This window comes from Actinomycetota bacterium, assembly GCA_035640355.1.
GTDB lineage: Bacteria > Actinomycetota > UBA4738 > UBA4738 > HRBIN12 > CALGFI01.
In genome coordinates this window covers 169,548-227,218 of sequence record DASQWI010000017.1, presented here as the reverse complement: position 1 = coordinate 227,218, position 57,671 = coordinate 169,548, and the positions used below count along the sequence as shown (strand labels likewise).

The following is a 57,671-nucleotide window of genomic DNA, read 5'->3' as shown; positions in this document are numbered from 1 at the left end:
GGGTTCCCGCCGGCGTCAACGCCTTCTCCCCCACCGCTGCACGCTGCCAGGAGCCACGATGCGCCGAGTCCGGCGCCGAAGCCGCGAAGGAGACGCCTTCGTGACAGGCGCAGGTCGCCGAGCGTCTCCCACGGTCGGTCCTCCGTCGTCCGCTTCGCGATTGCGTTCATCGCGCCGTCGTCGGCGCGCCGTTCATGCTCGGTCAGCATGGGCAGTTCCCCTTCCTACCTGACGGGACTTCACCAAGATCGCCTCTTTCGCCCTGCTCTCTGGGGATCACAGCGACGCCGGAGTGATGATCCATAGAACGGTGGCGTCGGACGTGCGGGATGGGTTCACCCAAGAGTGCGCATCCCGAGGGTCGATCAGAAGTGCGTCGCCGGACCGCAGCCGATGCACCTGGTCACCCATCGTCAGGTCGAGCGAACCCTTCAGGACGTAGATCAGCTCAGCGTCCGCCTCGAACGCGTGTGGCTCGTCTCCGCTCCGGCCGCCCGCCTCGATGGTCGACTCGATCACCTCGAGCGATCGCTCCCATCGCGGTGTCAGGACGACGTCCTCGACCCCGAAGCCGCCGAAGTTCACGACTTCGCGGTCTCGCTTACGCACGAGGCTCGTCCGGGGCTGCTCGAACAACGATCCGATCCGTACACCGAGCAGCTCGCAGATGCGTAAGAGCGTCGCAACCGACGCGTTCGTCTCGTCTCGCTCGAGGAGGCTGATGAATCCATTCGAGAGATCAGCTGCCGAAGCGAGCTCGGCGATCGTCATCCCTCGCGCCCTCCGTGCCGCTCGCAGGCGTGACCCGATCCGTGGCGAGTGGATCGCGGCGCGTACGTGATCGGCAGCGGCCTCCTCACTTACGACGATCTCAGGCTCCATCGTTGATCACGCCTTTCTGCGTCACGTCGGGACGCTGAACGAGCTCCACCCACGTCCCGTCGGGATCGATGGCGTACAGAACCCTCGCTCCGTCCCAAGCCCCCTCTTCCGTCAAGCGGACGGGCTTTGAGATAACCCGAACACCACTGTCGCGAAGCCGACCGTGAAGCGAGTCGATGTCACTCACACGAAGACCGATGTGTGTGGCGCCGGGGTCCCACTGTTCCTTTGAGACGGGCGTGCCGATCGGGTGGACGAACTGGATGAGCTCGAGAACCCGGCCCTCGCCGAGGTCAAGGTCGGCAAAGCGGATTCGCGCGTTCTCGATCCCCAGCAGCTCATCGAGCGCGCTTCCCTCCGACTCGCCGCTTTCCAGAACGGTCATCTCGAGCCGTCCCCCGTAGAAGGCGACCGACGCATCCAGATCGCTCGTGGTGACAGAGACATGGTCGAACCCGCTCACCCGTGTGCGGGGACTGATCATTGGGCCACGTACCCCCCGTCGACGACGAGATCGACTCCGGTGATGAACGACGCTTCGTCGGAAGCGAGGAAGACAACCGCGTACGAGACCTCGATCGGTCGGCCCGCCCGACCGAGCGGCGTCATCGCGATGTCGTGCTCGCGGATGTCCGCACCGAGCGCATCGGTCATCGGTGTGTCGATCCATCCCGGGCACACCGCGTTGACGCGGATGCCGTCCTTCGCGTACGAGAGCGCGGCCGACCTCGTCATCTGACGGATCGCGCCCTTGCTGGCCTGGTACGCGATGTAGTCCTCGGCTCCGACGACGCCGAGCGTCGATGAGATGTTGATGATCGATCCGCCGCCGGCGCGGCGCATCGCCGGCACCACGTGCTTCATCCCTAGGAACACGCCGCTCTGATTGATCGCTATGACGCGGTGCCACGCGTCCTCCGGTTCGTCCTCCACGCCGCGTTCGGAGATCACACCGGCGTTGTTGACGAGGACGTTCAGAGGACCGAAGCGCTCCTCGGCGACCTGCACGGCGCGAGCCCAATCGTCTGAACGGGTGACGTCGAGGCGGATGGCTTCGGCCCCAGCGCCGGAGGAACGGAGCTCATCCGCGACCTCGTTCGCGTGGGTCTCCAGCACATCCCCGAGGACGACGCCGGCACCCTCGGACGCGAACAGCCGGGCGTGCGCCGCACCCTGTCCCCGCGCCGCACCGGAGATGATGGCGACCTTGCCTTCGAGCCGGCCCGCCACTCAGAGCTCCTTCGGAGCCGACGCTGCAACGAGACGCGCGGGGATTACGTCTCGATCGAAGACGTCATCGATCGTCTCGGCCCGTTTGATCAGCTCCGCTTCGTCTCCGTGGACCAGGACAGTGGCGGGTCGAGGCAGCGCGTTGAAGTTCGACGCGCTCGCGTCCTGGTACGCACCCGTATCCAGGAACGCCAGGACGTCGCCCTCGTCGAGCTCGGGCAACAGCTCAGACGGAACCATCACATCGAAGCCGCAGCTGATGCCGACGATGTCCGCCGGACCGATCGGCTCGGCGTCCGGCCGCGTCGCGACCACCACATTCCATCTGTTGTGTTCGATCAACGAGTCCGGGAGAAACATCTCCGTCGTGTCGGACTCCACCCATCGCTTGGGCTTGGGGAGGGCCTCCCGCTTGACGTTGACGACATGTGTCAAGTGGATCCCCGCGTTCCCGTAAAGGCTGCGACCGGGTTCGACCTCGAGCGCCAGCCCGTCCACCGGTATGTCGTGGCTATCGAGCTCGGAGCGGAGCGAGCTCGTGACGGCCTCGGCGTAGTCGTCGATCGCCGGCGCGAACTCGGTTCGGTTCGCCAATCGAGGAAGCAGGCGGCCGGTCGGATCCCGGCGAACCGCGAACCCACCGCCGAGATCGATCTCCCTTGGCAACCATCCATCCCATTCACGTCGCAGCTCGGCCAGAAGCTCGACGAGCGCGCCGATCAGCCGGTGATACATGGCGGTTTCCGAGCGATGCCGCGGGAGGTGGACGTGGATACCCGACAGGTCCACGCCATCGGACGAGATTGCCTTCCTGCCGAGGGCGATGACGTCGTCCGCGGGAACACCGGCTTTGTACGACCGGGTCGCTTCCGCAACGGAGATCTCGTCACCCGAGAAGTCGGTCGGCTCGGAGAGGTCGGACAGATCGGGCCTGAGCCGCAGGCGAACCGTCGCCCGTTTCCCGAGGCGATGGGCAGCCTCCTCCACAAGAGGAAGCTCACGGGCCGCGTCGATCGTGATCCGCGCGCCCGCGCCGACGGCGTCGCCGATCAGCGATGCCGTCTTGCCCGATCCGTTGACCGAGATCAGGTCCGGTGGCACTCCGCCGCGGAGCGCCGCGGCAAGCTCCGACGACCCGAACGTGTCGCAGCCCATGCCTTCGTCAGTGAGAATGTGACGAAGTGCGAGCGCAAAATTCGCCTTGATGGAGGGCAGGATACGGACCGGTCCTTCGCTCCAGTTGTCCTCGAACGCCCGGACGAACGCTCGCGCGTTCCGACGCAACTGATCCTCAGAAACGACGAACAGGGGCGTGCCGAACCTGTTCGCGAGCGCGACGCAATCCACGCCCTCGATGAACAGGTGGCCATCCCGGATGGTGAGAGCGTCGTCGATCGATCGCATCGCCCGCAGGTCGCGTCCCCTCCTCCCCCACAAGGATGCTGAGTGCGCCTTTATAGGCGTAAAGCCAGTTTCAGTGCAAGTAAAACCCCTCAGCGCTGAATGCCCCGCCGGACAGCCTCAGCCACGAACAAGCGGGCGCGTCAGGCACGTCGGCCCGCCGCCGCCCTTCGACTATCTCGTCACCGCTGTGGGTGCGAACGTCGATCCCCGCGGACTGCATATGCCGACGGGTCTCAGGATTGCCATCGAGGGCGAGGGCCACTCGTGGCGCCAACGCCAGAACATTCGGCGCCGCCGAGGCTAGCGAACGGGCAACAGCGGTCGAGGAGGCCGACGACCCCAGCGTGCTACCGTCGCGCGCGTCGACCTGATGAAGCAGGGGCAGGCATTGAATGGACGTGTCTGAAGACCTCGGAACCGCCCTGATGCTAGAGAACGACCGGGTGCGGATCTGGGAGCACCGCGTTCCTGCGGGCGCGACCGGTCCCATGCATCTGCATAGGCGGCCGTACCTATCGGTGGTCGTCCGCGGCTCGAGCGGCGACACGGTCGATGCGGACGGGAACGCCCTGGAGCACTTCACGCTCGAACCAGGCGCCGCGTTGTGGATCGGCTCCGAGACCCTCCCCCAGACTCACGCGCTCCACAACACGGGTGACGACGAAATCGTCATCGTCACCACCGAGCTTCTCTAGGCCGCACGCGTCCGATGCTCATGCTCTGACGGGCATCCTCTCGGAGCGTCCCCTCTCCCGCTGTATCAGATGGATGCCGAGGGCGACGATGAACAGGGCATTGAGCACGTGGAGCGACCGCAGCCACTGAGGATCGAGCTCCGGGTCGGCGAAGATCGGCTGCACGAACACGAGCAGGAAGAGCGCACCTGTCAGGATGAGAACGGTTCGTCCCATGCGGCCGACGATCGCGGTGATGAACATCAGGATCGGGACGAGGTGCAGCACGATGAACCCCCACTGTCGGTGCGCCTCAATGCTCTCGCCGCCCAGCACGCCGAGACCGGCGAGGAAGAACTGGACGCCGACGGCGACAACGAACAGCCAAGCAAGCCCGACGTAGATCTTGCGTGCCATTTCCTAAGACCTCCTCTTTCTCCGAAGCGAACGCGTTTCCTCTGGCGGGCTGACCCGGTTCAAGCGGCATGGAAGCTTGAGGATTCTCCCCGATCAGAACGCCGTGGGACGTCAACGAGATCAGCTTTGATGTCTCGTTAGACCCCGCCGATGCGGATCGGGCTGGTGCCGCTCCCGGAACTCATCGACGCGTACGAGACGCTCGGCGTCGACGATGTCGTCCTCGGCTTCAAGGCGCCGGACGAGCGGTCACTCGACCGACTTGAACGTGCGCTCCGCTCGCGCTGAAGCGCCGGAACGGGAGCACCAGCCCTGCGGCCTCGAGTTGGCTAGCCCGGCAGCTTCTCCATGACCCGGTGCACGTCGATCCCGTAGCTCATGACATCCACCGCCGGCGGTTCGATGCCAAGGCTCGTCAACGCCGTGCAGATCTGGCTCCGGTGGTCAGTGCCGTGTTCCAGCGTCCCCGCGAGTCGGAACGCGACGGGAGCCGTCCGTTCGTACCCGTCGGTGCTGTCGACCTCTCGGACCATCGCGTCCGGATCGATGGGACTCGAGATGAACCTGGACCATCCCGCGCCGATCCCTTCCATGGCCACACGAAGCTCGGGAAGCGACACGCCTTCGAAGTCCATGTCGAACGTGGGGTCAGCGGTGAGGATGAAGAGGTCCTGCGCGTCGCCGGTGACGATGTGGCGAAGCGTCTCGATGATCGGCCCGCGTGTGCCGAGGACGTTGGTCCGGAGCTGCTCGTCGCTCAAATCAAGACATGCATCGATCACCTGCAAGGTCGCCCACGCAGTGTGCGCGAACGCGACGTCGACTAGCGAACCGCTCATGACGATCTCCTCTCATCGGTGTCGAGGGACGGTGGGACTCCGGTCCCCTTCGATGAAGCCGTGCGCCGGAAGCCGCAACCCGTGCGGCCAGAGCGCCACCCCGGCCAGTACTCGCTAGGCCGGCGGCGGGGAGATCTCAGCCATGTGCGTCGCCATGAGGGGACGAGAGTAGCCCAGCCAAAGGGCTATGGTCCATGAAGCATCTACTACGCCGGGCCATCTCGAATCACACCGCGGACCGTTCGAGCGAGACTCTCGGCTCGAGCCCGTCATCCACCACGTGGCGCCCGCTCCGCATACGGCACGACATCCGTGCCGGGGGGCAACTCGATCGCGATGTTCACGAAGCTCGTCCACGTCCGGCGGGTTGTCGGCCAACTCGAGCTCGTCGTGCCGGAGGGCACATACGTCGGAGCGGCCGTATCGTGGAGAGTGTCCATTGCGCTGAGGGTTAGGACGTGAGCGCCACCCGAACACGACCGACGAACGTCCTGATCATCGGCGCCGGCGGCGCCGGGCTACGTGCCGCGATCGCCGCGACGCAGGCGGGCGCGGACGTGCTGATCGTCGGCAAGCGCGCCCGGAACGACGCGCACACCGTGCTGGCGGCCGGCGGCGTCAACGCGGTCCTCGGCACTCGCGATCCCGAGGACTCGATCGAGCAGCACTTCGCCGACACCTACCGCGACGGCTACGAGTTGGGCGACCCTCGCATGATCGAGATCCTCGTCGAGGAGTCACCGGTAGCGGTTCTCGAGCTCGCGGATTGGGGCTGTCCGTTCGCGCGGACCGCGGACGGGAAGATCGACCAGCGGTTCTTCGGCGCCCACACGTACCGCCGGACGTGCTACGCCGGCGACTGGACCGGCCGCGCGATCGTTCGCACGCTGGGACGGCGCGTGTCGGAGCTCGGCGTTCCGGTACTCGAGGGCGTGTACGTGACACGCCTCCTCGTTACGGACGGAACGTGCTTCGGCGCATACGCGGTCGATCTCACGACCGGTGAGCGCCTCGTGCTGCTCGCGGACGCAGTTGTCCTGGCGACGGGAGGTCACACCCGAATCTGGCGTCGGTCCAGCTCGCGCCGAGACGAGAACTACGGGGAGGGCATGGCGCTCGCGTTCGACGCGGGCTGCCGTCTCGCGCACATGGAGCTCGTGCAGTTCCACCCAACCGGGATGCTGTGGCCCGAAGAGGTTGCCGGCACGCTCGTGACCGAGGCCGTCCGCGGTGAAGGCGGCCGCCTGACGAACGCGCAGGGCGAGCGGTACATGCAGCGATACGACCCGCAGCGCCTCGAGCTGTCAACGCGCGACCGCGTGGCGCTGGCGAACTACACCGAGATCGCCGAGGGCCGCGGTGGCCCACACGGTGGCGTCTTCCTCGACGTGTCGCATCTTCCGAAGTCGACGATCCTCGAGAAGCTCCCGCGAATGTACCGTCAGTTCGTCGAGTTCGAGATGCTCGACATCTCTCGCGAGCCGATGGAGGTCGCGCCGACCGCGCACTACTCCATGGGCGGTGTTGTCGTCGACCCCGAAACCACGGCGACGGACCTTGAGGGGCTGTTCGCGGCCGGCGAGCTGACGTCGGGAGTGCACGGCGCGAACCGACTCGGCGGCAACTCGCTCGCCGAGGTCCTCGTGTTCGGCCGCCGCGCGGGCCAGCACGCCGCGCGTATGGCCGCCTCACGAGACGTCTCCGTCCATCCGCGCAGCGTGATCGCGGAGGCGGACGAGGAGGTCGACCGTTCCGTCCGAAAGGGCGACGAGCTCGCGCGGCCGATGCAGCGTGCCGTCCGCGACGCGATGTGGCGGTTCTGCGGCGTCGTGCGCGACGCCGAGGGGCTGGACCGCGCGTTGGCGGAATTGGACGCGATCTCGGAGGCCGCGCACGACGTCGACGTGAGCCCGAACGAGGAGGGGTGGGCGGATCTCGGTCATCTCTTCGACCTGCGGGCAGCGCTCCTGACCGCCCGCGCGACGCTGCTGGGCGCGCGAGCCCGGCGAGAGAGCCGCGGAGCGCATCGTCGCTCGGACTTTCCGAACGTCGACCCGAACCTGCGGCTCGCCCTGGAGGCGAGTCGCGGCGACGACGGTGGGCCGACACTCAGGAGCGTCCCGCTCCCCGAGGTCCCGGACGGCCTCAGGCGCGCGCTCGAGACGCCCGCGGCCGAGCTCAGCGGAGCGCGATTGCTCGAGTAGTCAACCCTCAGTCTCCGTACGCCCAGACACCGTTCACCGACGTCCTTCAGGCGATCTCTGGGTCTGCCGATGGTCGGGTGCATGACCTATCACGAGCGTCCCCGGACAAACGGCAGCGATGAGGCCGACATGTCGCGTCCGAGGGAGCTCCAAGAGCACGCGCCGCGCGCGCGCCAGATCGTGGCGGTAGTGGCCGCGCTTCTCATGTTTGCCTCCATTGCCTCGGTCGTTCTCTCCGGGATCGTCTCGGCCGACGACGAAGTGCTGACCGAGACCAAGCAGGAACTGAAGAAGAGCAAGCACGAGCTGCACAAGGCCAGGGACCGGTACCGCGCTCAGATACACAAGATCAGCGTTCTGCAAAAGGAGATGAACCGTTTGGCCACGCGCATCGCGCGGGCAGAGGGGAAGATCCTGCGGATGGAGGCCCGCCTCGCCGAGCTCCAGCGGCAGATGAGGAAGCTCCAGATCCGCGGTGCGCTGCTGCAGGCCAAGCTCGACCAGCGCAGCCGCGAGGCCTACATGTCCGGCGGCGTGCCGATCCTCTACCTACTCACGGCGACGTCGGCCGCGAATGCCGCCGCGCGGATGTCGTTCCTTGGCGAGATGAACCGTCGCGACGCCGTGCTCGCCAGGCAGGTCCAGGCAACCGCAGATCGCCTCGCGCAGATCGAGACCGAGGTCGTGCATGGCCGCCAGCTCGTCGAGCTCCAGAAGCAAAGCCTGGAGACGAAGCGCAACGAGCTCCAACGCAAGATGGCGAAGTCCCGACGACTGGTCGCCGGGCTACGCGGACGGATCGAGCAGATCCAGATCGAGATCTCGCTCCTCCGGCCGTTCGCGGTGTGTCCCCTGGGAGGCCCGCACGCCATCGCCGACAACTTCGGCGACCTCCGTCGCGACCCGAAGGGCGGGACCCACCTCCACCAGGGCGACGACATCATGGCCGCCATGGGAACCCCGATCCTCGCGCCGTTCGACGGCGTGGCCTCCGTTTCCCACAGCAGGCTCGGCGGGCTCGGGGTGTACGTCCACGGCGAGTACGGCTACGTGTACAACGCACACCTATCCCGGCTCGGCACGCTCGGCCCGGTCGAGACCGGAGACGTCATTGGCTATGTGGGGTCCACCGGCCACTCGAGCGGCCCGCACGACCACTTCGAGTGGCACCCGGAGAACGGAGATGCGGTCGACCCCTACGAATACCTGCTGCTCGTCTGCAGCGCCCCGATCTAGCGCTCAGCGCTATCGCTTGGACATCCCGTCGATCCGAGTCATCTCGGCCGCGTTCAGCTCGAAGCCCTCGACGTCACTGTTGGTCTCGAGGCGATCCAGGTGCGCCGTCTTGGGGATCACGACGATCTCGTGCTGGACGTGCCACCGCACCACGACCTGCGCCGGCGTCACGCCGTGAGCGTTCGCGATCTCGACCAGCGTGGGGTGCCGGAGTGACGTGGTCTTGAACGGGCTGTAGCCCTCGAGAACGATTCCGCGTTCGCGGTGAGCGGCGAGCTCGACCGGATCGTGAAGGGACGGGCTCCACTTGACTTGGTTGACGGCCGGCGCCTCGCCGGACGACTCGATCAGTTGGTCGATCTGGGCGATCGAATAGTTGCTCACCCCGACCGCTCGGGCCCGGCCCTCCTGACGAGCCGCCACGAGCTCGCGCCAGGTCTCCGGCGACGCCCCGCCCGGCGGCCAATGGATGAGCCAGAGATCGACGTACTCCGTGTCGAGATCCGCGAGGCTCGCGGAGAGCGTCTCCCGTGCGCGACCGGCACGATCCGGCGGGAGCTTGGTGGTGATGAACACGTCCTCACGAGCGATGCCGCTGTCGCGGACGGCTCGGCCAACCTCCTCCTCGTTGCGGTACACGCGGGCGGTGTCCAGGTGCCGGTAGCCGACATCGAGCGCGCGCCGCATGACCCCCTGTCCGGATCGGCCCCGCAGCGCCCACGTCCCGAGGCCGACGAGCGGTATGCGAGCGCCGTTGCCGATCGACACCGCCTGAGCGAACACCGACGTCACCTCTCCGTCGCGAGCGCCAAGACATCATCGAACGACATCCGCCGACCCTGTTCCCACAGGCGCTCGAATTCGGCATCGCCGAGGACCTGAGCCAAGTCCCCGTTGGTCTGACGAAGGACCTCCGCCCGGCGCGGTGCGGGTTGCATACCAACGCTCTCTCGAAACGCCTCCGCGGCCCCCAGGACGATCGCCGCAGTCACGTGATCTCCGATCAGAGCCAGCTGCCGTCCGACGCCTCCGAGACCAAACGTCACTTCCCATTTCGATCCGAGCTTGTGCGCGAGACCAACGCCAGCCTGGAACTCCCGCAGAGCGGAACGGTGATCGCCCTCCCCCTCGTCGAGCTGCCCGGCCAGGATGTAGTGACCCAGGACCTCCGCCTCGTCGGTCCCCTCCTGCTCGATCACCGAAAGGGCCTCGTCCACGAATCGCCGCGCGCCGACGGTGTCACCTTCGATCCTCCGCAGGTAGGCCAGCTGACGAAGCCATCGCACGAGCATGAGCCGATTGCCCATCTGGCGGAGAAGCCCGATCATCTCCTCCACCGCCGAACCCGCGTCGATCTCCTCGCTCACCTGCGACAGCGCCACGAGCACGTTCATGGCCATCCATCGTTCTCGCAACCGATGTGCGATCCCCAACGCCTCGGTGAAGAGTTCTCGCGCCTCGGCTTCCTCCTGTTTGCGGATCGCGAGCTGACCCAGCGCGTACAACAGATAGATCTGAGACACGCCGTCCCTCGCGGTTCGGGCGACGGAGAGGCCCTCCCTGAAGAGAGCGCCGGCATCATCGGGATCTGAGGTAAGGCGTCCCAACACCTGGATGGCGAACGCGAGATCCGCGCCGACGCCGGTCTTGCGGCTCAACTCGACCGCGCGGTTCGCCCAACTGAGCGCTGCATCCTTGTTGCCGGACTGTTGCTCGGTAACCGCGAGGAAACGCATACCACGGGCTTCGGAGACCTCGTCGCCGACCCGGCTCGCGGCCGCGAGCCCCTCATCGGCCAAGGCTCGTGCCGCGTCCAGATTCCCCCGATAGAAGGCCATGAATGATGCCGACACCAACGCGGGAGCGCGCAGATCGTCGGATGCTCCCGACGTGCGTTCGAGCGCTTCCTCGAACGAGCGGAGAGCTTCCGTCCAATGGCCTCGCACCTCCCAAAACCGCGCCAACGCCGTACTGATCCTCAGTGCGATCGTCGCGTCGCCTTCACCGAGACTCCACGCCAACGCGGCCCTCAGGTTGTCCAGCTCCAGCTCGATGCGATCGAACCAGTTCGCCTGCTCGGGCCCCCCGAGAAGGAACGTGGCCGCGTCTTCTGCGAGGTCAAGGAACCATTCACCGTGCCGTTTGCGAAGTCTCTCCGCCTCCGATGACGCGATGAGTCTTTCCAACGCGTACTGACGCGACGTCTCGAGCATTCGATATCTCGTCTGGCCGTCCGCCCTTTCTTTGGTCACCCAGGACGCGGCCACCAGACGGCGCAGTAGCTGGACGATCGCCGCACGATCAACACCGTCGCCCCCACAGATCGCATCGACGGCGTCGAGTGCGAACGATCCCGACATCGTGGCCAGGCGGCGGAGCAGGATCTGCTCGGTCGGACGCAGCAAGTCGTGGCTCCACTCGACAGTGGCCAACAGCGTCTGTTGGCGCCCCAGTCTGCTGCCGCTGCCCTCCGTGAGGAGCCGAAAGCGATCGTCGAGACGCGAGACGATCGCTCCTACGTCGAGTGTTCCGATCAGACCCGCGGCCATCTCGATGGCCAGCGGGATTCCGTCCAAACGGCGCGCCAACTGCGCGATCAGGTCGAGCTCTTCGTCGGTGGGCTCGAATTCGGGATCGTGTGCCGAGGCCCTGTCCACGAAGAGCTGAACTGCCTCGGACGATCTCGATCCATCTCGGTCGACCCCAGCGTCGAGCCCCGGGACACGTCGGATGATCTCGCCGGCGATTCCCAGCGGCTCCCGAGCCGTGACCAGAATCGTCAGTGACGGGCACGACGCGAGCCATCGCTCCACGAGATCGGAGCAGGCACCGATCAGATGCTCGCAGTTGTCGAGGATCAGGAGAGGGCTTCCGCGCGACAGGAACTCGATGATCGCGGCGTCGAGACCATGCCGCTGGGTCTCCGTGAGATTCATGGCCTCGGCCGCCGTGGCCAACACCAGATCAGGATCGGAAACCGGCGCCAGGTCGACGAACCAGATTCCTCCCGGCCGAAGCGTCAGCGACGCCGCCGCTGCCTCGATCGCCAGCCGGGTCTTTCCGCTTCCCCCGGGGCCGGTCAACGTGATCAGCCGGTTTGCTTGTAGAAGGTCGATCACGTCCTTCAACTCACGATCACGTCCGACGAATGAGGTGAAGTTCCTGGGCAGGTTGTGAGTTGGCGCACCTGCGGTGCGAGGAGGAGGAAAGTCGGAGGGCAGTCTCGGATGGCGCAGCTGAAACAGCCATTGCGGCTCCGGGAAGTCCTTCATACGGAACTGGCCCACCGGCTCCAGCGTGATGTCGCCCACGAGACCATCGCCGGCGGCCAGCCGAGTTGTCTCCGACAGCAGGATCTGGTTTCCGTGAGCGGCGTCGCTGACGCGGGAGGCTTGATGGATCGCCAGGCCCACGTACTCGTCCTCCTCGGCGATCACGTCGCCGAAGTGGATTCCCATCCGGACTCGCAATGCGATCCCATCGGGCCACTGCGCCTCACTGAGGGCGAGCTGGCCCTCCGCTGCGGCAAGGAGCGCGTCCCTCGCGTTGGGAAAGACCGCGAACAGCGAGTCGCCTTGTGATCCGAGCAGTCGTCCCCCAAAACGCTCGAACGCCGTCTTGAGAAGGCGTCTGTGGTCCATGAGCAGCGTGCGGTACCGCGCTCCGAGATTTCGGAGCAGGTTGGTCGATCCCTCGATGTCGGTGAACACAAGTGCGAGCGTCTCGACTCGGCTCGGCACTTCGAACGCTCCCTAGGACGCCTCGACGAAACGATCTACGACGTCGATCAACGCACGCAACTCCGCCGCCGTCGGGGGGAGCTCGTAGGACAGGTGGTGACACGCTCGCGACAGCGCCCACCACGCGAGATGCACTTCCTCCGCCCTCGCCGTGTCCTCCAGGAAGAGCCTCAGGAAGAGAAGTTGCGCCGTTACGGGTGCCCTGTGGATTCCTTCTACCCTCGCAGACAGCGTCTCGGTGAGGCCGCGTTCGAGAGCCTGGCGCGCCAGCACCGCGCTCGCCCGCGGCCAAAGACCAACTGTCTCCGAGGTTGGTCGCTCGAGCAGGTCGATCGCTCGGTAGAGGATCTCCCTCGTGGTCAGCTCGTTCACGGAAGCTGCACCAGTCCCCGTGCCAATCGTTCGCTATCCCTCACCAAGTTCAAAAGCACGTCACGAGCCACGGGTTTGTGAGACGCGTCCTGCACTCCCCGATAGGCAGACACCGCCCAACGTCCGATCCCCTTGTCGAGTCTCGACACAACGTCCTTCGTGCGAGACATGTCGTCGAACAGGGCCAGCGCCAACAACGGCGCTAGTCCCTTCGTGGAATCCAAGAGAGCCTCGATGGCTGCATAGTCCTCCCCTGCGGCAAGGCGCCTTCGCGTGATCGCGTCGGCGCATGCGGCTTCGATCGCCGACCGACAGAACACACCGACAACTCGGGATACCACCGCGGCGTCGATGTCCTCGCTGTTGGCGATGGCCCACGCATCGGCGCAATACCGCCCCACGGGATCGAGGCCCGGCCGCAGCTCGACGACCGATTCGGCCCGGCGCGTCACCTCGACCATCTTCGCATCGATCCCCAGGAGCCTGCAGGACCTGGCGAGCCGGTCGTCATGAGTGAACACGACGACCTGTCGAGAGCGGGCCGCGTTCTGGAGGACCCGTGCTAACCCGTCGACGCGGGCCGGATCCATCGACTGAACCGGATCGTCGATCACCACGAAACGGAAGGGACTCTCGGGCAGCGTCGCGCGCGGCATGAACAGACTCAGAGCGAGCGAGTTGAGCTCTCCCTGACTCATGACTCCAAGCGCTGCCCCCTCCATGCCATCAACGGTGACCTCGAGCACGACCTTGCGGGCCGAACCCGCCCCGGTGAGGACGATCTTCTTGAGCTCGACGTTGCTCTGCATGCGCAGCGTCTCCCACACGCTCTGAGCGAGATCGGCGATGGGCGCGAACCGCTCGTTGCGGACCTCCGCCGACGCCGCGCGCAGCCACTTCTCGGCGGCCCTCAGGTCGTCGAGCTGAGCCTCACCCCGCTGCGCCTGCCTGGCGTCGTCGAGCCACGCCGCCAGCTCGGCGGCCACGGGTCTCCAGATGTCCTCGCGTGTCTGCAGTTCCTTGGCCGCAGCGTCGCGTACTGCTTCGATCTCGCGGACCAGAGACGCATGTGCGGTGCGCAGATGCTCTGCTAACGGCTCGGCATCATCGAGGGAGGCACCCGTAGTCCACGACTTCCACGCGCTCATCAAGTCATCGACGCTGATCCCGAGAGCCGACGCGCTGGAAAGGAGCGACGGAGGCGCAAGCATGAGGGACTTGGCGCTCTTCATCGCCTCGTCCCGGAGCCGATGCGCAAGGTCCGCCTGTTCGGCAACCGTCCGCAGCCGGGCGACCTCATTCTCTGTCTCGTCCCGCCAGGTCCGGTCCAACTCTCCCTTGCCGCAGACCGGACAGTCCTGATCGCCGTGATCGGCGTGGAACCGAAGCGCGGACTCCAACAGCTCTGCGGTCTGAAGCGCCTTTTGGGCCTCCGTGCCACCGAATTGGGCGATGGCGGCCGATGCGGCCTCGAGCCCTTCTGCGGCGATCGCCACCTCGTCAGCGCTCGGCCCCTCCAGAGTCGAGAGTTGCCGGAGTGCCGCTCCCTCGGTCTCCTCCTGCAACGAGTACTCGGGCCCGATCACGGACCGTTCGACGGTGTCGAGGTTCCACGTCTTCCCTGAGAGCGCCTCGAGACAGGCGCGAGCTCGCTCGTCTTCGATCTCGCCCAGGCGCTCGAGCAGGGGCGCGAGAGACGACTTCGCGTCGTCGCCGAGCTTCTTTCTCTGCTTGGCCGCTTCTTTGAGACGACCCTCGGCGACGACCAAGTCCTCGAGTCCGAGGATCGCGGAAAGGGCGTCGTACAGCGCGGATGGACCGGCGTCGAGCATCGATCCCAACTCGCTGTAGCTCAAGAACGGGCGGTACATCTCGACCGCAGCGGCCCATCCGAGGTCATCGATCGTCGACGCCTCGGAACCGGAGCCCGTGACCAGCGTCTCGGCCTCCTCCAGCTTTGCCCCGGGGGCCCAACTCCGAGAGATCAGTGTCGTGCCTTTCGAGCCTTCCAACACGAATTCGGCGTCGATGCGCGCATCGGAGTGGTGAAGGTTGCGCCACCCTTCCTTCCAAATCGCCGATCGCGTGCTCCACCGACTGTTGCTGCCGGTAAGCAGAAGCTCGAGGGCCTCGGCGAAACTCGACTTGCCGCTCCCATTTCGACCGACCACGAGGGTCAGGCCCGGGCCGGGTGAGATCTCCAGGGTCGCTTCGGGCCCCACGCCGCGGAATCCCTCCACCCGTATCGACTGCAGGAGCGCGGGGTAGCGACCATCCACGGTCTCGGATCGGGGTTGAGTCTCGCCGGGAATCGTTTCACCACCGAGAGCCGCGGCGAGTGCCTCTTCGCTATGGCAAGCGGCCGTGATCATGACGCCCGCCTGCTCGCCGAGCTTCTTCTCCTCGCCGAGCCGCGCCTGGATGATCTCCTGTAGGACCTGCTCCATCTCGCCTCCTACGAGGATCAATCCTAGGCGTGTCTCGTTGGATGGCCTCGTCGTCGGTGCGCTAGGGTCGGTTTGAGGTTTCGCTGCGAGCTGAGAGGGGGTCGGAATGGCGTCCATCTCTGAGCGGGAGAGCCGGGAGATCGAGGAGGCGAACGCCTCGGGCACCATTCCGGTCGTCTTCATCCACGGCCTTTGGCTGCTGCCCAGCAGTTGGGCAAAGTGGGCGGACCTCTTCAAGCGGGCCGGTTACGCGCCGCTGACACCGGATTGGCCGGACGATCCGGAAACGGTTGAACAGGCACGGGCGAACCCCGACGTCCTCGCCAACAAGACGCTGAAGCAGGGTGCCGACCACACTGCCGACGTGATCGGCCGGCTCGAGGAGAAGCCCGCCGTGATGGGGCACTCGACCGGCGGATTGTTGGCTGAGATCCTCGCCGGCCGTGGGCTCTCGGCGGCCACGGTCGCTATCGACCCGGGCGTGTTTCGCGGAGTCCTGCCGCTGCCCCTCTCCACGCTCAGGGTGGTTGGACCGTTCCTGTTGAACCCCCGGTATCGAGGTCGCGCCATCACGCTCACGTTCGATCAGTTCAAATACGGCTGGGCGAACGCCCTCGATGAGGACCAGGCGAGGCGCCTGTACGACTCGTACCACGTGGCCGGATCGGGGATCGCCCTGGCCCAGATGGCCAACGCCAACCTCAACCCCTGGACCGAGTCGAAGGTCGACACGACGAACCCCGATCGGGGTCCGCTGCTGATCCTCGACGGGGAGAAGGACCACACCGTTCCCTGGGCGATCGCCAACGCCGCATACAAGCGGCAGAAGCGCAACCCGAGCGTCACCGAGATCAGGAAGATGCCCAACCGCGGCCACTCGCTGACCATCGACGACGGCTGGCAGGAGGTCGCGCAGACCGCACTCGACTTCGTTCAGCGGTTCGTTCCTGCCAAGCCGAGCTAGCGGGACTGGTGTGCAGTGCACGCCTTCGAGTTGGGTCGGGAACCCGCGGAACTGAAACGCACGTACTCGGAGGTGTGGCGTCTGGGCGAGAACCTCGCCGACGACCGATTCGACATCACCCGGGAGAAGACCGACGATGGGACCCTTCGATGGTCGACGACTACGTGCGCGAGGCGGCCGAGGACACGGTGAAGCTCGTCGAGGCGACCGCGCGAAGGCAGGGCGAGACCGGCGAGAGCGAGGCCCTCGCCACCGTGGGCATTGCATGTGCCTCCACGCTCGAGCCGAAACTGCGGGAGTACATCCGAACCGGCGCGGCGGCCGACGATACGGCCGCGATCGCGAGGTTCCGAGACGACTACGACTGTGGTGGGCAGATGGCCGAGAGGAGGTTCTTCCCCGAACCGGAGACGTGGCTCGCGATGTCCCCGCTGATCGCGAACGGGATCGAGCTCCACATCGACGAAACCGGACTGGCGATGGTCTTCGCCTTCAGCGCGATCACGCCGCCGTTCGAGCAGGCCGGTGTCGCGAAGGGCGGCTACCTGGCCCGGATGGCTGAGCTGATCCGTCACTACATCCAGCCGGTGAACGCGGACGACCTCCGAGCCCGATCGGAAACGGCGACGAAATGGCTGAACGAGTACATCAGGGTGCACGCGGAGGTGGAAGCCGGGTTCCGCGCCGCCGGTAACTTTTCGGACGCGGAGGTCATCGTCGAGACGCGCAGGCGAATGGAGGATCGAGATCTACCGCCGGAGCTCTGACGAGCGCTGATCATTTAATGACGCGGCGCATGTGTCGCGCGATGTGAAGATTCATGGTGCCTCCGTCATCATGGATGACGCATGAAGCCGCGCATCTTCCTGGGGTCGTCGGGCAAGCAGGCCGAACTGCTGGAAGCGATCACGCACGGGCTCGAGGACATCGCCGACGTCGAGCCGTGGACGACCACGTTCAACCCTGGGCGGTCCACGCTCGACCGGCTCGTCGAGCTCTCCCAGGAGGTTGATTTCGCCGCGTTCGTGTTCGCCCCGGACGACTGGACGACGACGGATGGGCCTCAGTCCGGCCAGGCGTCGCCGCGCGACAACGTGGTGTTCGAGGCCGGGCTGTTCGGCGGCGCGCTCGGCATCCGGCGCACGTTCATCCTCCACGCGCACGGTACGAAGCTCCCGAGCGACCTGCTCGGGCTGACGTCCGTCCGCTACGACCCGGCGGCGACCCCGGAAGAGCTTCGCGCGATCAACGAGAAGCTCCGCAAGGCGATCGAGACCGAGGGTCGCCGCGGCCCGGTCGAAGGGCTGTGGTGGCAACTCTCGCTCACCATGCGGACCGAGGAGGAACCGTCGGCGGTGGGCCTCCTGAGCATCTCGCGGGACCGCGATGGTGGCCTCAACGTGAGCGGCCGCGGCTGGCAAGAGGATGGCACGCTGTCGGCCCGCTACCGGAGCGAGGCGGCGAAGGAGCTTAGGGGCCCGGCCGGCATCTTCTATTTCTGGAAGGGCGAGCGCCCTCGGCATGCGAATGCCCCGCAAATCGAAGGCACCGGCGAGATCAGGGTGGAGACCGCCGACCGCGCCAGGGGGTACTGGACGACACGGTCGGATCGCGACCCCGGCGTGAATGCCCGAACCGCCGGCATCTACCCTCGGGCCCACCCGTCCGACCTTCAGGTGCTGGACGGCGGGAGCGAGGAGGAGCGGGCCCAGCTCATCGCGCAGCGCCTCCAGGAGTGGACGTCGGCCGCGAACGCATTCTGAACGAATCGGGCCCCGACGAAGCTTGGACTCGAAGGCGCATCCGCCCCTGTACCCGGTGCGGTCGCGACGAAAAGCGATCCTGAGCAACCCAGTCCGGACATCGATCTCCCCGGGCAGCGCGAGTACGGTTGTCCGGTGCAGTCGCGGAAGACCGTCACCATCCTCTTCACCGACATGGTGGGGTCCACCGCGCTTGGCGAGAGGCGCGATCCCGAGATCGTTCGCCGGGTAATGACGACCTATTTCGACCGAATGCGCGAGCTGCTCGAGCGACACGGCGGCACCGTGGAGAAATACATCGGCGACGCGATCGTTGCCGTGTTCGGGATCCCCGAGATCCACGAGGACGACGCCCTGCGTGCCGTCCGCGCCGCAGCCGAGATGCGCACCGCCCTCGACCGCCTCAACACAGAGCTCGACGGCCGGTACGGCGTCCGGATCGAAACGCGGACCGGCATTAACACTGGAGAGATCCTTGCGGACGACGCCCGAAGCGACGCTCCGCTGTCCGCGGACGCAGCGAACCTCGCCGCGCGTCTTGAGCAGGCCGCATCGGCCGGCGAGATCCTCCTTGGGGAATCCACGTACCGCCTTGTCCGCAACACCGCCGTCGTGGAACCCGTCGGGCTGTTGGTGCTAAAAGGAAAGACCGACTCGCAACGAGCGTGGCGACTCGTCGAGGTTCCGCTCGCGGGTCGTGAGACCGGACGGCGCCTCGACTCACCCATCGTCGGCCGCGACGGGGAACTAACCGCGCTCCGAAAGGCCTTCGACGACGTCACCGCACGCCGCGTTTGCCGCCTCGTGACGATCATCGGGCCCCCCGGCGTCGGCAAGTCCCGCGTGTGCACCGAATTCGTCGCCCGGCTTCGGCCCTTGGCCACGGTCCTCCAGGGCCGCTGCCTCCCATACGGCAGCGGCATCACGTACTGGCCGGTGGCCGACGTCGTCCGGGAAGCGTCCGGAATCACAAGCGAAGACGCTCCTGAGGAAGCCATCGCCAAGATCGCGGCGCTCCTCCGCTCACGCGACGACGCCGACGCGATTGCTGAGCGGCTCGGCTCGGTCCTCGGGTTGTCGGCGGCGGCTCCCGGTCAGGAGACGTCTTGGGCGGTGCGAAGCCTCCTGGAGACCTTGGCCTCTCAACGGCCGCTTGTCGTGATGCTCGACGACGTCCATTGGGGCGAGCCCACCTTCCTCGACCTCGTCGAGTACCTGGCCTGGTGGAGCTCGAACTCGCCCATCCTGTTGGTGTGCTCTGCGCGACCGGACCTACTCGAGGCCCGGCCGGCGTGGGCCTCGGCCATCCCCGAGGCAACCACGGTCCGACTCGACCCACTCACCGAGCACGAAGCCGAACGCCTGATCGAGAACCTCCTGGGGCCCGCGCCCCTCGAGCGGGAGGTGCGCGCCGGGATCCGCCGCACCGCGGAGGGCAACCCGCTGTTCGTCGAGGAGATCCTCCGGATGCTGGTCGACGATGGGCTCCTCCGCCGCGGCAACGGCCAGTGGATCGCGTCAGCCGACCTATCGGAAATCCATATTCCACCGACGATCAACGCGCTGCTGTCCGCACGACTCGAACGCCTGTCACACGTGGAGCGGGCGGTCATCCAAAGGGCCTCGGTGGTGGGCAAGGTCTTCTCGTGGGGCGCGATAACGGAACTGTCCCCCGAGCCGGAACGGCCCGCTGTCGGCGGTCACCTTCATTCACTGGTCCGCCGTGAACTGATCCGACCCGATCGGTCCCGGTTCGCCGAGGAGGAGGACGCATTCCGATTCAGCCACATCCTGATCCGCGACGCCGCGTACGCCGCTACCACGAAAGAGACTCGTGCCGAGCTCCATGAGAGATTCGCGGGCTGGCTGGAAGGCAGGACGGCGGACAGGCTCAACGAGTTCGAGGAGGTGGTCGGCTACCACCTCGAGCAAGCGCATCGATATCGGAGCGAGCTCGGAGACGGCGAGGCACTGCCTCGCCTGGCGGCGCGGGCCGCCGAGCGTCTCTCCGCGGCCGGCCAGCGCGCCTTGGCCAGCATCGACATACCCGCGGCGATCAGCCTCCTGTCCCGAGCGACCTCCCTGATGGAGTCAGGGGATCCGAACCGCATCGAGCGCCTCGTCGACCTCGCCGAGGCGCTCACCGAGGCTGCTCAGTTCGAGCGGGCAAGGAACGTGCTCCACGAGGCCGCCCAGGAGGCCGAGAAGCGCGACGACGACCGGCTCACCGCCCACGTCGTGGTGGCCGAGTGGATCGTCAAGTCTGGTGAGGGGACCAGCGAGGTGGATCGGGCCGAGGGGGACAGCCTTCGAGCGATCGAGGTGCTCCGCAGGCACGCTGACGACGGTGGGCTTGCACGTGCATGGGGGGTGGTCGCATCGGCGAGGTGGCGGACGGGGCGCGGAGCGGCCGCCGAGGAGGCCCTAGAGCAGGCCCGGCGGCATGCCGTCTCGGCTGGTGACCATCTGCGGGTGGCCGACAGCTTGCTGACCCTGAGCGCGGTGCTGGTCCAGGGGCCCCAGCCGGCCGACGAGGCGGCCCGACGGGCAGAGGCGATTCTCGAGGAGCACGCCGGGAATCGGACCATTGAGGCGTACATGTCGCACGCGCTTGCGCACCTTCGCGCGTGGCAGGGCCGATTCGACGAGGCCCGTCGATTCGCCCGGCGCTATCGCGACATCCTGCGGGAGAACGGCCAGGAGGCAAACTGGGCGGACTCGTCCGAGTGTGAAGGGGACGTCGAGCTCCTCGCTGGTGATTCCGGGAGAGCTGTGGAGATCCTTTCCGAGGGGCAGCGCAGGACCGAGGAGATCGGCTCAACGGACGCCACGGTTCTTCCGTTCCTGGCCCGCGCGCTGTTCCTGAGTGGACGGTGGGAAGAGGCCGAGGGCCCGGCGCTTCTCGCAATCGAACGAGCGCAACCGCTCTGGAAGACCGTGGCCCAGACCGTCCTCGCGCAGGTGCGAGCCCGGCAGGAGCGGGCGGAGGAGGCGGTGCGCTTGGCCGGGGAGGCGATCGACTCCCTAGAAAAGTCGGACTACCTCGTGTTCCAGGGGTGCGCGAGCCTCGGGATGGCCGAGGTACTCCAACGTCTCGGCCGTGGCGATGAGGCCATCCCATTCCGGAAAGAGGCCGTGCGCAGATTCGAGCAGAAGGGCGCGATCGTGTGGGTCGATCGAGCCACGGCACATCGAGAGAGTTGACGCGCAGCCGACTACGCCCTCGCGCGGACCGGTTGTGGTCATTCTTCCGCTGCGTCGACCTTGAGCGTACGAACCTCCGTTACGTGGAGTCCCGTTCTGTCGTGATCAGAATCGTTCAGTCCGGTTGCCTGTGACGCCCGGTTCGGACATCGCCTTCGAGTTGACCGCTCGGCCTTCGCAACGATAGGAAGGTCGTTGTCCGGGCGGACTTCTTCGCCCCGGGTTATCGGCTGATCGAGTTACGAAGGAGGGCGCCGTGCCCAGACGGTTCCGTCTTCCCGTCGCAGTCACCCTCGCGGTCGTGGCATCTCTGCTGCCACTGTCGCCATCATTGGTCCAAGCAGTCGACCCGCCTGCGGAAAAGGTCATCCTGTTCTCGTCCGACGGCATGCGGCAGGACCTCGTTCACAGGTACGTGGACGAGGGAGTCATGCCCACCTACGCCGATCTCCTGGCCACCGGGGTCGAGGCCAGCGGCGACGGCATGCTCCAGGGGTTCCCGCCCAACACCGGCGTGGGATGGGCCACCTTGGCCACCGGCACCTGGCCCGGTGAGCACGGCTCCACCAACAACACGTTCCATCGAACCGGCGAGTCGAACTTCAACAACTCCACGAGCTTCTCGGCGACCGGCATCCTCCAGACGGACACCATCGCCCAGGCTGCCGAGCGCGCGGGGAAGACGGTGGTGGCGATGGAATGGGTGGCTGCCCGCAGCTACACGCCTGCTCTGCAGGGGCCTGTGGTGGACTTCCGGACGTTCATCGGGCGCCGCGGCATCGTCCTCAACTTCGACATCCCCGGCCAAACCGCCGGCAGCTTCGGCGTGGAGTACCAGAAGCGGGACCTGGGCGACGCCACCGGCTGGACCAATGTCCCCGCCTCTTTCAGCCCAGCCAAGGAGACCTTCTTCTCGCAGAGTGATACGCGGATCCCCGCCGGAGGCGACTGGGACGTCTACATCTTCGACTCGACCGACGACGGCGAGACGAACTACGACGGGGCGTTGGTTGTCAATCGCGCCGACGGCAAGAACGGCAGCAAAGCGGCGGCCACGCTGGCCCAGGGCGAGTGGGCTGACACCAAGGTCACAGTCGCCTCCGGTCCGCTGGCCGGCCGGACCGCAGGCTTCTACATGAAGCTGATCGACCTGACGCCGGACCTGAGCCAGTTCCGTCTGTACTTCACCTCGGTGCAGCGGGTCAATGCCACCTACAACGCCCTCGGCGCCGCCGGGTCCGCGGACTTCGAGGAGACGCTCAACAGCGACTTCCCCACCTCGACGGCTGCCGACTTCGCACCGCTCGAGGCGGGCATCGTCGACGAGGACACGTACGTGGAGCAGGGGCTGATGTGGAAAGACGCCCACTGGGCCTACCTCGAGCACATCTTCGACGTGCTCGCCGATGAGGGGAAGTCCGTCGACCTGCTGCTCCTGGGGAACCCGACCACCGACGAGTTCAGCCACCAGTTCATGGGGTTGGTGTCGCCCACGGACATCGACGGGAACCCCAACCCGTACTTCGACGACCTCACCAACGACGACATCCCCGACGGAAGGGTTTCGGTTCGCGAGGGCTACATCCGTTCGGCCTACGAGGAGGCGGACGGGACCCTGGCGCTGGGGCGGAGCCTCATGGGCGACGACTCGGCGGTCTTCGCCACCTCCGACCACGGCTTTGGTCCCCAGTGGTTCGCCGTGAACGTGAGCAAGGCCCTGGTCGATCTGGGCTTACAGGAGCGGGAGCAAAGCGGCAACTGTCGCAAGGCAGCGAACGATCCCGGCACCAGCACCCCTGGCGACACGCTTGCCAAGGAGTGTCACGCGGGGGGAACGGCGCAGATCTACATCAACCTGGCCGGCCGAGACCCGGCCGGGAGCGGCGATCTCCAAGTTCCCTCCGGACAGTACGAGGCCGTCCGCAACCAGATCATCGAGTACTTCGAGGACCTGGACGACCCGAACCTGCCCGGTCAGCAGAAGGTCGTCGAAGCTGTATTCAAGAAGGAAGAGCTTCGCGACGTCGACGGAAGCGACTCGCTACACCCCAACCGGAGCGGTGATGTCGTGGTGGTGTTCCGGCCGCCGTATCAAACCGACGCGGCGACGCCCGGGCAGCTCGTCGCGTTCTCCCAGTTCTTCGGTCAGCACGGATACCTCCCTGACATGAAGTCTCTAGAGAACAACGTGAACATGCGGGCCACGTTCGTGGCCGCGGGACCGGGGATCCGGGACGGCGCGACCGCTGCGGTGCGCGCGATCGACGTCGCCCCCACCATCGCCTTCCTGATGGACATCCCGGGGCCACAGAATGCCCGAGGCCGGATCCTGTACGAGCTCCTCACCGATACGGGGAACCTCCGTGAGGTCAGCATCCTCGACATCAGCGACTACCACGGCCAGCTGGTGCCGCTGCTCGAGGCGGCCGACTCGTTCGGGCCGACGTTCCCGATCGGCGGCGCGGCCTTCCTGAAGCCCTGGTTCGACGCGTACCGCGCGGAGACCCCGGGGAAGACGATCACGTTGACCGCCGGCGACGCGGTGGGCGCCACGCCGCCCATCTCCAGCTTCTTCGGAGACAAACCCACGATCGAGCTCATGAACATGATGGGCTTCGACCTGGACGGCCTCGGCAACCACAACTTCGATCGCGGACACGAGTACCTCCGCAATGAGCTCATCCCGCTGGCGAAGTTCAAGTACGTCTCGGCCAACGTCCTCTTCTCGGGAACGGACGAGACTCCGGAGGAGTGGTCGAAATCCCGCGTCTTCGACTTCGGCAGCTTCAAGCTGGGGGTGGTCGGGTTCACCAACGAAGACGCTCCCACCCTGGTGAAGCCGGGCTCCTTCGGCCCGTTCGAGGTCACCGACGCGACGGCTGCCGTGAACGAGCGAGCGAGCCAGCTTCTCCGACAGCCCGGCATGGCCGGCGTCGTGGCCATCGGGCACCTTGGCGCCACGGCGGGAACGCTGACCAACCCCACGGGGCCTCTGGTCGACCTGGCCGACAACGTGTCCGGCGTCGACGCCGTGATCGGTGACCACACGAACTTCCAGGTCATCACCATCAGGCCGAACGGCGTGCTGGCGGTGGAGAACCTCAGCAAGGGGGTTCGGTTCACTCGGGTACGCCTGGTCGTGAACACGACGACCGACGACGTGGTCTACATGACGGCCGACTTCCACAAGCCCTGGAACATCGGGGTCCCGCCGGACCCGGCCATCCAGGCACGCATCGACGAGCTCAACGCCGAACTGTCCCCGATCCTGGGAACCGTCATCGGTGAGTCGACGGTGGAGGTCCTGCGGTCGGATTCGTGCGGCCGCTCCGACGGCCGGCTCTGCGAGTCCAAGATCGGCGACGTGACCACGGACTCAATGAGAACCGAGTACGGCACCGACTTCGCCATCACGAACTCGGGAGGGCTCCGGGCCGCGCTGACGTGCCCGGCGGCCGGCAGCGCCGGCTTCTGCCCGTCGGGCGGGTCGACGCCCCCGTTCCCGATCACGCGAGGCTCCGTGCTCGGCGTACTGCCCTTCGGGAACGTCGTCTCCACGACGTCGGTGAACGGCGCCGAGCTCAAGGCGTTCTTGGAGAACGGCGTGTCCGCGATGCCGGGGGCCAACGGGCGCTTCCCCCAGGTGTCGGGGATCTGCTTCACTTACAACATCGAGAGTGCGCCCGGGAGCCGGGTAACCGGGGCGGTCCGCCAAGCGACAGACGGATCCTGCACCGGGCCTGCGGTGAGCTTTGGCGCCGGGACGACGTACACCTTGGCCATCAACGACTTCATGGCTGCCGGTGGGGATGGATATCCCAACGTCTCAGCCCGCGCGACGACCAGGGAGCTGATGGACGAGGTACTGGCGAACTACGTCACGGCAAACACGCCCATCAGCCCGGCTATCCAGGGACGGATCGCATGTACCGATCCGAACCCCGGCAGCGGGAACAACTGCCCGGCCATCACCGCGCCGTAGGAGGCGAGGGCCGAAGCGAGAGGGGCGGCCTCCGGGCCGCCCCTTCATCATGTTGCCTCGACGGCGCCTCTACCGTACCTTTCTCTATCGACTCGAACGAGCGAGAGGGGGTGAGGACAGACGATGCGACGAGGCCCGATCGATGGAGCCGCTGGTCCGCTCGTGTCCTTGCCCCAGTTCATCCGGTAGGACTCGTTCCCGGCCCCGCTCCAATCCTTTCGCGCGACGTCGCGACGTTTCGTCGCGGCGTCCACGGTCATCAGCTCGATGAGCTGATCCAAGGAGGTGATGGCAGATGAGGAGTTCCGACCGCCCACGTTTCGAAAGTGAGGTACTCACCTGCGTCACCTACGGACGAGTCAGCTGGTTCGACGGCTGAAGGAGAATCGCCGAAGCGGCAAGCGCGGTTCGGACTCGGCGATCCTGGAGGAGCTCGGCCGTCGCGCGCGGCGCGCCAATTGCCAGCGCGTGCGGCATCCTCGCTAGACCCGACGTAGCCGGTTCGTCACACACCAATGAAGGCCCCGAGCGCAACGGCTCGGGGCCTTCGATCGTTCGAGGCGCCAGCGGATCACGGGACGGGCTCCTCATCACCTACCACTCCATCGCGGCGGTTCTCCGGGCGCCCGGGGATCGACCAGTGGCAGATGTTCGCGAACCATCGCAACGAACGGTGCCATGCTCTCGCGGAGCACCTCTGCGTCTTGAGGAGTTGCTTCGCCGTCGTACGCTCGGCCGGCAGCGCGAATCGCCTGGTGCCACCGCTCCGGCAAATGCTCGAGCGCCCACATGCCGCCAGAACGCTTCGAGATCGCGACATCGCCCGTATCGATCGCGTACAAGATGCGGCTGCCGTTCCAGATCGCATACGTAGCCTCGAAGGGATCGTCATCGCCCTTCTCCACGTGACGCTCTATGTGTTCCAGCTCGCGGCTGAGTGCGGCTTCGATCTCCGGCCAGGTGGGTGGAGAGACCAATCCCTCCGGGGCGGGTCCGAAGAGGTTGACGTAGCGACCGGCATGCCAATGTGCGCGCTCGATCGCCCACGATGTCAGGCGACGCTCTGGATACAGCGCATCGGGCGGAGGCTCGGTGCGAGCGGCGTCAGCCGCAAGCACGTACCAGATGTCCCAATCGATCTCGTGTTCACGTGCTATGTCCGCCTTCGCTTGTTCAAGGGTTCGCGTCGTTCGTTCGTCGGGGACGCGTTCGAGAATCGCGACCGTGTCCAGGTCGCCGAGGCGTCGTGAGCGGTCCGGGAACGCCGTTCCGCCGTATCCCCACAGGGCCGTCAAGGCGTCCCCGAGGGACTTTCGTGCTTCGTCGCCCAAACGAGCCCACGCCTGGGCGGCCGTGATCGGTAGTTGGTCGAGAGGAACTGTCATGGGTGAGCCTCCGAGACGGCACGTGAGGGACCGCACGCCGATTCAGAAAGAAGTCGGTAGGAGCGTCGGCGGCAATCGAGTCGCTCACTGAACAAGTGACGCATCGACGCCCTTGAGTCTGTGACGTCACCACCTCGCATCGACTCGTAAGGGAGCTAACGGCACGGGCTAGTTCATCGACATGCAGCCTACTGTCGCAGCGCGCGGACCGTCGGGCCTATCCACAGGGCAAGAATCAATACGACGAGCACGAAGAACACTGCCAAACGGATAAGGCCTTGGATGGTCCACCCCTGGTCAGATATGCGAGTGGAGCTGGCGGTCAAAGACGTGGTGTTCCCTGTCCTCGGAGGCCATCGCGTGGACCAGTTGGCGTCCCTCCATCACGCCGATCCGCGCCTTGCGGGCCAATGAATGGGCGGTCGATGTGAACGTCGTGGTTGTTACAACGATTCCTCGGTCGGCGCCATGGTGGTTCCGAACTGCCCTGATGAACCCCTTCATCTATTGCGACCCGATCCTCCGACCGGGCGAGGGGCGCCTCGCCCGGACGAGCACCGACCGGCCTGCTCGATCCAGGCATCTGATCTCGGAGGGATCGGAGTTGGACCGGTGCACATCAACGTAACCACGCTTCTTGAACAGTTCAGCCACGGCTTCTTCATAGCCGTCCGCAGAGGTTGCGGCGAGCGAGCGAAGGATTACCAAGCGATGGTCGCGACGTTCCAGGAACCAGGGCCACCCTACCCACCACAGGATCGCTACCACGATGATGTCTCCGGTCGCCTGAAGGCGCGTGAGATTCGCCAGGGCGATCGCCGCGATCCCGCCCACGAGCAGGAGCACGAACACGTCCCCGGCGATGAACTCCGGAGGACGTCTCCTCACGGATCTCCTCCGACTTGACCCAGGGTCATATTCGAGCAGCGTAGCGTTGTAACTGCTTCGAGCTGGGCAATACAGCGCCGGTAAGCGTTCGTCCGAGGCGCATTGGAAGGAATGTCGTGGCTGCGCTGAACAAGCTGTGGCCAATGACTGAGGCGCGCAGCTTCTGAGGTTGGGCGTGATTTCCTGTCCAAACCAGACTACTCTGACGCTTGCCTCCCTCTGGCGTCGGACAGCATGCCGTTCAATTTACTGACCAGGAGTTGGGCGGACCGATTGTTCGGCCGCGTGATCGGATTGGGAATCGATATGCCGTATATAGGTATCACTCTTCCATTGTTGAGCTGCACATGGCCGATGCCTGGGAACACCCCCTTTGCAGCAGAGAAAAGCCCACGATCTCCTCCCAACGCAATGAGTTGGAGCGAATGGGGTTCTTGATAATCACTCCATTCTCAGTCACGACCACTCCAGATCTGGAAAGTGGGAAGGCGAACGCAGCCAGCAAAACTACTAGCAGCATGAACCCAACGCGCGCGCCGAGAGAGAGGGCGGCGGAAGCCTCCTCGTCGGAGAGCTGAACAAAGGCCATGAGAGGTGCGATGATCGCAATGGCGAGGAGAATCAGGGACTGTTCTCTGCTTCGCACCACGCGGCGTTGCATCCCGCTCATCAAGGACAACCCCATCCAATGTCGGCGGCGGTAGCACAAGAGGCAGCGGCATATTCGCAAATCCGTCACCATGATTACTTCCCACCACCTGAGCGCTGGCAATGGAAAGCGCGACGCAGCGGTGGCCGCGACTCCCTTTGCGTACTCACCGACGGCCCCGCCGGGCACAAGAAGAGATATCGACGCGGGGAAGTTCGCAGGATGCCCGGCTTGCACCGGCCCTAACCTGCGGTTCCTTTGGAGCGGACGACGGGATTCGAACCCGCGACCCCCACCTTGGCAAGGTGGTGCTCTACCAACTGAGCCACGTCCGCGTGCTGTTCACCGAGTCTAGAGAGCCCTCTCGTCAGCTTCAACTGGCGAGTTTCGGCAGGTCAGGTACTGCCCGTGGAGCCGAAGCCCCCTTCCCCACGCGTCGTAGGTGGGAGCTCATCCACCCACTCGGCGGCGAGCTCCGGCACTGCGACGACGACGAGCTGAGCGATCCGATCCCCTTTCGAGATCCGAACGGGTGTGTCGCGATCGAGATTGACGACCGCGCAGATGACCTCTCCGCGATAGCCAGCGTCGATGAGGCCGGGCGCGTTCGCCATCGTCAGGCCGTGCTTGCTCGCGAGCCCACTGCGCGGAAGCACCAGGCCCGCGCGTCCATCTGGGATCGCGACGGCAACACCCGTCGGAACCAGCGCGCGCTCGCCCGGTCCGACTTCGACGTCGACGGCGGAACGCAGGTCGAGCCCGGCGTCGCCGGGATGCGCTCGCCCCGGAAGGACGGCGTCGGGGTCCAGCCGCTTGAACGGAAGCGTCACGCCGGCTCGACGAGCTCCAGGCGGTTGCCGAACGGGTCTCGGACGTGGAACCGCCGGTAGCCCTCGAGCTGCACGTCCTCGTCGATTCGATACCCGGCCGCGTTGAGCTTCTCGCGCAGCTCGTCGAGCCCGTTCACGATGAACGCCGGGTGCGCACGCCGTGCGGGGGTAAACCCCTCCCGCTCGACGCCGAGGTGCAGCTCGAGCGAACCGTTTCGAAACCACAGTCCTCCGCGCGGCGCGAGCTCGCTCGGCTTGGGGACCTCCGGAAGACCGAGTAGTTCGCCGTAGAACGCTCGTCCCGCGCTCTCCTCACCGGGCGGCATCGCGATCTGGATGTGATGGAGCCCGGTGACCTCGTACGCCATGGCGGTGGAGCGTAGCGAACGGCGCCGGCCGGGCCAAAGCCCCGGCCGGCGCCTACACAGAACCGTTACGAGCAGCCGCTCGTCGACCCGCAGCTCGGGCACACGTAGCACGAGCCAGCGGGCTGCATCTTCGAGCCGCACGAGTAGCAGAGCGGTGCGTCCGCCGCGTGCGTCGGCTCCAGCTTGGAGCCGAGATCGATGAGCTTCGGCGGCCCCTCTTGCTCGACGGACTTCACGATCGACTCGACCGTCGTTCCGAGCTTCTCCGCCGCTTCGGCTGCCGCCGTCGCCTTTCGTTCGTCGATCGAGCGAATCCCGAGCGCCTCGCGCTTGTCCGGCGGCAGGTAGTCGATGGCCAGGCGGCGGAACACGTAGTCCACGAGCGATGTGGCAAACCGGACGTCCGGGTCGTTCGTCATGCCCGAGGGCTCGAACTTCATGTTGATGAACTTCGAGACGAACGCCTCGAGCGGCACGCCGTACTGCAGGCCGAGCGAGACCGCGATGGCGAACGCGTCCATCACTCCCGAGAGGGTCGAGCCCTGCTTGGAGGTCTTCAGGAAGATCTCGCCGATCCCGTCGTCCGGGTACTCCCCCGCCGTGATGTAGCCCTCGGCGTCGCCGACCTGGAACGAGACCGTGCGCGACGGCCGCGACCGGGGCAGCCGCTTACGGACCGGCGTCGGAAGATCCGCCGGGGCGGCCTGCGTCGCGGCCTTCTTCTTGTCGGCCGATAGCGGCTGCGCGACCTTGCAGTTGTCGCGGTAGATGGCGACCGCCTTCAGGCCGAGCGCCCAGCTCTCCACGAACAGCTGCTCGACCTCTTCGACCGTCACGTGCTCGGGCATGTTGACGGTCTTGGAGATCGCGCCCGAGATGAACGGCTGTGCGGCGGCCATCATCCGCACGTGCCCCATGTAGTGGATCGGCTCGGCGCCCATCGCCGTGTCGAACACGGGGTAGTGCTCCAGCTTCAGGTGCGGCGCGCCGGAGACCGAGTTGTGCTCGGCGATGTAGCCGACGATGTCGTCGACCTGCGCCGCGCCGTATCCGAGCCGGTCGAGCGCCCGAGGCACCGTCTGGTTGACGAACTGCATCGTGCCGCCACCAACGAGCTTCTTCGTCTTGACCAGCGCGAGCTCGGGCTCGATGCCGGTCGTGTCGCAGTCCATCATCAGCCCGATGGTGCCGGTGGGAGCGAGCACCGTCGCTTGCGAGTTCCGGTAGCCGTGCTTGGTGCCGAAGGCGATCGCGTCGTCCCACGACTGCTTGGCCGCTGACAGCAGGCCCTCCGGAACGAGCTCGCCGTCGATCTCGTCGGCGGCCGCGCGGTGCTTACGCATCACGCGAAGCATCGCGTCGGCGTTCGGCTCGTAGCCGTCGAACGGCCCGGTCACCTCGGCGATGCGCGCGCTGGTCCGGTACGCCTGTCCCGTCATCAGCGCCGTGATCGCGCCCGCCCACGCCCGGCCCGCGTCTGAGTCGTACGGCAGACCACGCGCCATGAGGAGCGCTCCGAGGTTCGCGTACCCGAGCCCGAGCTGACGGTACGAGCGCGCGTTCATCGCGATCGCGTCGGTCGGATAGTCGGAGTTGCCGACGATGATCTCCTGCGCGGTGAACACGACGTCCACGGCCTTGCGGAACGCCCTGACGTCGAAGTTCCCCTCGGCGTCGAGGAACTTCAGCAGGTTCAGCGAGGCGAGGTTGCACGCGCTGTTGTCGAGATGCATGTACTCAGAGCAGGGGTTACTTGCGTTGATCCGTCCAGTAGCCGGACACGTGTGCCACTCGTTGATCGTCGTGTCGTACTGCATGCCGGGATCCGCGCACTCCCATGCAGCCTCGGCGATCTCGCGCATCAGTGCTCGAGCGCGGACGGTCTCCACCGACTCGCCCGACAGCACGGCCTTGAGCTTCCAGTCCTGATCCTGCTCGTAGGCCTTCATGAACTCGTCGGTCACGCGCACCGAGTTGTTCGCGTTCTGGTACTGGGTCGAGTGGCTGTCCTTGCCGTCCAGGTCCATGTCGAAACCGGCGTCGCGCAGGACGCGCGCCTTCCGCTCCTCGACGGCCTTGCACCAGATGAAGTCGTGGACGTCGGGGTGATCGACGTTCAGGATGACCATCTTCGCCGCGCGCCGGGTCTTGCCGCCCGACTTGATGGTGCCGGCACTCGCGTCGGCCCCGCGCATGAACGACACGGGACCTGAGGCGGTGCCACCGCCGGCAAGTTGCTCCTTGGACGAGCGGATCTTGGACAGGTTGATCCCCGAGCCCGAGCCGCCCTTGAAGATCGTCCCCTCCTCGACGTACCAGTTGAGGATCGAGGACATCGTGTCGTCGACGGCGAGGATGAAACACGCTGAGCATTGCTGCGGCGTGTCCGGAACGCCCACGTTGAACCACACCGGCGAGTTGAACGCCGCCTTCTGCGTGACGAGCAGGTGGGAGAGCTCCTCGGCGAACACCTGAGAGTCGTGGTCGCTCGCGAAGTAGCCGTCCTTCCTGCCCCACCCGGTGATCGTGTCGACGACGCGGCCAACGAGCTGGCGGACACTGGACTCCCGTTGCGGCGTACCCAGTGGGCCGCGGAAGTACTTCTGCGCGACGATGTTGGTGGCGTTTTGCGACCAGGAGACGGGGAACTCGACGTCCCGCTGCTCGAAGGCGTTGCCGCCGTCCTTGAAGTTCGGGATCACGGCGTCGCGGAGCTCCCATTCGATCTGGTCGAACGGGTGCACGCCTTCCTCGGTGAAGAACCGCTTGAACGTCAGGCCGTCGCGAATGACCTGGACGTCCCCCTCCTTGGTCGCCACGGGCGCCGCCTCCTTTCCCCGCCGGGGAAGGACATGTGGATAACTACAGGGGTGTGATTCTGCTCCTCCCAGCGAACCGCGTCAAGACCGATACGATGATATCTAGTGGCTGGGGTGGCCGACCACCGCAACATCTAGTGGTTGCAGCGCTCAGCCCGTGCGGCGTTTTGCGGGCGCCCGTTTCTCCAGAAGCAGGCCGAGCTCCCGTTCGAAATCACCGACCTCCTGGAAGTCCTTGTACACGCTGGCGAAGCGCAGGTAGGCGACCTGGTCCAGCTTCTGCAGGTTCTGTAGGACCTCGACGCCGATCTGCTGAGACGTCACCTGGGGGCCCTTTCGCCGAAGGCGTGTCTCGATCCGCGAGACGACCTTGTCGAGCTGTTCCGACGTCACCGGCCTGTTCGCCAGCGCCTTGCGAAGTCCGTCGACGAGCTTGTCCCGGATCCACGGCTCGCGCGTCCCGTCGCGTTTGACGACGGTGAACGCTGCCTGCTCGACCCGCTCGTAGCTGGTGAACCGTCGGCCGCACGACAGGCACTGGCGCCTGCGCCGGATCGCATCGCCCCCCTCCGCCGGCCTGGAGTCGACGACGCGATCCTCCATGTGGCCGCACCACGGACACCGCATGAGCCTCTCCCTTACCCCAAGATATGGTGGTTTCCGCCGACGCTACGGTCGAGATGTTGGAACCGTCAACCTCGGCGCCGGGCGAGGTGCCGGCGGAGGTCCTCGAGCCGTGCGTCCCACTCCGCGCCGACGTCGGCCATCCACGACATCGCCCGCGTCATGGGGCCGGGTGTGAGCCGATACCGGCGGCCCCGGCCCTCCGCGGTGGCCGCGACGAGCCCCGCGTCCTCGAGCGCCTCGAGGTGCTTGGTGACGGCCTGACGCGTCACGGGGAGCCGCGATGCGAGCTCGGTCACGGTGCTCGGCCCGTCCTCGGACAGCGCCCGGATCACGCCGCGCCGGGTCGGATCCGACAGCGCCGAGAACACCGCGTCGACGTTTCGATCGCTCATCCCGCGAACCTCGACGTGGCGAGCGCCACCTGCTCCTCGCGGACAGTGAGACGCGTCGACTCGCCCTCGTCCGCGAGGTCGAACGCCACTCGCGTGGCGACGCCGACGGTGAGACCGGATTCGCTCCCCTCGAGCCTCCGCCATCGAACGACGAGCGTCTGCGCCTGCTCGGCGACCTCGACGATCCCGCGCCGGATCGCTCCGGTGGCATCGCGGATGATCACAGCACCGCCCGGCCGGGCGTCAAGCTCGACGACGTGCCCGAGCCATGCGGACAGCTCATCGGGCGAGGTGAGCGCGCGCCACACGTCGTCCCGAGTGGCCGGGAGCACCACGGTCTTGGTGATGGCCGTCTCCGACATCCGCGCCCTCGCAGCGCAACCTCACGGTTGCCTTCGCCGGGCGGCCGCAGTACGCTGCGACGCAACCGGACGGTTGCCCAGGATACCTCAGAAGGAGATCAGCGGTGAACAGGATCGAATCTCGGCTCGTGCCCACCGTCGTCGAGGAGACGTCGCGCGGCGAGCGCGCCTTCGACATCTACTCGCGTCTGCTCCGCGAACGGATCGTCTTCCTCGGCGAGGCCATCGACGATGCGGTGGCGAACACCGTCGTCGCGCAGCTCTTGTTCCTGGACTCGGTCGAACCCGGACGCGACATCGCGCTCTACGTGAACAGCCCCGGAGGAGCATCGACGGCGCTGTTCGCGATCTATGACACGATGCAGTTCCTGAAGTCGGATGTCGCGACGTACTGCGTGGGCCAGGCCGCGTCGGCGGCGGCCGTCATCCTGGCCACCGGCACCGCCGGCAAGCGGTTTGCGCTCCCGAACTCGCGCGTGCTGCTCCACCAGCCGCACGGCGCGCTCGAGGGACAGTCGGCAGACATCGAGATCCACGCGAAGGAGTTCGCCCGTCAACGTCGGCGGGTCGAGGAGATCCTTGCAGAGCACACCGGGCAGCCGATCCACAAGATCCACGAGGACACCCAGCGAGACTTCATCCTCGGCCCTCAGGAGGCAAAGGAGTACGGCGTCGTGGACACGGTGGTCGCGCGACGGACGATAGCTTCCCTCCCCGACCGCCCGCGGATCGCGCTCAGCCCGTCGGGATGACGATCGTCTGGCCGGGGGCGAGCGTGGTTGGGTCGATCGCGTTCGCCGAGGAGATCGCGTCGACGAGCGGGCGCGGATCCTCCGACGGCGCCATCTCGACGGCGATTGACCAGAGCGTGTCGCCCGGCTGAACGACGTAGCGACTGCGCGCCACGGGGTCCACGTCCCGGCGACCGATGGAGTCGCCGAGCACCGGCCCCCACGCGGCCGCGACGGCGACGACGGCGAGCGTCGCGGCGACTCGGCGGCGAACACGTGTTCGAGTCATGGCGCCACGGTACCGAACGGACGTTCGACGGTCAAGGCCCGATCCGAACATATGTTTGAACGTGTCCTCCCCGCGTGCTAGCGTCGGCGAGCCTAGGAGGAGGCACTGACATGGGTTCGTCAGGTGGCGCCGGTTCGACCCGCCAGGGGCGGGCGGCAGGGCTCCCCGTCGCTACCGTCCCGCCCACCGCCCGGCAGAAGAGGATCCTGGAGTTCATCTCGCAGACCGTTCGTGAGCGCGGTTACCCGCCCACGGTCCGCGAGATTGGGGAGGCCGTGGGCCTGACCTCGTCCTCCAGCGTTCACGCGCAGCTCGCCAACCTCGAGCGCCGCGGCCTGCTCCACAAGGACCCCTCCAAGCCCCGGGCGATGGCGCTTTCCGATCAGCCGCCGCGCGCCGCGGTCGTGCCGCTCGTCGGCCGCGTCGCGGCGGGGACTCCGGTCATGGCCGACGAGAACGTGGAGGAGTACCTCCCGCTGCCGATGGGTTTCGTCGGGGGGACAGACCACTTCGCGCTGCGGGTTGCCGGCGATTCGATGATCGACGCCGGGATCCTCGACGGCGATACCGTCGTGATCCGCTCGCAGGACACGGCGAACAACGGTGACATCGTCGCCGTGCTCCTTCCCGGTCCAGCAGAGGACGAGGCGACGATCAAGCGGTTCCGCAAGGAACGAGGCCGGATCCTGCTCGTTCCGGAGAACCCGCGACTCGAGCCGTTCGAGATGGATCCGCTCGGACGGATCCTCGGGGTTGTGGTGGCGGTTCTCCGGAAGCTCTAGGCTCGTCCGAACGTCGGATCGGAGGTCGCATGCCTGACGTGGACCTTTCCACGACGGCGCTCGGGCGCCAGATCGCGTCGCAACCCGACGAGCTCACACGCTTGATCGAGCACCCCATGCCTCACGTCACGGTCGAGCGCTTGCGACAGGCGCACCGGATCTGGCTCGTGGGGACGGGAACGAGCCAGCATGCCGCGGAGCTCGGAGCTCAGATGCTGCACGAGGCGGGCCGGGGCGCGCAGGCCGTCGGCTCGATGCAGTTCGTGAAATGGGCGCCGCCCGTCGGACCACGGGACGCCGTCATCCTGATCAGTCACAACGCCGGCACCGAGACCGCGTACGCCGGGGCCACGTGGACGATGGTCATGGACGCCGGGGTGAAGGTCATCCCGATCACCAAGCGCGGCGGCGACATGCCGGATGCGCTGCAGACGGTCGAACGTGAGACGTCGCAGACGTACACGGTCAGCTACACGACCGCGCTGTTACTTCTCGCGCGCCTGGCCGCGACGCTCGGTGCCACCGCGTTCGACGACGAGACGCTGCGGCAGGTGCCGGAAGCGGTGCGGGCCGCGATCGCCTCCCCCGGGATCGACGAGGTCGCTCGGCCGGCGCGGCTCCTCGCGATCGCCGGCGAGGGCCCGTCGGCGGTGACGGCGCGCGAGGGAGCGCTGAAGAGCCGGGAGGCGGCCCGAGTCCTCGCCGAGGGGTACGACGTCGAGTACCTGCTCCACGGGAACGCCGTTCCACTCGGACGAGACGACCATCTCGTCGTGTTGACGCCCCCGGACACCGACGGGCTCGTCGCGGCGGTGGCGCGCGCCGCGGAGGCCGAGCGCGTTCAGGTCTCCCGCGTCCGCGAGCCCGCCGACCTGCCGCCGGTTCTCGCTCAGATCCCGCTGGTCACGCGGCTCCAGATCCTCGCGCTCCGCTTCGCCCTCGAGCGCGGCGTGGATCCGGACAAGGTGATCGTCGGCGCGTGGGACGACGAGGCGCTCTGGGCGATCGGCTCGCCCGGCGGCCGACCGTAGCGTTCACACCAGGTCGGCGGCGCGTTCGACATCGTCGGGCGAGGTGTCGATCCGTAGGTTCTGAATCGCCGCGAGCGTGCGCTCGCCCACGCGGGCCCGGACGACCGTGCCGTCGTCCCGCGCGAGCTCCGAGACGACCTCCGCATCGCGATACAGCATCGCCGTGACCTCCTCGCGGCCGTAGGGCACGAGGAGCGTGACCTCCAGGGGGAACCGCGGGAGTGCGGCCTCGACGACCTCCATCAGCTCGTCGAGCCCCTCGCCGGTCAGGGCGGAAACCGCCGCCGCCCCGCCGACGCGGGAAAGCGCCCGTGCGCGCTCGTGTTCGGAGAGCAGATCGACCTTGTTCAGCGCGACGACCTCTCGGATGCGCGAGGCGCCGATCTCGTGCAACACCGTCCGAACCGCGTCGATCTGTGAGGGCAGGTCCGGCGACGACGCGTCGGCGACGTGCAGGATCAGCGTTGCCCGCGTGACCTCCTCGAGCGTCGAACGGAACGCCTCGACGAGCTCGTGCGGAAGCTTGCTGACGAAGCCCACCGTGTCGGAGATCGTCGCGGCCCGACCGCTCGGCAGCTCGATCCGGCGAACGGTCGGGTCGAGCGTCGCGAACAGCTGGTTCGCGACCAGGACGTCGGATCGCGTGAGCGCGTTCATCAACGTCGATTTGCCGGCGTTCGTGTACCCGGCGATCGCGATCTGCGGGACGCCGGAACGCTCACGGCCCGACCGCTTCACGTCGCGCGTTCGCGTCAGGTCCTTGAGGTCCTTCCGGAGCTTGGAGATCCGGCGGCGGATGTGCTGGCGGTCGACCTCCAGCTTGGTCTCGCCCGGACCGCGCGTGCCGATGCCGGCGCCGAGGCGGCTCATCGATTCGCCCCATCCGCGCAGTCGCGGCAACAGGTAGTTGAGCTGTGCCAGCTCCACCTGCGCCTTGCCCTCACGACTACGCGCGTGCAACGCGAAGATGTCGAGGATCAGCGCGGTACGGTCTATCACCTTGACCTTCAGCCGTTCTTCGAGGTTCCGCAGCTGACCGGGCGAGAGCTCGTCGTCGAGGATCACAGCTTGCGCGCCGGTTCCGTGGACCGCTCGATGGACGTCCTCCAGCTTGCCCTTGCCGATGAACGTCGCGCGGTTCGGCTCCTGTCGAGTCTGCACCACGCGAGCGACGGCCGTCGCACCGGCGCTATCGGCCAGCGCGGCGAGCTCGTCGAGGTCCGATTCATCGATACCGCGGCCGATCCCCACGAGCACGGCCTTCTCGGGAACGCGCGGACGCCACGTCGCGGCGAGCGGCGACTCGAGCGTCGACGCTTGATGAACGCCGCGCGCCCTCCCCCGACCGTCGTCGCTCATGACAGCACCGTTGCGATGCGGTCCATCGCCTCGGTCAGCCGGTCGTCGGGAACCGTGAGCGAGAACCGCACGTAGCCCTCGCCGCGCTCGCCGTACCCGTTCCCCGGCGCGACGAACACGCCCGCCCGATCGAGAAGCCGGTTGGCGAACGATGTCGAAGTCTCGCTGTCGGGGACCGGCGCCCAGACGTAACAGGAGCCGAGCGGCGGCTTGAGCGACCACCCGAGCCCGTTCAGGGCCTGCACCACCACGTCGCGGCGGCGCTGGTACGTCGCGCGGATCTCGTCGAGGTGATCCTCCGGCCCCTCGAGGGCGGCGATCGCCGCTCGCTGCACGGCGGTGAACTGGCCGCTGTCGACGTTCGTCTTGACCACGCCGAGCGCCCTGATCGCATCGGCGGATCCGACCGCCCAGCCGATGCGCCAACCGGTCATGTTGTACGACTTCGACGTCGAGCCGAACTCGAGCGCCACGTCCTTGGCGCCCGGAACCTGCAACACCGAGGGCGCCACGAAGCCGTCGAACGTGATCTCGCAGTACGCGGCGTCGTGCAGCAGGAGCAGGTCGTTGTCACGGCAGAACGCGACCGCCTCGGCGAGCGCGTTCAGATCGGCGACCGCGGCGGTCGGGTTGGCGGGGAACCCCAGCCACATCGCCTTCGTTCGATCGCTCACCTTCGCGGTCGACAGATCCGGCAGGAAGTCGCGCTTTGCGGGTGTCGACAACGCAACTGGCGTTCCTCCGGCGAGCCGCGTCGATACCCCGTACACGGGGTACCCGGGGTCCGGTATCAGCGCCTCCTCGCCGGGGTCGACGTAGGCGAAGGCGATGTGGGCGATCCCCTCCTTGGAGCCGATCAGGGCCATGACCTCCATCTCGGGGTCCAGCTCGACGCCGAACCGCCGCGAGTACCACGCGGCGACGGCCCCTCGAAAGTCCGGCGAGCCGTAGTAGCTCGGGTAGCGATGCGTCGCCGGGTCGGCGATCGCGTGGCGCATCGCATCGACGATGTGGTCGGGCGTGGGCAGGTCCGGGTCCCCCACGCCGAGCGAGATCACGTCGATGCCTTCCGCACGCTTCGCGGCGAGCTTCCGGTCGAGCTCCGCGAACAGGTACGGCGGGAGCGACTCGATGCGGCGAGCGACCCTCACGCGCGCAGGCCCCGTTCGGCGAGCCACGCGGGCGCGATCGTTGCCTCGAACACGAACTCCGCCGGCCCGGTGAGCAGAACCTCGATGTCGGTGCGCTCGACGACGAGCGCGCCGCCCGGGAACCGCACGTCCGCACGCGCCGGGACGAGCCCGGCCTCGTTCGCCACGACGAGCGCCGCACACGCGCCCGTCCCGCACGCCATCGTCTCGCCGGAGCCGCGTTCCCACACCCGGGCCTTCACGCCGCCGTCGTGAACGGCGATGAACTCAACGTTCGCCTTCTCCGGGAACCGCGCGTCGTTCTCGATACGTGGTCCGATCGTCCGCACGTCGACGTCGTCGGGATCGTCGTCGACGAACAGCACGAGGTGCGGGTTCCCCATCGACACGGCGCTCGCCTTGAACGTCCTGCCGTCGACATCGAAGGGCTCGGTCAGGAACGTGTCGTTTGCCGCTCCTTCCATGGGGATGTCACCGCGGGCGAACGCCGGGGGCCCCATCCCGACGGTGACCGACCTCACACGGCCGTTGTCGACGTCGAGCGACACGTCCTTCGTCCCGTCGCGCGTGCCCACCCTGAGTTCCGTTGCATCCGTGAGTCCTCGGTCGATGGCGAAGGCCGCCAAGCAACGGATGCCGTTGCCGCACATCTCCGCGAGCGAGCCGTCGGCGTTGCGGTAGTCCATGAAGAAGTCGTTGCCTTCCCGGTCGCGCGTCACACGGATCACGCCGTCGCCGCCGACGCCGAGGTGACGGTCGCACAGCGCAGCGACGAGCGCGGGGTCGAGCGGCCGCACGTCTTCGAGATCCTCGAGCATGACGAAGTCGTTGCCGGTGCCGTGGTACTTCCAGATCTTCAGCTCATCCATCGAGGTACTCCGCGATGTCATCGACGAGCGCCGCCGCACCGTCGGCTCCCGCCTCGAACCATCGGATCCTCGGATCCCTCCGAAGGAAGGCGAGCTGCCGGCGTGCAAGACCCTTCGTCCGCTTCACGATCGCCGCGACCGCGTCGTCGAGCGTGATGCCGCCGGTCACGTGCTGGGCGAACTCAGCGTACCCGATGGCCTGCGACGACGTGAGCCATCCGCCGAAACCTCGGTCGATCAGCGCACGAACCTCGTCGAGAACGCCGTTCTCGAGCTGTCCCGTCACCCGCGCCTCGATCCGTTTCCACAGCAGGTCGCGTGGCACCTGCACCCCGGCGGCTCGCACCCGTTCGGGCGCGTAGCTCTCCCACTCGGACGCGAAGCTGGAGAACGGACGACCGGTGAGCTCCACTACCTCCAGCGCTCGAACGGTACGCCGGACGTTCCCCTCTTCGATCTTGGAGGCGGCGATCGGATCGATCGCGGCGAGCCGCTCGTACATCGTCCGCGCCCCGACGCGCTCGGCTTCCCGCTCGAGCTCTCCCCGCAGTATCGGATCGGTCGCCGGGAACGAGAGATCGTCGACGACAGCGCGGTAGTACAGGACGGTTCCGCCGACGAGGAGCACGCGTCGGCCACGTGAACGGATCCGCGCGACGGCGTCTCGCGCCAGCGCCTGGTACCTGGCGACGCTGAACGGCTGGGATGGCTCGGCCACGTCGATCAGGTGATGCGGGACGCGGGCCCGCTCGGCGACGGTCGGCTTCGCCGTCCCCACGTCCATGCCGCGGTAGACGAGCATCGAGTCCACGGAAACGATCTCGGCGCTGAGGCGTTCGGCGAGCGAGATGGCCGCTTCGGTCTTACCTGATGCGGTGGCACCGACGAGCGCGAAGAAGGGCTCGCCGCCCGCAGCCATCAGCCGACGAGCTCACCCTCGAGGTGATGCGAGCGCGCGGCCACGATCCGAGTGTCGAGGAACGTTCCGGGCGCGTGATCGCCATCCAGGTGGACCACGCGGTTCGTTCGCGTTCGACCTTGGAGACGCCCCTTCCGGCCGGTGCCCTCGACGAGGATCTCGACCGTGGTGCCGACTTGTTCACGCATCCGCTCGAGGGAGATCTCCTGCTGCAGGGCGACGAGTCGATCGAACCGCGCCTGCACGACGTCTTTCGGGAGCTGATCGGGCATCGCAGCCGCGGTCGTCCCCGGCCTCGGCGAGTACTGGAACGTATAGGCCTGGTCGAACCGCGCGCGCGCGACGACGTCAAGCGTGTCCTCGAAGTCGTCTTCGGTCTCTCCAGGGAACCCAACGATGATGTCGGTGCTCACCGCGACCTGCGGGATGGCGGCGCGGATCCGATCGAGCCAGCCGAGGTAGCGCTCGCGCCGGTAGGAACGGCGCATCACCCGCAGGACGCGATCGGACCCTGATTGCAGCGGGAAGTGGATGTGCTCGCACACCTTGTCGCTGTCGGCCATGGCGTCGATCACGTCCGGTGTGAAGTCGTGCGGGTGTGGGCTGGTGAACCGGATCCGGCGAAGACCGTCGACGTCGTTGACCGCTCGGAGCAGCTCCGCGAACAGCGGCCTGCGCGGCGAGTCGGGAACGGTCAGGTCACGGCCGTACGTGTTGACGTTCTGGCCGAGCAGGGTGACCTCGACGACGCCCCGCCGCCCGAGCGCCTGCACCTCGGCAAGGATGTCGCCGATCGGGCGCGACAGCTGCGGACCCCGCACGAGCGGGACGATGCAGAACGTGCACGCGTTGTCGCACCCCACGGCGATGGAAACCCACGCGTGGTGCTCGACCTCACGGAGCGCCGGCAACGCGCTGGGGAAGGTCTCGGTCTGCTCGCGAACGTCGAGCTGCGGCCCGTCGATCTCGGCGCGATGCAACAGGTCGAGCAACCCGGGGAGGGCGTGCGTGCCGATGACGACGTCCACCCAGGGCGCCCGCCGCTGGATCGAGCCGCCGTCCTTCTGTGCCAGGCATCCGGCCACGACGATCCGCATCCGCGGGTTCTTCTCCTTCAGCGGGCGGAGGTGACCCAGGTTGCCGTACAGGCGGTTGTCGGCGTTCTCGCGCACGGCGCACGTGTTGAACACGACCACGGACGCATCCACCGCCTGGTCCGTCGGCACGTACCCGTCGGCGGTGAGCAGGCCGGCGATCCGCTCGGAGTCGTGCTCGTTCATCTGACACCCGAAGGTGCGCAGGAGGTACCGGCGATCGCTCATCGTTCGATCAGGCTACTTCGCGTACTCGACCGAGCGCGTCTCCCTCACCACCGTGATCTTGATCTGGCCCGGGTACTGGAGCTCCTCCTCCACCTGCTTGGCGATATCGCGGGCGAGGATCTGCGCGGCCAGATCGTCCACGTCCTGCGGCTTGACCATGACGCGGACCTCTCGTCCGGCCTGCATCGCGTAGACCTTCTCCACGCCCGGGTACGTGTTGCAGATCTCCTCGAGCCGCTCGAGCCGCTTGATGTAGGTCTCCAGGCTCTCCCGACGAGCGCCGGGCCGGCCGCCCGAGATGCCGTCGGCGATCTGCGCGATCACCGCCTCGACGGTGCGCTGCTCGACCTCGCCGTGGTGCGACTCGATGCAATGGACGACCTCCGGCGATTCCTTCATCCGGCGGGCGATCTCGGCGCCGATGATCGCGTGGGACCCCTCGATCTCGTGCGTCACTGCCTTCCCGACGTCGTGCAGGAGGGCGCCCCGCTTGGGGATCGCCGGATCGATGCCGAGCTCCGACGCGATCGCCGACGCGATGTGTGCGGACTCGACGAGATGCTTCAGCACGTTCTGCCCGTACGAGGTTCGGAACTGCAATCGCCCCAGCAGCCGGATCATCTCGGGGTGCATGTCGGTGATGCCGACGTCGAGCACGGCCTCCTCGCCGGCGCGCTTGATCTGCTCATCGATCTCACGCTGTGAGCGCTCGAAGGTCTCCTCAATCCGAGCAGGATGAATCCGGCCGTCCTGAACGAGCTTCTCGAGTGTCAGCCTCGCCGTCTCCCGCCGGACCGGGTCGAACGACGACAGCACCACCGCCTCGGGCGTGTCGTCGATGATGAGGTTCACGCCGGTCGTGCTCTCGAACGCGCGGATGTTCCGTCCCTCACGACCGATGATCCGTCCCTTCATGTCCTCGGACGGGAGCGAGAACACGGAGACGGTCGACTCACTCGTATGTTCGGAAGCGACGCGCTGGATGGCGATCGTGACGATCTTGCGCGCACGCTCCTCGCCCTGCTCTCGCGCCCGCTGCTCGATCTCGCGGACGGTGGCCATGGCGTCGCGGCGAGCCTCGTCCATCACCTGCGCCTTCAGGGCGTCGCGCGCTTCCTGTGCGGTCATCTGCGCGACCTGCTCGAGACGCCTGCGGTGCTGTTCGGCAGCGTGCTCGAGCTGTTGCCGGACCATCTGGAGGGTCCGGTCGCGGTCGTCGAGCTCCTCGGCCCGTCGAGCGAGCTCGTCGATCTTGGCCTCGGCTGCCTGGTCCTTCTGGGAGAGCCGTTCCTCCTGACGCTTGACCTCCTCGCGCCGGGTGCGGAACTCCTCCTCCGTGTCCCTGCGGATCGCTCCGATCTCGTCCTTGGCTTCGACCAGCGCCTCGCGGGTGAGGCGTTCGGCCTCCCGCTCAGCTTCCAGGATCACCTTCTGAGCACGAGCCTCGGCGCTCTCGGCCTGGGTCTGCCCGAGAACCTTCCTGACGAGGAACCCGACGCCGAAACCCACCGCGAGCGCCACCACGCCCACCACGACCGCATCCATCGTTACTCCTCCAAACGCAAACGACCGAATGCAGGCCCATCGGGCCCTGTTCGGCCAAGCGTCCGAGGTGGTGATCTAGGGTGAACCGAAGCCCGGAGGCCCCTCTCGGCCCCAGATCCGATGTGTTCCCTGCGTGGACTGGTCGGTCAGATACGTCTCAGGCACGTGTCGAACAGTTGTTGGTCGATGAGCCGTCTTTGATTCGAATCTACGGCCTGTGGCCGGGAAGGGCAAGGGTGAGACCCCGCCGCGCGCCATCGCCGCAGGTCAGAAGGCGTCTCCATCGTCGAGCCCGAGCGCTCGCGAGGCCGCTCGGTGGGCGACGCCGGGCGCGTACCCCCGCCGCTGGAGGAACGGGACGAGGCTTCGGTACGCGGCCTGCGGGTCGAGTGCGCCGAGGCGGGTGATCCGAGCCCGGGCGAGCTCCAGCGCCCGATCCTCTTCGTCACCTGCGTCGAGCTCGGTAAGCGTTCGCTCGATCGTCTCTCGGCCGACGCCCCTAGCCGCCAGCCTCGACGTCACCGCGCGCCGTCCCGACCGGCGAACGGTGAGCTCGTGCTCGGCGGCCTGGCGAGCGAAGTCCTCGTCGTCGATCAGGCCGACCGCCTCGAGGCGAGCGAGCTCTCCCTCGACCTCGTCACGCTCGAACCCCGCTCGGAGCAGCCGGATCTCGAGCTCCCGGCGAGCCCGGGGGCGCACGGCGAGGAGGCGCAACGCGCGTTCGTGACAGTCGAGCGGGTTCTTCGCTCGAGCGGTTCTGCGCACGACCTAGCCGCTGCGCGAGCCGGCGGTCTCCCGCTCCTTCTTGTTGCTCTTCGTCGCCGGCTCGTCGCCGTTGCCGCCGTTCGCGGCCGCTTCGTCGACGACCCCGTCCGGCACGACGACCGGCCGATCGTCGTCGCTACTGAACGAGGTGAGACCGACGGCCTCGCGCACTCGGCGTTCGATATCGCTCGCGATGTCCGTGTGCTCCGCGAGGAACTGACGCGCGTTCTCGCGTCCCTGGCCGAGTTGATCGCCCTCGTACGTGAACCACGCCCCGTTCTTCTTGACGATCTCGAGGTCGATACCGACGTCCAGGAGGCTGCCCTCCTTGGAGACGCCGTACCCGTACATGATGTCGAACTCGCACTGACGGAACGGCGGCGCGACCTTGTTCTTCACCACCTTCACCCTAGTGCGCGAGCCGACCACATCGGTGCCGTCCTTGAGGTTCTCGACCTTGCGGACGTCCAGGCGCACCGACGAGTAGAACTTCAGCGCCCGGCCGCCGGGCGTGGTTTCCGGGTTCCCGAACATCACGCCGATCTTCTCGCGCAGCTGGTTGATGAAGACCGCCGTGGTGTCGAAGCGCGAGAGCGTTCCGGCCAGCTTGCGCATCGCCTGCGACATCAGCCGCGCCTGCAGGCCGACGTGGGTGTCGCCCATCTCTCCCTCGATCTCGGCCCGCGGTACGAGCGCGGCGACCGAGTCGATCACCACGACGTCGAGCGCGCCGGACCGAACGAGCATGTCCGCGATCTCGAGCGCCTGCTCGCCCGAGTCGGGCTGCGAGACGAGGAGCTCGTCGATGTTCACGCCGAGCCGTTGCGCGTACGTCGGATCGAGCGCGTGCTCCGCATCGACGAACGCGGCGATCCCACCCTGGCGCTGCGCCTCGGCGATCACGTGGAGACAGACCGTCGTCTTGCCCGAGCCCTCAGGGCCGAAGACCTCGACGATACGCCCGCGTGGGATACCTCCGACACCGAGTGCGATGTCGAGCGAGAGCGAACCCGTGGGGATCACCGAGATGCCGGCGCCCATGGGGTGCTCGCCGAGCTTCATCACCGCACCCTTGCCGTACTGCTTCTCGATCTGCGCGAGCGCGACGTCCAGCATCTTGTCCCGATCCATCCGCGAAGCCCCTTTCCTCTCCTGCGCCCACCGCGCGACCACGCCGGCGAGCTCCTCTCGTGAGCCGCGCACGCTACCGCGAGGGTCCGACATGAATGACGCTCCTGTGATTACAGCGGTGAAACCCGTTCGACGCAACTCCAACGCTATTCGAACAGGTGTTCGAGGTCAAGCATCCGCGAGCCCGAACGTCGCGAGCCGTTCGTAGAGCGGCGCGGGTCGCCTGAGGTGGCTGCGGTACAGGACGATCCGGTCCACGTCGAACGGATCGCTCTCGAACGTCACGTCCTCGAGCCCCTGGAGCTCGACAGACGGTTCGAACCGCGCGACGGTGAGGTGTGGGGTGAACGCTCGCTTCTCCGCAGCGAACTCCCGCAACAGCCCCTCGTCGAGCGAGGCCGCGATCCGTGCAAGCCGGCGACCATCGTCGTCGAGACCCGCCCACAGGACCCGGCCACGTCGTTCGTTCGGGAACGCGCCGAGCCCGGTGACCCGCGTTCGCGCTCGTTCGTTCGCCCGCGCCGCTTGTCCCACGCTGTCGCGTACCCACTCGACGAGCCTCGGCCACGTCGCGCCGAGGAACTTGAGCGTCACGTGTTGGTTCGGCTTTGGCACCCACTTCGCCCTCGGGTAGCGCTCCCGCCACGGCGCGACGGCGCTCTCGACGGCGTTCCGGATGTCCTCGGGGATGTCGAACGCCACGAACAGTCGCAACGGTCTGGCTTCGGGGCGCGTCGCGCGGTCGCGCGCCATCAGTCGAGGACGCGGTCGCGCGGCATCAGTGGACGACGCGATCGGCGTCGGGGAGGGGAAGGCCTTCGAGGTGCCTTCGTGCCAGATCGAGCGCGGCCTGCTCCGACCACCGAACGACCATGTCGCGATCGCCGGGCGCGCGGATGCGCCGCTGGTGGGCCACACCGTCCGCTTGGATCCCGACCCACACCGTTCCGGGCTCGGCGCCGTCGTGTGGTTCGGGACCGGCGGCTCCCGTCGTCGACAGCGTGACGTCGGCGCCGAACAGCCGCCGTGCGCCGGCCGCCATCTCGGCTGCAGTTTCTCGGCTCACGACGCCCGGACCGTCGATCGTCTCCTGCGAGACGTCGAGGATCTGGCGCTTTGCCTCGACCGAGTAGCACACCGCCGAACCGAGCAGGTAGTCGGACGCGCCCGGCGCGTGCGCCAACCGCGCGGACAGCGCGCCGCCGGTGAGGGACTCGGCGCACGCGATCGTCTTCCCCGCGGCGCGGAGCAGCCGACCGACCACCTCGTCCAATTCCTCGTCCGACGTCGACGTGACGAACTCGCCGATGCGTTCGGCGACGTCGCGAGCGAGCGGTGCGAGGAGCGCTCCGGCTTCCTCCACGGATGCAGCCTTCGCGGTGAGGCGAACGCGGACCTCTCCCCCGCCGGCGAGATACGCCACGGTCGGGTTCGTCGAGCCGTGGAACAGCTCGTCGAGGATCTCGGCGACGCGCGACTCCGCGATCCCCACGCACCGGATCGTCCTGGAGACGATCGTGGCCGGACCCGCCAGCGATTCGAGCTCGCGGAGGACCGTGCGTTCCATCATCTCGCGCATCTCTGCAGGAACGCCCGGGAGCGTGTAGATCCGCGATCCGTCGAGCTCGAGCACGATGCCGGGCGCCGTGCCTCGCTCCGCCGGGATCGAACGCGCCCCAACCGGCACGTCGGCCTGCACGAGGTTGGACTTCGGCATCTCCCGGCCGGCACGGGCGAACGTGTCGCGGATGGCCCGTTCGAGCTCGGGACGGCGTTCGAGCTCCACGCCGGCGAGCTTGGCGAGCGCTTGGCGCGTGACGTCGTCCTGTGTCGGACCGAGTCCGCCCGTGACGATCGCCACATCGGCGCGCGACGCCGCGAGCGAAAGACCGTCGACGATGCGCTCGACGTTGTCGCCCACCGTCTGGTGATGGAGTACGTCGACGCCGATCGCCGCCAGACGCTCGCCGATCCACTGTGCGTTGGAGTTCGAGATCTGCCCTAGGAGGATCTCGGTGCCCACCGCAACGACCTCGGCCCTCACGACGAGGGCGAGGTGGGTTGGTACTCGAAGGTGCGCTGCCACGGGCGCCCCTCGCGCCCGACGACGCCGTAGTCGGTGCCGTTCACGCTGACCTGCGTTGTTCCTCCTTCGGATAGACGCACGGTGATCGTTCGATCGGCCTCGAACGTTCGCCCCTCGCCGGCGTCCAGGCTGAACGGCTCCGCAGCGCTGCCGTCGGATTCGATCGCGACGTCGACGGGATCCTCCGCCAGGACGGCCACGGTGATGGGGCGGGCCGATCCCGTTTCGACCGGCGGCGCTGCGGACGGAAGCTCGGCGGGCGGCGGAGCGGGCTGCCGAGCCGACAGCACACCGAACGCCGCGGCGAGGACGAGCAAGGTCGCGGCGACCATGACGAACAGCCGGTGGTCGTCACGCCGGCGAGGAGTCCCCATCCCCATGATCGGCTCGGGCTGGGCGGGCGGCGGCGTCTTCGTGAGCAGCGGTTCGGGGCGGTTCTCGGTGTAGACATCGACGACGCGGTCGGGCGAGAGACGTAGGTACGACGCGTACGTGCGCAGGCACCCTCGCACGTGGACATCGCCCAGGAGGCGCTCGTAGTCCTCGTTCTCGATCGCGTCGAGGAACTCGGAGCGGATCCGCGTGTCTCGGGCCGCCTCCTCGAGAGTGAGGCCCCGCGCCGTGCGGACCTTGCGCAGGCTCGGACCGAGGTCCGTCACGCCGTGCTGCATCGCGTTCTTCCGGCCACGGGTCCTCGATTCTAGTCATGCCTGGACCCGTTCCGTGGAACGTGCCTACGCGACGCCCTCCGCGGTCGTCATCGGGCACCTCGGGTCGGGCCCCTGTTCGGCGAGAAGAGCTGCGATCCAGTCGTGGGCGGGATCCAGGCAGACCTGCCAGGCGCGCTCGGCAGGGCCGGCCATCACGTTCAGGTAGTACATGGGGTAGCCGGGCGCTGCGACGCACGGGCCGTGGAAGCCGCGAGGGATCAGGAAGACGTCCCCGTCCCGGACCGTGACGGTCTCGTCGATCTCGCCGTCCTTCGTGTAGGTGCGATGGAGGCCGAAACCGGCCTCGCCGGCGATGCGGAAGTAGTAGACCTCTTCGAGGGGGACCTCGTCGGCGGTGTGCTCGTCGTGCTTGTGGGGCGGGAACGATGACCAGTTGCCGTCGGGCGTGAGCACCTCGACCGCGATGAGGCGTTCGGCCTCGAACGCGTCGGCGGCGAGGAAGTTGTTGACCTGGCGCGTCGCGACGCCGCCGCCGCGTACCTCGACGGAGACCGCCCGAGCAGGGACGTGCGCCGGTTCGAGTCGGCGCTCGGCACCGGCGGTGGGAAACGCGAACTCGCCTCCGCCGTCGGAAGAGATGACGACCTCGGTTCCCGTGGGGACGTAGACGAAGTCGGTCACCCTCGAGAACACGTCACGCCGTCCCTCGAGCTCGAACCGCTTCGAGGAGACCTCCACGCGGCACGAACCGGAAAGCGGCAGGATCGCCGCCTCCACGCGTTCGAGCTCAACGACACGGCGCTCGCCCGGGGCGAGCGAGAGTACGCGCAGACCCGCGAACGACCAGCCGGCGTCACGCGCGCTCAGTCGAACCGGGTCGGGCCCGTCGCCCAGCGTTCCCGCCGGGCGGAACACATCGGCGCTCACGCTGTGGAAGCCTCGTCGGTATCGTTCGGATCGTGCGTCGCTCCGTCACGTTCGTCCTCGCGCTGGGCGTGACGGCCACGCTCGTTGGGGGAGCGGCGAGCGCCGAACGCGATCCGGTCGGTCCGGTGCTCGTCGTCGCGGACGACGTTCCGAACGACGTTCGCGCGCTCGCGCTCGACACCTGGGACCTGTTCCTGGATGCGTTCCCCGCCAGGCGCGCGTGCATCCCGCCGGTCACCCTCAGTAGCGCGTGGGAGTTCGCCGACCGCGCCGCCTACGACCCCGCCGAACGCGCCGTGGTTCTCCGCGTTCCGGGAACCGCGCCCAACCTGCGCGCGTCGCTCGTGCACGAGTTCGCTCACCACCTCGAGTCCACGTGCGCCGCCCACGCGTCGCTGCGACGACCGTTCCTCGTCGCGACCGGCTCCGCTCCGAAGTCGCCCTGGTTCGGTGGACATGACTGGGAGCACGTCCCGTCGGAGCGGTACGCGGAGGCCGTGACCGTGTACGTGCTCGACGAACGTCCCTCGCACCTGCGGGTGAGCGTCCCGCGCGAGGCGCTCGACGAGATCGAACGCTGGGCCGTGGGCTCCTGAGTCACGCATCGACGAGGACCGCTCGAACCTGCGCTTCGTTCGGCATCGCATCGGCGCATGCGAGCTGACCGGCGACGTACGCGCCCGCCGCGTTCGCGAACCGAACCGTGTCGACGACCTCCCACCGCTCGAGCAAACCGTGACACAGCGCCGCGCCGAAGGCGTCCCCGGCGCCGAGCCCGTTCACCACCTCGACCTCGACGGGGGTCACGCGTTCGGCCCCGCCGTCCCATGCCGCGAGCACGCCGTCGCCCCCGAGCTTCACGATCGCCAGCTCCAATCCGAGATCGAGCAGCCGCGACGCCTGCGCCTCGGGCGTTCCCGATCCCACCGCCACGGTGACCTCGTCGACGTTCCCCACTGCCACGGTCGCGAACCCGAGCGCCTGCCGAGCGAGCGGACCGGCCTCCTCCGGCGAACGCCAGAACGTCGGCCGGTGGTCGAGGTCGTGGACCGTGAAGCTCTTCCTCCCCCGCTCCCGCAAGGCGGCGAGCGTCGCCGACCTGCTCGGCTCGTCGGATAGCCCGGTCCCCGTCGTCCAGAACACTCGCGCCGAGCGGACGGCGTCGAGGTCGAGACCGTCGACCGTCAGGTTCATGTCGGGAGCCTTCGGTTGTCGGTAGAACAGGATCGGCGGCGACTCCGGCGGCAGGAGCTCGATGAACACAACCGGCGTCCGGAGGTCGCGATCGGTGCCCACGAAGCGGGGATCGACACCGAAGCCTCGCAACGCCTGACGGACGTACGCCCCGAAGCCGTCGTCTCCGACCTTGGTGATGACGGCCGAGCGGTGCCCGTACCGCGCCGCACCGACGGCGACGTTCGTCGCGCTGCCGCCGAGGAACTTGGCGAACGTTCGGACGTCGGCGAGTGGAACACCCGACTGTTCCGGGTACAGGTCGACGCCGACGCGACCCATCGTGAGGACGTCGAAGACGTCGCCCACGTCAGCCGTCCGGACGATCGCCCTCGGCGTCCTGCGTCGGGAGCGCGGCGGTCGCCGCGCCCGCCTGCTGGGTCAGCTCCTCGACGGCGCGTTTCAGCTCGGCGTCGTCGGTTGCGGCCCGTTGGAGCTCGTGCGCGAGATTTTCGAGCTCCTCACCGCCCGCCATCATCTGGACGAGCCCCTCCAGCGCGAGCTCGTCTCGTGCGAAGTCGCCGTACACCTGACCTCGCCGGAGGATGACGAAGTGATCACCGACGGGGTACGCGTGGTGCGGGTTGTGGCTGATGAAGATCACGCCGATACCGCGGCGCTTGGCCTGAACGATGTACTTGAGAACGACGCCGGCCTGCTTGACGCCGAGCGCGGCTGTGGGCTCGTCGAGGATCAGCACCTTCGCTCCGAAGTGGACCGCGCGAGCGATGGCCACCGACTGTCGCTCGCCGCCGGACAGCGTTCCGACCGCCTGGTCGGGGTCGCGAATGTCGATCCCCATCTTCGAGAGTTCGTTCCGCGTCGTCTCCCTGGCGAGCCCCACGTCGAAGCGGCGGAACGGACCCACGCCCTTCGTCGGCTCCGAGCCCAGGAAGAAGTTCCGCCAGATCGACATCAGCGGGATCATCGCCAGGTCCTGGTAGACCGTGGCGATCCCGCGCTCCAATGCCTCCCTGGGGGAAGAGAAATCCATGCGCTCGCCCTCGAATCGGTACTCGCCGGCGTCCGGCTTGTACACGCCTGAGAGCATCTTGATGAGCGTCGACTTGCCCGCTCCATTGTCGCCAAGTAGACACGTCACCTCGCCGGCGCGAACGAACATCGAGATGTCCTTGACCGCGATGACCGAGCCGAAGTACTTCGAGAGCCCGTCCACCTCGAGAAGCAGCGCGCCGTTCGTGCTCATCGCCTGGACGCCCGCTGTCGGATGAAGTTGTTGAAGATCACTGCGACGACCAGCACCCCGCCCAGGAAGACGCGATACCAGTCGCCGTCGATCCCGGTGATCACGATGCCCTGCTGCACCATGCCGAACAGGAGCGCGCCGAGCGCGGCTCCCACGGCCGACCCGTATCCACCAGTCAACAGACAGCCGCCAACGACCGCCGCGATGATCGCGTTGAACTCCTGGTCGGTCCCTCGCAGTGCGTCCGCCCCCGTGAACTCGATGGCCTGGATCAGCGCCACCAAGAACGCGGCGAACGCCGTGGTGAGGAACAGCGCGATCTTCACACGGCGAACCGGCACGCCGACGTTGCGCGCTGCCTCGACGGCTCCTCCCGTTCCGTAGATCCAGTTCCCCTGGCGGGTTCGAACGAGCAGCCACGTCGCGACCACGGCGAGGGCCACCCACCACAGGATCGAGGCGTTGAAGTTGCTTCCGAAGATGGAGAACTTCGCTCCGAAGACGTCGTGGAACAGCTCGAAACCGGACACCTCGTCGAGGTTGCCGAGCTGCGTCCGGTTGGTCCGCAACCGAGAGAGGGCGACGGTGAGCCCTCGAACGATGAGGAGCGTGCCGAGCGTGATGATGAACGAGGGGAGCTTCGTGGTCACCACCAACAACCCGTTCACGGTGCCGATCAGGAGCGCCAGGAGCAGCGCCATGCCGACGGCCGGCACCATCGTCCACCCGAAGCCCCCGGCGTCGACCGGGCTGACCAGGATCAACAGCGCCATACCGGCGAACCCCAGGATCGACCCGATCGAAAGGTCGAACTCGCCGGCGATCATCAGCAGGGCAACGGCGACGGCAAGGATTCCGAGCGGCGCCGTCCGATTGAGGATCGACGCGGTCGTCGCCCAGCTGACGAAGTTGTTGTCGAACGCGACGATCGCGAAGAAGACCCACACGATCACGATGCCGAGTGCGGCGCCGAGCTCGGGGCGAGACAGGAGCCTGGCCAGCCCGCTGACGCGCCGGACCCGTTCGTCCGTTACCGCTGTGGGCGGAGGTGCGGTCTCCGTCGCCATGGGGCGGCCACTCCTCGACTCGTGGGCGGAAGCTTAGTGTCCGGGGCCGGCGCACGCCGCCGGCCCCGGACGCGGTTCTCGAACGCGACTACCTGACGCCTTCCTCCGTGTACGCGATGACGTCGGCAGCGGTCTCCTGCGTCACGATCTGAGGACCCGTCATGAGGACCCTGTTCTCGCTCCCGAGCGGCAGGGCGCCGGTCTCCAGGTACTTCGTCAGGAACACGATCGGCAGGTACCCCTGCAGGAACTGCGCCTGGTCGATCGCGAACAGCATGTCACCGGCCTCGATCGCCTCCAGCACCTCGGGCGAGAGGTCGAACGTAGCGAACGCGATCTCGCCGAGCAGCCCGGCCTGGTCGAGCGCCGGGATCGCCGGCGTCGACGCGGTCGGACCAAGCGTGAGCAGGCCGTCGATCGTGTCATCTGCCTGCAGCGCGCCGGCGATCGTCTCGGTGATGCTGGACGGATCGTTCAGGTCGACCGGGATAACTTCACCCTCCACGCCGACGCCCTCGAAGAATCCCTCGCAGCGCAGGTCGAGCGCGGCGTTGCCGACCTCCTGGTTGACGCAGATCGGGTTCTCCACCCCTTCTTCCGCGAACCGTTGGCCGGCGATCAGCCCTGCCTCGAACTCGGTCTGGCCGACGTGCAACAGGACCCCGAGATCGGCGAACACGTCCGAGCCGGAGTTCATGGAGATCACGGGGATCCCCGCGTCGACCGCGGCCTCGATGGACGGGCCGAGCGCGTCGGCATCGGGGATGCTGACCACGAGGCCGTCGGGCTGGGACGCCACGGCGGCGTCGATCAGCTGGCTCATGGCCACCATGTCGAACGTCTCGGGCGCCTGATACTCGACCTCGACGCCCATGTCTTCGGCCGCGGCGTTCACGCCGTTGGCCGCGACCGACCAGAACGGGTCGGACGCCTGCCCGTGCGTGACCACGACGAAGCGGAAGTCACGTTGGCTGACGCCACCGTCCGGTGCGGTGGCGCCGTCACCGCCGCCGCCACCTTCGTCGTCGCCCGTGCACGCCATCGCCACGACGGCGAGCACGAGCAGCAGTACCACCCACCTGCTTCGCTTCATGCCCCCTCCTCCTTTCTCTGCGGGGATTCGCACGACGTTCGCATCGCTCACCGTGCTACCCCACGACTCCCCCGCCCTGCGCGAACGCCTGCGTCGCGCTGTTGCCCTTGTCCATCCAACACCGAAGCGAGCTCCAACAGGAACTCGTAACTCGCGCGGGCGTTCTCGATCGGCCCGCCGTCTTTCGCCGGCTCCGCGGCGATGACGGTGTCCTGCTCGAGCACGTACCAACCGTCGTAGCCGGATCGCTCCAGCGTCGTCACGACGCCCGCGATGTCGAGGTCCCCCCGTCCGAGCGGTCGGTACATGCCCGCGCCGACAGCCTCCTGGTAGCCGAGACGACCCGACCGCACCCCCTCGCTCAGCTCCATCGACACGTCTTTCAGGTGTACGTGGGCGACCCGTCCGGCGGCCTTGATCGCCACGGTGACGGGATCCGCCCCTCCGATGGCGATGTGTCCCGTGTCGAGGCACAGCGGGATGCTCGACCGTTCCAGCAGTCGATCGACCTCGTCCGGTCGCTCGATCACGGTCCCGCGGTGGGGGTGCAACGTCGCGACCAGGCCGTGCGAGGTGGCGTCGGCGGAAGCCGCGTCGAGGCCGTCGACCAACGCGCGCCACGAGTCCTCGTCGATCGCGCGCGAGCGCTCGTAGCCCGTCGACCCGGTCGTCGCGGCGAGCACCACGACGTGCGCGCCTGCGGATGCGAGCAGATCGGCCTGCCGAGACATCCCGGCAAGCTCCGATCGGAGCACGCTCGGCACGTGCAACACGATCGGGACGAACCCGCCGACGAGCGCAAGACCGGACGAGCGAAGCACGTCCCGCAGCCCGGCCTGGTCCATCGGCAAGAACCCGTCCGGCCCGAGCTCCGTGGCTCGAAGTCCGATCGCCGCCATCTCGCCGAGCGCTCGCTCGGCCGACATCTGGTGGCCCCAGCCCGGGACCTCGCACACCCCCCACGTGATGGGCGCACCCGCGATCCGCTCGGACAACGGTCGCCTCACGCCACCTCCTCGAGGCTCACCGGTCGGTGCTCCTTGCGCGACAAGTCGCAGGCGACGGCGATGCGGAGCGCCTGGAACGCCTCCTCCGCCGTGCACGGGCTCTCTCGACGGCCCGCGGCGACGTCGACGAACGCCTCCATCTCGGCGACGTAGGCCGAGCGGAACCGCTCGGAGAAATGGGTGTACGCGTCGGGAGGAGGCGGAGCGCCACCGCCCTCGAGCGAACGGATCGGGGCTCGCCCGTCGAGCCCCACGACGACGTTGTCGCCCGAGCCGAGCAGCTCCATCCGCACGTCGTACCCGAGGGGATCGTGACGCGTGACCGAGAGGATCCCGAATGCGCCGCTCGAAAGGCGGAGGGTGGCGACCGCCGTGTCGACGTCGTCATACTTGGCGAAGACGGGGAACGCGATGACGCCGCCGTCCGCGTAGACCTCCACGACCTCCTCGCCGGTCACGAAGCGGAGCGCGTCGAAGTCGTGCACGCTGAAATCCCGGAAAATCCCACCGGAGGCCGGGATGTACTCCTCATGCGGGGGCTCGGGGTCGTGTCCGGCCATGCGCACGACGTAGAGCGTTCCCAGCCCGCCGCTATTGACGAGCTCACGCGCGGCCCGAAAGCCCGCATCGAACCGGCGCTGGAACCCGATCTGCAGCTGGATCCCGCGCTCTGCGACGTGCCGAGCGACGTCGGCGGTGGAGTCGAGATCGAGCGTGATGGGCTTCTCACAGAACGTGGGGAGCCCGGCGTCCGCCCCCTTGCGGATCAACGGCGCGTGCTCGGACGTCGCCGCGGCGATGACGATTGCATCGACCGAGCGCAACAGGTTCTCGACACTGTCGGCGATCTCCGCACCGACCTTTGCGGCGACGGCCTCGGCGCGGTCCCGGTCGAGGTCGGTGACGAAGACGGTATCGACACCGGGGTGCGCGACCAGCGTGCCGGCATGCACGATGCCCATTCGGCCCACGCCGATCACGCCGATCCGCACACGCGTCTCCCCTCCGACTGCCGGACCCGTCCCCGAATGCGCCGCCACCGGATTGGAACGTTCCAAGACAGGCGCGTACCATAGGTCCGCTCGTCGAAGGCTGTCAAGATGCGAGCGGGTGGGCGTCGACGAACGCGTCGCCGCGCCCGCGCGGGAGGCGAGATGCAGACGATCCGCTTGACGACCGCGCAGGCGATCGTCCGGTATCTGATCGCCCAGCGAACGACCGTGGACGGCCACGAGGTCCCACTGTTCCCCGGCGTGTTCGCGATCTTCGGTCACGGCAACGTCACGTCGCTCGGCGAGGCGCTCGAACCGGTTCGCGACCGGTTGCCCGTGTGGCGTGGACAGAACGAGCAGACGATGGCCATGGCGGCGGTCGCGTTCGCGAAGGCGAAGCGGCGGCGTCAGGTGATGATCGTCACCACGTCGATCGGTCCGGGCGCCGCGAACGTCGTCACCGCCGCGGGCATCGCCCATGCGGACCGGCTTCCGCTGCTCGTCCTGTCCGGCGATACCTTCACGAACCGCATCCCGGATCCAGTGCTGCAACAGGTCGAGCACGTCGACGACCCGACGACGACGGTCAACGATGCGTTCCGCGCCGTGACTCGGTATTGGGATCGCATCACCCATCCCGCTCAGGTGCTGCACTCGCTGCCACACGCCGTGGGGACGCTGGTCGACCCGGCCGAGTGTGGCCCCGCGTTCATCGGCCTCCCGCAGGACGTGCAAGCGCAGGCGTTCGACTATCCGGGGTCCTTCTTCGAACCGCGGGTTCATCGCGTGAGGCGTCCGGGTCCGGACCCGGAGGAGCTCGCGGACGCGGTTGCCGTGCTTCGGGGGGCGGTACGCCCGCTCGTCATCGCCGGGGGCGGCGTGCATTACTCGTTCGCTTCGGACGACCTGGCGTCGTTCGTCGAGCGGCATGGGCTGCCCGTCGCCGAGACCGTCGCCGGAAAGTCGTCGCTCCGGTGGGACCACCCGAACGCCGTCGGCCCGATCGGCGTGACCGGCGGAACCGCCGCGAACGCACTCGCCGCCGACGCGGACGTGGTCTTGGCGATCGGGACGCGCCTCCAGGACTTCACGACGGGCTCGTGGTCGGTCTTCCGGAACGACCGGATGCGGTTGATCGCGCTCAACACCGCTCGATTCGACGCCACGAAGCACCTCGCGCTCCCGCTCGTGGCGGACGCACGGCGCGGACTCGAGGAGCTGGCGACCGCTCTCGGCGATCACCGCGCGCCCGACGTGTGGATATCGCGCGCGAGAGACGAGTACCGGACGTGGAACGCCTACCTCGACACGCAGGCGACCGCACCCACCGAGACCGGACTTCCGTCGTACGCCGCCGTCGTCCGAGCGGTGAACGACGCCGGCGATGACGGCGACTACGCGGTGACGGCCGCCGGCGGGCTGCCGGGCGAGCTGAACAAGCACTGGCGGTCGCGCTCCGTCGGGTCGTTCGACTGCGAGTACGGGTTCAGCTGCATGGGGTACGAGATCGCCGGCGCGTGGGGCGCGGCGATGGCCATGCCCGACAGGACGGTCATCTCGTTCTGCGGCGACGGCTCGTACCTGATGGCGAACTCGGAGGTGTACAGCTCGGTTCTGTCCGGTCACCCGTTCGTCATCGTGCTCTGCGACAACGGCGGGTACGCGGTGATCCGCCGGCTGCAGGTGTCCAAGGGCGGCGCGGCGTTCAACAACATGATCGACGACTCCAAGGTCCGTGAGCCCTTGATCGTCGACTTCGTCGCGCACGCGGCCTCGATGGGCGCGATCGCGGAACCGGCGACGACGCTGGACGAGC

General features: G+C 67.4%; 53 protein-coding genes and 1 tRNA gene (2 of these 54 cut by a window edge). 14 read left to right on the top strand and 40 right to left on the bottom strand.

Annotated elements, in window-relative coordinates; translation table 11 throughout:
• From VFA08_09720 to VFA08_09700, 5 genes are all read right to left on the bottom strand, one after another.
• Positions 1-209, bottom strand: partial view of a spermidine/putrescine ABC transporter substrate-binding protein gene (locus tag VFA08_09720; GenBank protein HYZ13867.1) — the 5' portion only. It extends 1,111 nt beyond the left edge of the window; only the first 209 of its 1,320 coding nucleotides appear in the window; the start codon lies at positions 207-209; its stop codon lies beyond the left edge, outside the window.
• A gap of 67 nt (positions 210-276) precedes the next feature.
• Positions 277-882 carry an XRE family transcriptional regulator gene (locus VFA08_09715; GenBank protein ID HYZ13866.1) on the bottom strand — a complete coding sequence of 202 codons (606 nt, stop codon included), beginning with the start codon at positions 880-882 and terminating at the stop codon, positions 277-279.
• Positions 872-1,345 carry a VOC family protein gene (locus VFA08_09710; GenBank protein HYZ13865.1) on the bottom strand — a complete coding sequence of 158 codons (474 nt, stop codon included), beginning with the start codon at positions 1,343-1,345 and terminating at the stop codon, positions 872-874. The genes VFA08_09715 and VFA08_09710 overlap by 11 nt, the downstream gene beginning before the upstream one ends.
• Before the next feature lie 17 nt (positions 1,346-1,362).
• Positions 1,363-2,112 carry a glucose 1-dehydrogenase gene (locus VFA08_09705; protein ID HYZ13864.1) on the bottom strand — a complete coding sequence of 250 codons (750 nt, stop codon included), beginning with the start codon at positions 2,110-2,112 and terminating at the stop codon, positions 1,363-1,365.
• Positions 2,113-3,516: a hypothetical protein gene (locus tag VFA08_09700; GenBank protein ID HYZ13863.1), complete on the bottom strand. Its 1,404-nt coding sequence runs from the start codon at positions 3,514-3,516 to the stop codon at positions 2,113-2,115. It lies immediately after the preceding gene.
• A gap of 425 nt (positions 3,517-3,941) precedes the next feature.
• Between VFA08_09700 and VFA08_09695 the strand changes: the two genes are divergently transcribed.
• Positions 3,942-4,211 (top strand): hypothetical protein, encoded by a 270-nt coding sequence (locus VFA08_09695; GenBank protein HYZ13862.1) that lies wholly within the window; start codon positions 3,942-3,944, stop codon positions 4,209-4,211.
• A gap of 18 nt (positions 4,212-4,229) precedes the next feature.
• Here the strand turns inward: VFA08_09695 and VFA08_09690 are convergent, their stop codons facing one another.
• A complete protein-coding gene (locus VFA08_09690) occupies positions 4,230-4,607 on the bottom strand; it encodes a DUF6220 domain-containing protein (GenBank protein ID HYZ13861.1) in 378 nt (125 codons plus the stop codon).
• Positions 4,608-4,772: 165 nt separating this feature from the next.
• Between VFA08_09690 and VFA08_09685 the strand changes: the two genes are divergently transcribed.
• Positions 4,773-4,895: a hypothetical protein gene (locus VFA08_09685; GenBank protein ID HYZ13860.1), complete on the top strand. Its 123-nt coding sequence runs from the start codon at positions 4,773-4,775 to the stop codon at positions 4,893-4,895.
• 41 nt (positions 4,896-4,936) lie between these two features.
• On the opposite strand, the gene VFA08_09680 is transcribed toward VFA08_09685, so the two are convergent.
• Positions 4,937-5,446: a DinB family protein gene (locus VFA08_09680; GenBank protein ID HYZ13859.1), complete on the bottom strand. Its 510-nt coding sequence runs from the start codon at positions 5,444-5,446 to the stop codon at positions 4,937-4,939.
• A gap of 458 nt (positions 5,447-5,904) precedes the next feature.
• On the opposite strand from VFA08_09680, the gene VFA08_09675 reads away from it, so the two are divergent.
• Both VFA08_09675 and VFA08_09670 read left to right on the top strand, forming a co-directional pair.
• The gene (locus VFA08_09675) at positions 5,905-7,650 is read left to right on the top strand and encodes an FAD-dependent oxidoreductase (GenBank protein HYZ13858.1); all 1,746 of its coding nucleotides are present in this window, start codon (positions 5,905-5,907) and stop codon (positions 7,648-7,650) included.
• Between the two features lie 129 nt (positions 7,651-7,779).
• Positions 7,780-8,886 (top strand): peptidoglycan DD-metalloendopeptidase family protein, encoded by a 1,107-nt coding sequence (locus VFA08_09670; protein HYZ13857.1) that lies wholly within the window; start codon positions 7,780-7,782, stop codon positions 8,884-8,886.
• Positions 8,887-8,895: 9 nt separating this feature from the next.
• Here VFA08_09670 and VFA08_09665 read toward each other — a convergent pair whose 3' ends face one another.
• Genes VFA08_09665 through VFA08_09650 form a run of 4 tightly spaced genes read right to left on the bottom strand, consistent with a single transcriptional unit; the run spans position 8,896 to position 15,445 of the window.
• Complete coding sequence (locus tag VFA08_09665; protein HYZ13856.1) at positions 8,896-9,669, bottom strand: aldo/keto reductase; 774 nt, start codon at positions 9,667-9,669, stop codon at positions 8,896-8,898.
• A 5-nt stretch (positions 9,670-9,674) separates the two neighbouring features.
• A complete protein-coding gene (locus tag VFA08_09660) occupies positions 9,675-12,626 on the bottom strand; it encodes an adenylate/guanylate cyclase domain-containing protein (GenBank protein ID HYZ13855.1) in 2,952 nt (983 codons plus the stop codon).
• Positions 12,627-12,638: 12 nt separating this feature from the next.
• The gene (locus tag VFA08_09655) at positions 12,639-12,998 is read right to left on the bottom strand and encodes a hypothetical protein (protein ID HYZ13854.1); all 360 of its coding nucleotides are present in this window, start codon (positions 12,996-12,998) and stop codon (positions 12,639-12,641) included.
• Complete coding sequence (locus VFA08_09650; GenBank protein HYZ13853.1) at positions 12,995-15,445, bottom strand: AAA family ATPase; 2,451 nt, start codon at positions 15,443-15,445, stop codon at positions 12,995-12,997. The genes VFA08_09655 and VFA08_09650 overlap by 4 nt, the downstream gene beginning before the upstream one ends.
• A gap of 106 nt (positions 15,446-15,551) precedes the next feature.
• Here VFA08_09650 and VFA08_09645 point away from each other — a divergent pair, with 106 nt between their 5' ends.
• The 5 genes from VFA08_09645 to VFA08_09625 all read left to right on the top strand — a co-directional run bounded on the left by VFA08_09645 (position 15,552) and on the right by VFA08_09625 (position 25,358).
• A complete protein-coding gene (locus tag VFA08_09645) occupies positions 15,552-16,409 on the top strand; it encodes an alpha/beta hydrolase (protein ID HYZ13852.1) in 858 nt (285 codons plus the stop codon).
• 149 nt (positions 16,410-16,558) lie between these two features.
• Positions 16,559-17,176 (top strand): hypothetical protein, encoded by a 618-nt coding sequence (locus VFA08_09640; protein HYZ13851.1) that lies wholly within the window; start codon positions 16,559-16,561, stop codon positions 17,174-17,176.
• 81 nt (positions 17,177-17,257) lie between these two features.
• Positions 17,258-18,172 (top strand): nucleotide-binding protein, encoded by a 915-nt coding sequence (locus VFA08_09635; protein ID HYZ13850.1) that lies wholly within the window; start codon positions 17,258-17,260, stop codon positions 18,170-18,172.
• A 135-nt stretch (positions 18,173-18,307) separates the two neighbouring features.
• Positions 18,308-21,376, top strand: a complete 3,069-nt coding sequence (locus tag VFA08_09630; GenBank protein HYZ13849.1) for an adenylate/guanylate cyclase domain-containing protein — start codon at positions 18,308-18,310, stop codon at positions 21,374-21,376.
• A gap of 256 nt (positions 21,377-21,632) precedes the next feature.
• On the top strand, positions 21,633-25,358 hold the full coding sequence (locus VFA08_09625) for a 5'-nucleotidase C-terminal domain-containing protein (GenBank protein HYZ13848.1): 3,726 nt from the start codon (positions 21,633-21,635) through the stop codon (positions 25,356-25,358).
• A gap of 590 nt (positions 25,359-25,948) precedes the next feature.
• Here the strand turns inward: VFA08_09625 and VFA08_09620 are convergent.
• The 10 genes from VFA08_09620 to VFA08_09575 all read right to left on the bottom strand — a co-directional run bounded on the left by VFA08_09620 (position 25,949) and on the right by VFA08_09575 (position 33,678).
• Positions 25,949-26,743, bottom strand: coding sequence for an aminoglycoside adenylyltransferase domain-containing protein (locus tag VFA08_09620; GenBank protein ID HYZ13847.1), 795 nt, complete (start codon positions 26,741-26,743; stop codon positions 25,949-25,951).
• 504 nt (positions 26,744-27,247) lie between these two features.
• Positions 27,248-27,631 carry a hypothetical protein gene (locus VFA08_09615; GenBank protein HYZ13846.1) on the bottom strand — a complete coding sequence of 128 codons (384 nt, stop codon included), beginning with the start codon at positions 27,629-27,631 and terminating at the stop codon, positions 27,248-27,250.
• A gap of 322 nt (positions 27,632-27,953) precedes the next feature.
• Positions 27,954-28,301 carry a PH domain-containing protein gene (locus VFA08_09610; protein ID HYZ13845.1) on the bottom strand — a complete coding sequence of 116 codons (348 nt, stop codon included), beginning with the start codon at positions 28,299-28,301 and terminating at the stop codon, positions 27,954-27,956.
• Positions 28,302-28,539: 238 nt separating this feature from the next.
• Positions 28,540-28,615 (bottom strand) — tRNA-Gly (locus tag VFA08_09605).
• A 60-nt stretch (positions 28,616-28,675) separates the two neighbouring features.
• On the bottom strand, positions 28,676-29,110 hold the full coding sequence (dut, locus tag VFA08_09600) for a dUTP diphosphatase (protein ID HYZ13844.1): 435 nt from the start codon (positions 29,108-29,110) through the stop codon (positions 28,676-28,678).
• A complete protein-coding gene (locus tag VFA08_09595; GenBank protein HYZ13843.1) occupies positions 29,107-29,478 on the bottom strand; it encodes a VOC family protein in 372 nt (123 codons plus the stop codon). Before VFA08_09595 ends, dut begins: the two co-directional genes overlap by 4 nt.
• A gap of 65 nt (positions 29,479-29,543) precedes the next feature.
• Complete coding sequence (locus VFA08_09590) at positions 29,544-32,297, bottom strand: vitamin B12-dependent ribonucleotide reductase (GenBank protein HYZ13842.1); 2,754 nt, start codon at positions 32,295-32,297, stop codon at positions 29,544-29,546.
• Between the two features lie 150 nt (positions 32,298-32,447).
• Complete coding sequence (gene nrdR / locus VFA08_09585; GenBank protein ID HYZ13841.1) at positions 32,448-32,924, bottom strand: transcriptional regulator NrdR; 477 nt, start codon at positions 32,922-32,924, stop codon at positions 32,448-32,450.
• Positions 32,925-32,989: 65 nt separating this feature from the next.
• Entirely contained in the window at positions 32,990-33,316 is a 327-nt protein-coding gene (locus VFA08_09580; protein ID HYZ13840.1) for a metalloregulator ArsR/SmtB family transcription factor, read from the bottom strand.
• Positions 33,313-33,678, bottom strand: a complete 366-nt coding sequence (locus VFA08_09575) for an SRPBCC domain-containing protein (protein HYZ13839.1) — start codon at positions 33,676-33,678, stop codon at positions 33,313-33,315. Before VFA08_09575 ends, VFA08_09580 begins: the two co-directional genes overlap by 4 nt.
• 104 nt (positions 33,679-33,782) lie before the next feature.
• Here VFA08_09575 and VFA08_09570 point away from each other — a divergent pair, with 104 nt between their 5' ends.
• Positions 33,783-34,430, top strand: coding sequence for an ATP-dependent Clp protease proteolytic subunit (locus VFA08_09570; GenBank protein HYZ13838.1), 648 nt, complete (start codon positions 33,783-33,785; stop codon positions 34,428-34,430).
• Here the strand turns inward: VFA08_09570 and VFA08_09565 are convergent.
• On the bottom strand, positions 34,414-34,698 hold the full coding sequence (locus VFA08_09565; GenBank protein HYZ13837.1) for a LysM peptidoglycan-binding domain-containing protein: 285 nt from the start codon (positions 34,696-34,698) through the stop codon (positions 34,414-34,416). The genes VFA08_09570 and VFA08_09565 overlap by 17 nt on opposite strands.
• 110 nt (positions 34,699-34,808) lie before the next feature.
• Here VFA08_09565 and lexA point away from each other — a divergent pair, with 110 nt between their 5' ends.
• Together lexA and VFA08_09555 are read left to right on the top strand one after the other, a co-directional pair.
• A complete protein-coding gene (gene lexA / locus VFA08_09560) occupies positions 34,809-35,480 on the top strand; it encodes a transcriptional repressor LexA (GenBank protein HYZ13836.1) in 672 nt (223 codons plus the stop codon).
• A 29-nt stretch (positions 35,481-35,509) separates the two neighbouring features.
• Positions 35,510-36,511 carry an SIS domain-containing protein gene (locus VFA08_09555; protein HYZ13835.1) on the top strand — a complete coding sequence of 334 codons (1,002 nt, stop codon included), beginning with the start codon at positions 35,510-35,512 and terminating at the stop codon, positions 36,509-36,511.
• 3 nt (positions 36,512-36,514) lie between these two features.
• On the opposite strand, the gene hflX is transcribed toward VFA08_09555, so the two are convergent.
• The 12 genes from hflX to iolB form a co-directional block, all read right to left on the bottom strand.
• Positions 36,515-37,870, bottom strand: coding sequence for a GTPase HflX (hflX, locus tag VFA08_09550; protein HYZ13834.1), 1,356 nt, complete (start codon positions 37,868-37,870; stop codon positions 36,515-36,517).
• Positions 37,867-39,021 carry an LL-diaminopimelate aminotransferase gene (locus tag VFA08_09545; GenBank protein HYZ13833.1) on the bottom strand — a complete coding sequence of 385 codons (1,155 nt, stop codon included), beginning with the start codon at positions 39,019-39,021 and terminating at the stop codon, positions 37,867-37,869. The genes hflX and VFA08_09545 overlap by 4 nt, the downstream gene beginning before the upstream one ends.
• Positions 39,018-39,890, bottom strand: a complete 873-nt coding sequence (dapF, locus tag VFA08_09540) for a diaminopimelate epimerase (protein HYZ13832.1) — start codon at positions 39,888-39,890, stop codon at positions 39,018-39,020. The genes VFA08_09545 and dapF overlap by 4 nt, the downstream gene beginning before the upstream one ends.
• Complete coding sequence (miaA, locus tag VFA08_09535; protein ID HYZ13831.1) at positions 39,883-40,809, bottom strand: tRNA (adenosine(37)-N6)-dimethylallyltransferase MiaA; 927 nt, start codon at positions 40,807-40,809, stop codon at positions 39,883-39,885. Before miaA ends, dapF begins: the two co-directional genes overlap by 8 nt.
• On the bottom strand, positions 40,809-42,131 hold the full coding sequence (gene miaB, locus VFA08_09530) for a tRNA (N6-isopentenyl adenosine(37)-C2)-methylthiotransferase MiaB (GenBank protein ID HYZ13830.1): 1,323 nt from the start codon (positions 42,129-42,131) through the stop codon (positions 40,809-40,811). Before miaB ends, miaA begins: the two co-directional genes overlap by 1 nt.
• Positions 42,132-42,143: 12 nt before the next feature.
• Complete coding sequence (gene rny, locus VFA08_09525) at positions 42,144-43,676, bottom strand: ribonuclease Y (protein ID HYZ13829.1); 1,533 nt, start codon at positions 43,674-43,676, stop codon at positions 42,144-42,146.
• A 267-nt stretch (positions 43,677-43,943) separates the two neighbouring features.
• Positions 43,944-44,441, bottom strand: a complete 498-nt coding sequence (locus tag VFA08_09520; GenBank protein HYZ13828.1) for a regulatory protein RecX — start codon at positions 44,439-44,441, stop codon at positions 43,944-43,946.
• A 3-nt stretch (positions 44,442-44,444) separates the two neighbouring features.
• Positions 44,445-45,572 carry a recombinase RecA gene (gene recA / locus VFA08_09515; protein ID HYZ13827.1) on the bottom strand — a complete coding sequence of 376 codons (1,128 nt, stop codon included), beginning with the start codon at positions 45,570-45,572 and terminating at the stop codon, positions 44,445-44,447.
• 168 nt (positions 45,573-45,740) lie between these two features.
• Positions 45,741-46,325: an RNA 2',3'-cyclic phosphodiesterase gene (gene thpR / locus VFA08_09510; protein HYZ13826.1), complete on the bottom strand. Its 585-nt coding sequence runs from the start codon at positions 46,323-46,325 to the stop codon at positions 45,741-45,743.
• 25 nt (positions 46,326-46,350) lie between these two features.
• Positions 46,351-47,616, bottom strand: coding sequence for a competence/damage-inducible protein A (locus VFA08_09505; GenBank protein ID HYZ13825.1), 1,266 nt, complete (start codon positions 47,614-47,616; stop codon positions 46,351-46,353).
• Positions 47,613-48,329: a helix-turn-helix domain-containing protein gene (locus VFA08_09500; GenBank protein ID HYZ13824.1), complete on the bottom strand. Its 717-nt coding sequence runs from the start codon at positions 48,327-48,329 to the stop codon at positions 47,613-47,615. The genes VFA08_09505 and VFA08_09500 overlap by 4 nt, the downstream gene beginning before the upstream one ends.
• A 63-nt stretch (positions 48,330-48,392) precedes the next feature.
• Positions 48,393-49,256, bottom strand: a complete 864-nt coding sequence (gene iolB / locus VFA08_09495; protein ID HYZ13823.1) for a 5-deoxy-glucuronate isomerase — start codon at positions 49,254-49,256, stop codon at positions 48,393-48,395.
• 32 nt (positions 49,257-49,288) lie between these two features.
• Here iolB and VFA08_09490 point away from each other — a divergent pair, with 32 nt between their 5' ends.
• Complete coding sequence (locus tag VFA08_09490; GenBank protein ID HYZ13822.1) at positions 49,289-49,852, top strand: hypothetical protein; 564 nt, start codon at positions 49,289-49,291, stop codon at positions 49,850-49,852.
• 1 nt (position 49,853) lies between these two features.
• Here the strand turns inward: VFA08_09490 and iolC are convergent, their stop codons facing one another.
• From iolC to VFA08_09460, 6 genes are all read right to left on the bottom strand, one after another.
• The gene (gene iolC, locus VFA08_09485; GenBank protein ID HYZ13821.1) at positions 49,854-50,798 is read right to left on the bottom strand and encodes a 5-dehydro-2-deoxygluconokinase; all 945 of its coding nucleotides are present in this window, start codon (positions 50,796-50,798) and stop codon (positions 49,854-49,856) included.
• A 1-nt stretch (position 50,799) separates the two neighbouring features.
• Positions 50,800-51,696, bottom strand: coding sequence for an ATP-binding cassette domain-containing protein (locus VFA08_09480; GenBank protein HYZ13820.1), 897 nt, complete (start codon positions 51,694-51,696; stop codon positions 50,800-50,802).
• Positions 51,693-52,763, bottom strand: a complete 1,071-nt coding sequence (locus VFA08_09475) for an ABC transporter permease (protein ID HYZ13819.1) — start codon at positions 52,761-52,763, stop codon at positions 51,693-51,695. The genes VFA08_09480 and VFA08_09475 overlap by 4 nt, the downstream gene beginning before the upstream one ends.
• A gap of 88 nt (positions 52,764-52,851) precedes the next feature.
• Positions 52,852-53,856 carry a sugar ABC transporter substrate-binding protein gene (locus VFA08_09470; GenBank protein ID HYZ13818.1) on the bottom strand — a complete coding sequence of 335 codons (1,005 nt, stop codon included), beginning with the start codon at positions 53,854-53,856 and terminating at the stop codon, positions 52,852-52,854.
• A gap of 47 nt (positions 53,857-53,903) precedes the next feature.
• On the bottom strand, positions 53,904-54,863 hold the full coding sequence (locus VFA08_09465; protein ID HYZ13817.1) for a TIM barrel protein: 960 nt from the start codon (positions 54,861-54,863) through the stop codon (positions 53,904-53,906).
• Positions 54,860-55,903, bottom strand: coding sequence for a Gfo/Idh/MocA family oxidoreductase (locus VFA08_09460; protein ID HYZ13816.1), 1,044 nt, complete (start codon positions 55,901-55,903; stop codon positions 54,860-54,862). The genes VFA08_09465 and VFA08_09460 overlap by 4 nt, the downstream gene beginning before the upstream one ends.
• 114 nt (positions 55,904-56,017) lie before the next feature.
• Here VFA08_09460 and iolD point away from each other — a divergent pair, with 114 nt between their 5' ends.
• A protein-coding gene (gene iolD / locus VFA08_09455; protein HYZ13815.1) for a 3D-(3,5/4)-trihydroxycyclohexane-1,2-dione acylhydrolase (decyclizing) crosses the window boundary here: on the top strand, positions 56,018-57,671 show its 5' portion. 194 nt of this gene lie beyond the right edge of the window; only the first 1,654 of its 1,848 coding nucleotides appear in the window; its start codon is at positions 56,018-56,020; its stop codon lies off the right edge, out of view.

Coding starts and splice junctions, on each gene's coding strand:
- VFA08_09715 (HYZ13866.1), bottom strand. CDS start 882: ATGGAGCCTGAGATCGTCGTAAGTGAGGAGGCCGCTGCCGATCACGTA.
- VFA08_09700 (HYZ13863.1), bottom strand. CDS start 3,516: ATGCGATCGATCGACGACGCTCTCACCATCCGGGATGGCCACCTGTTC.
- VFA08_09695 (HYZ13862.1), top strand. CDS start 3,942: ATGCTAGAGAACGACCGGGTGCGGATCTGGGAGCACCGCGTTCCTGCG.
- VFA08_09690 (HYZ13861.1), bottom strand. CDS start 4,607: ATGGCACGCAAGATCTACGTCGGGCTTGCTTGGCTGTTCGTTGTCGCC.
- VFA08_09680 (HYZ13859.1), bottom strand. CDS start 5,446: ATGAGCGGTTCGCTAGTCGACGTCGCGTTCGCGCACACTGCGTGGGCG.
- VFA08_09670 (HYZ13857.1), top strand. CDS start 7,780: ATGTCGCGTCCGAGGGAGCTCCAAGAGCACGCGCCGCGCGCGCGCCAG.
- VFA08_09650 (HYZ13853.1), bottom strand. CDS start 15,445: ATGGAGCAGGTCCTACAGGAGATCATCCAGGCGCGGCTCGGCGAGGAG.
- VFA08_09645 (HYZ13852.1), top strand. CDS start 15,552: ATGGCGTCCATCTCTGAGCGGGAGAGCCGGGAGATCGAGGAGGCGAAC.
- VFA08_09640 (HYZ13851.1), top strand. CDS start 16,559: ATGGTCGACGACTACGTGCGCGAGGCGGCCGAGGACACGGTGAAGCTC.
- VFA08_09635 (HYZ13850.1), top strand. CDS start 17,258: ATGAAGCCGCGCATCTTCCTGGGGTCGTCGGGCAAGCAGGCCGAACTG.
- VFA08_09620 (HYZ13847.1), bottom strand. CDS start 26,743: ATGACAGTTCCTCTCGACCAACTACCGATCACGGCCGCCCAGGCGTGG.
- VFA08_09610 (HYZ13845.1), bottom strand. CDS start 28,301: ATGAGCGGGATGCAACGCCGCGTGGTGCGAAGCAGAGAACAGTCCCTG.
- VFA08_09595 (HYZ13843.1), bottom strand. CDS start 29,478: ATGGCGTACGAGGTCACCGGGCTCCATCACATCCAGATCGCGATGCCG.
- nrdR (HYZ13841.1), bottom strand. CDS start 32,924: ATGCGGTGTCCGTGGTGCGGCCACATGGAGGATCGCGTCGTCGACTCC.
- VFA08_09580 (HYZ13840.1), bottom strand. CDS start 33,316: ATGAGCGATCGAAACGTCGACGCGGTGTTCTCGGCGCTGTCGGATCCG.
- VFA08_09575 (HYZ13839.1), bottom strand. CDS start 33,678: ATGTCGGAGACGGCCATCACCAAGACCGTGGTGCTCCCGGCCACTCGG.
- VFA08_09565 (HYZ13837.1), bottom strand. CDS start 34,698: ATGACTCGAACACGTGTTCGCCGCCGAGTCGCCGCGACGCTCGCCGTC.
- lexA (HYZ13836.1), top strand. CDS start 34,809: ATGGGTTCGTCAGGTGGCGCCGGTTCGACCCGCCAGGGGCGGGCGGCA.
- VFA08_09555 (HYZ13835.1), top strand. CDS start 35,510: ATGCCTGACGTGGACCTTTCCACGACGGCGCTCGGGCGCCAGATCGCG.
- hflX (HYZ13834.1), bottom strand. CDS start 37,870: ATGAGCGACGACGGTCGGGGGAGGGCGCGCGGCGTTCATCAAGCGTCG.
- dapF (HYZ13832.1), bottom strand. CDS start 39,890: ATGGATGAGCTGAAGATCTGGAAGTACCACGGCACCGGCAACGACTTC.
- miaA (HYZ13831.1), bottom strand. CDS start 40,809: ATGGCTGCGGGCGGCGAGCCCTTCTTCGCGCTCGTCGGTGCCACCGCA.
- miaB (HYZ13830.1), bottom strand. CDS start 42,131: ATGAGCGATCGCCGGTACCTCCTGCGCACCTTCGGGTGTCAGATGAAC.
- rny (HYZ13829.1), bottom strand. CDS start 43,676: ATGGATGCGGTCGTGGTGGGCGTGGTGGCGCTCGCGGTGGGTTTCGGC.
- recA (HYZ13827.1), bottom strand. CDS start 45,572: ATGGATCGGGACAAGATGCTGGACGTCGCGCTCGCGCAGATCGAGAAG.
- thpR (HYZ13826.1), bottom strand. CDS start 46,325: ATGGCGCGCGACCGCGCGACGCGCCCCGAAGCCAGACCGTTGCGACTG.
- VFA08_09500 (HYZ13824.1), bottom strand. CDS start 48,329: ATGCAGCACGGCGTGACGGACCTCGGTCCGAGCCTGCGCAAGGTCCGC.
- VFA08_09480 (HYZ13820.1), bottom strand. CDS start 51,696: ATGAGCACGAACGGCGCGCTGCTTCTCGAGGTGGACGGGCTCTCGAAG.
- VFA08_09475 (HYZ13819.1), bottom strand. CDS start 52,763: ATGGCGACGGAGACCGCACCTCCGCCCACAGCGGTAACGGACGAACGG.
- VFA08_09470 (HYZ13818.1), bottom strand. CDS start 53,856: ATGAAGCGAAGCAGGTGGGTGGTACTGCTGCTCGTGCTCGCCGTCGTG.